The sequence below is a fragment of the Streptomyces sp. NPDC000983 genome, from assembly GCF_040299205.1.
Lineage (GTDB): Bacteria > Actinomycetota > Actinomycetes > Streptomycetales > Streptomycetaceae > Streptomyces.
The window spans coordinates 1-56551 of the sequence record NZ_JBEPBM010000013.1 but is presented as its reverse complement, the minus strand read 5'-3'; the positions used below and the strand labels follow the sequence as shown (position 1 = coordinate 56551).

The 56551-nt window shown below is 72.0% G+C and carries 51 protein-coding genes and 2 tRNA genes (1 of these 53 cut by a window edge); 25 read left to right on the top strand and 28 right to left on the bottom strand.

The annotated features are described in order from the left end of the window. The 5 genes from ABT296_RS17110 to ABT296_RS17090 form a co-directional block, all read left to right on the top strand. On the top strand, nt 1–618 hold the 3' portion of the coding sequence (locus ABT296_RS17110; protein WP_351927962.1) for an energy-coupling factor ABC transporter permease. 435 nt of this gene lie to the left of the window's left edge; 618 of the gene's 1053 nt are visible here — the last part of the coding sequence; its start codon lies off the left edge, out of view; the stop codon is at nt 616–618. 1 nt (nt 619) lies between these two features. Further along, on the top strand, nt 620–1381 hold the full coding sequence (gene cbiQ / locus ABT296_RS17105; protein WP_351927960.1) for a cobalt ECF transporter T component CbiQ: 762 nt from the start codon (nt 620–622) through the stop codon (nt 1379–1381). After that, nucleotides 1369–2136, top strand: a complete 768-nt coding sequence (locus tag ABT296_RS17100) for an energy-coupling factor ABC transporter ATP-binding protein (RefSeq protein ID WP_351927958.1) — start codon at nt 1369–1371, stop codon at nt 2134–2136. The genes cbiQ and ABT296_RS17100 overlap by 13 nt, the downstream gene beginning before the upstream one ends. A gap of 10 nt (nt 2137–2146) precedes the next feature. Continuing rightward, nucleotides 2147–2626 carry a MarR family winged helix-turn-helix transcriptional regulator gene (locus tag ABT296_RS17095; protein ID WP_351927956.1) on the top strand — a complete coding sequence of 160 codons (480 nt, stop codon included), beginning with the start codon at nt 2147–2149 and terminating at the stop codon, nt 2624–2626. A gap of 118 nt (nt 2627–2744) precedes the next feature. After that, a complete protein-coding gene (locus tag ABT296_RS17090) occupies nt 2745–3923 on the top strand; it encodes a serine hydrolase domain-containing protein (RefSeq protein ID WP_351927954.1) in 1179 nt (392 codons plus the stop codon). Between the two features lie 45 nt (nt 3924–3968). Here the strand turns inward: ABT296_RS17090 and ABT296_RS17085 are convergent, their stop codons facing one another. From ABT296_RS17085 to ABT296_RS17075, 3 genes are all read right to left on the bottom strand, one after another. Continuing rightward, on the bottom strand, nt 3969–4244 hold the full coding sequence (locus ABT296_RS17085; protein WP_351927952.1) for a DUF1876 domain-containing protein: 276 nt from the start codon (nt 4242–4244) through the stop codon (nt 3969–3971). Between the two features lie 90 nt (nt 4245–4334). Continuing rightward, complete coding sequence (locus ABT296_RS17080; protein ID WP_351927950.1) at nt 4335–5180, bottom strand: EamA family transporter; 846 nt, start codon at nt 5178–5180, stop codon at nt 4335–4337. Next, nucleotides 5177–5674, bottom strand: coding sequence for a YbaK/EbsC family protein (locus ABT296_RS17075; RefSeq protein ID WP_351927948.1), 498 nt, complete (start codon nt 5672–5674; stop codon nt 5177–5179). Before ABT296_RS17075 ends, ABT296_RS17080 begins: the two co-directional genes overlap by 4 nt. A gap of 97 nt (nt 5675–5771) precedes the next feature. On the opposite strand from ABT296_RS17075, the gene ABT296_RS17070 reads away from it, so the two are divergent. Next, nucleotides 5772–6293 (top strand): hypothetical protein, encoded by a 522-nt coding sequence (locus tag ABT296_RS17070; RefSeq protein WP_351927946.1) that lies wholly within the window; start codon nt 5772–5774, stop codon nt 6291–6293. 90 nt (nt 6294–6383) lie between these two features. Here ABT296_RS17070 and ABT296_RS17065 read toward each other — a convergent pair whose 3' ends face one another. Together ABT296_RS17065 and ABT296_RS17060 are read right to left on the bottom strand one after the other, a co-directional pair. Beyond that, nucleotides 6384–8612: an MMPL family transporter gene (locus ABT296_RS17065; protein WP_351927944.1), complete on the bottom strand. Its 2229-nt coding sequence runs from the start codon at nt 8610–8612 to the stop codon at nt 6384–6386. A gap of 157 nt (nt 8613–8769) precedes the next feature. Beyond that, nucleotides 8770–9372, bottom strand: coding sequence for a TetR/AcrR family transcriptional regulator (locus ABT296_RS17060; RefSeq protein ID WP_351927942.1), 603 nt, complete (start codon nt 9370–9372; stop codon nt 8770–8772). Between the two features lie 167 nt (nt 9373–9539). On the opposite strand from ABT296_RS17060, the gene ABT296_RS17055 reads away from it, so the two are divergent. After that, the gene (locus tag ABT296_RS17055) at nt 9540–12791 is read left to right on the top strand and encodes a S41 family peptidase (protein ID WP_351927940.1); all 3252 of its coding nucleotides are present in this window, start codon (nt 9540–9542) and stop codon (nt 12789–12791) included. Nucleotides 12792–13151: 360 nt separating this feature from the next. Here the strand turns inward: ABT296_RS17055 and ABT296_RS17050 are convergent, their stop codons facing one another. The 4 genes from ABT296_RS17050 to ABT296_RS17035 all read right to left on the bottom strand — a co-directional run bounded on the left by ABT296_RS17050 (nt 13152) and on the right by ABT296_RS17035 (nt 16790). Beyond that, on the bottom strand, nt 13152–13376 hold the full coding sequence (locus ABT296_RS17050; protein ID WP_502977267.1) for a hypothetical protein: 225 nt from the start codon (nt 13374–13376) through the stop codon (nt 13152–13154). An 83-nt stretch (nt 13377–13459) separates the two neighbouring features. Further along, the gene (locus ABT296_RS17045) at nt 13460–14350 is read right to left on the bottom strand and encodes an SDR family oxidoreductase (protein WP_351927936.1); all 891 of its coding nucleotides are present in this window, start codon (nt 14348–14350) and stop codon (nt 13460–13462) included. Beyond that, nucleotides 14347–15264 (bottom strand): alpha/beta fold hydrolase, encoded by a 918-nt coding sequence (locus tag ABT296_RS17040; RefSeq protein ID WP_351927934.1) that lies wholly within the window; start codon nt 15262–15264, stop codon nt 14347–14349. The genes ABT296_RS17045 and ABT296_RS17040 overlap by 4 nt, the downstream gene beginning before the upstream one ends. Further along, nucleotides 15261–16790 (bottom strand): flavin-containing monooxygenase, encoded by a 1530-nt coding sequence (locus tag ABT296_RS17035; RefSeq protein ID WP_351927932.1) that lies wholly within the window; start codon nt 16788–16790, stop codon nt 15261–15263. Before ABT296_RS17035 ends, ABT296_RS17040 begins: the two co-directional genes overlap by 4 nt. A 175-nt stretch (nt 16791–16965) precedes the next feature. Between ABT296_RS17035 and ABT296_RS17030 the strand changes: the two genes are divergently transcribed. Then, nucleotides 16966–17583 (top strand): MerR family transcriptional regulator, encoded by a 618-nt coding sequence (locus tag ABT296_RS17030; protein ID WP_351928217.1) that lies wholly within the window; start codon nt 16966–16968, stop codon nt 17581–17583. A gap of 12 nt (nt 17584–17595) precedes the next feature. Here ABT296_RS17030 and ABT296_RS17025 read toward each other — a convergent pair whose 3' ends face one another. Beyond that, entirely contained in the window at nt 17596–18396 is an 801-nt protein-coding gene (locus ABT296_RS17025) for an exodeoxyribonuclease III (protein WP_351927930.1), read from the bottom strand. Nucleotides 18397–18464: 68 nt separating this feature from the next. Here ABT296_RS17025 and ABT296_RS17020 point away from each other — a divergent pair, with 68 nt between their 5' ends. Beyond that, nucleotides 18465–18947 carry a GNAT family N-acetyltransferase gene (locus tag ABT296_RS17020; protein ID WP_351927928.1) on the top strand — a complete coding sequence of 161 codons (483 nt, stop codon included), beginning with the start codon at nt 18465–18467 and terminating at the stop codon, nt 18945–18947. A 160-nt stretch (nt 18948–19107) separates the two neighbouring features. On the opposite strand, the gene ABT296_RS17015 is transcribed toward ABT296_RS17020, so the two are convergent. The 7 genes from ABT296_RS17015 to galU all read right to left on the bottom strand — a co-directional run bounded on the left by ABT296_RS17015 (nt 19108) and on the right by galU (nt 24724). After that, nucleotides 19108–19181, bottom strand: a tRNA-Ala gene (locus ABT296_RS17015). A 114-nt stretch (nt 19182–19295) separates the two neighbouring features. Next, complete coding sequence (gene sepX / locus ABT296_RS17010) at nt 19296–20519, bottom strand: divisome protein SepX/GlpR (protein ID WP_351927926.1); 1224 nt, start codon at nt 20517–20519, stop codon at nt 19296–19298. Nucleotides 20520–20706: 187 nt separating this feature from the next. Beyond that, nucleotides 20707–21375 (bottom strand): GNAT family N-acetyltransferase, encoded by a 669-nt coding sequence (locus tag ABT296_RS17005; RefSeq protein WP_351928215.1) that lies wholly within the window; start codon nt 21373–21375, stop codon nt 20707–20709. After that, entirely contained in the window at nt 21372–21887 is a 516-nt protein-coding gene (locus ABT296_RS17000; RefSeq protein ID WP_351927924.1) for a MogA/MoaB family molybdenum cofactor biosynthesis protein, read from the bottom strand. The genes ABT296_RS17005 and ABT296_RS17000 overlap by 4 nt, the downstream gene beginning before the upstream one ends. Continuing rightward, complete coding sequence (gene moaC / locus ABT296_RS16995; RefSeq protein ID WP_351927922.1) at nt 21884–22363, bottom strand: cyclic pyranopterin monophosphate synthase MoaC; 480 nt, start codon at nt 22361–22363, stop codon at nt 21884–21886. The genes ABT296_RS17000 and moaC overlap by 4 nt, the downstream gene beginning before the upstream one ends. A gap of 130 nt (nt 22364–22493) precedes the next feature. Further along, nucleotides 22494–23816, bottom strand: coding sequence for a molybdotransferase-like divisome protein Glp (glp, locus tag ABT296_RS16990; RefSeq protein ID WP_351927920.1), 1323 nt, complete (start codon nt 23814–23816; stop codon nt 22494–22496). Nucleotides 23817–23821: 5 nt separating this feature from the next. Next, nucleotides 23822–24724, bottom strand: coding sequence for a UTP--glucose-1-phosphate uridylyltransferase GalU (galU, locus tag ABT296_RS16985; protein WP_351927918.1), 903 nt, complete (start codon nt 24722–24724; stop codon nt 23822–23824). A 93-nt stretch (nt 24725–24817) separates the two neighbouring features. On the opposite strand from galU, the gene ABT296_RS16980 reads away from it, so the two are divergent. Beyond that, nucleotides 24818–25435 (top strand): 5-formyltetrahydrofolate cyclo-ligase, encoded by a 618-nt coding sequence (locus ABT296_RS16980; protein WP_351927916.1) that lies wholly within the window; start codon nt 24818–24820, stop codon nt 25433–25435. A gap of 68 nt (nt 25436–25503) precedes the next feature. Here ABT296_RS16980 and ABT296_RS16975 read toward each other — a convergent pair whose 3' ends face one another. Next, on the bottom strand, nt 25504–28293 hold the full coding sequence (locus ABT296_RS16975) for a penicillin acylase family protein (protein WP_351927914.1): 2790 nt from the start codon (nt 28291–28293) through the stop codon (nt 25504–25506). A gap of 239 nt (nt 28294–28532) precedes the next feature. Here ABT296_RS16975 and ABT296_RS16970 point away from each other — a divergent pair, with 239 nt between their 5' ends. The 6 genes from ABT296_RS16970 to mscL all read left to right on the top strand — a co-directional run bounded on the left by ABT296_RS16970 (nt 28533) and on the right by mscL (nt 34598). Next, complete coding sequence (locus tag ABT296_RS16970; RefSeq protein WP_351927912.1) at nt 28533–30143, top strand: potassium/proton antiporter; 1611 nt, start codon at nt 28533–28535, stop codon at nt 30141–30143. 412 nt (nt 30144–30555) lie between these two features. After that, nucleotides 30556–31848 (top strand): MFS transporter, encoded by a 1293-nt coding sequence (locus tag ABT296_RS16965; RefSeq protein ID WP_351927910.1) that lies wholly within the window; start codon nt 30556–30558, stop codon nt 31846–31848. Between the two features lie 67 nt (nt 31849–31915). Further along, a complete protein-coding gene (locus ABT296_RS16960; RefSeq protein WP_351927908.1) occupies nt 31916–32254 on the top strand; it encodes an FmdB family zinc ribbon protein in 339 nt (112 codons plus the stop codon). Nucleotides 32255–32404: 150 nt separating this feature from the next. Further along, nucleotides 32405–33238: an S-methyl-5'-thioadenosine phosphorylase gene (locus ABT296_RS16955; RefSeq protein WP_351927906.1), complete on the top strand. Its 834-nt coding sequence runs from the start codon at nt 32405–32407 to the stop codon at nt 33236–33238. A 154-nt stretch (nt 33239–33392) separates the two neighbouring features. Continuing rightward, nucleotides 33393–33980, top strand: coding sequence for a hypothetical protein (locus ABT296_RS16950; protein WP_351927904.1), 588 nt, complete (start codon nt 33393–33395; stop codon nt 33978–33980). A gap of 138 nt (nt 33981–34118) precedes the next feature. After that, a complete protein-coding gene (mscL, locus tag ABT296_RS16945; RefSeq protein ID WP_351927902.1) occupies nt 34119–34598 on the top strand; it encodes a large conductance mechanosensitive channel protein MscL in 480 nt (159 codons plus the stop codon). Between the two features lie 4 nt (nt 34599–34602). On the opposite strand, the gene ABT296_RS16940 is transcribed toward mscL, so the two are convergent. Next, the gene (locus tag ABT296_RS16940; RefSeq protein ID WP_351927900.1) at nt 34603–34785 is read right to left on the bottom strand and encodes a hypothetical protein; all 183 of its coding nucleotides are present in this window, start codon (nt 34783–34785) and stop codon (nt 34603–34605) included. A 134-nt stretch (nt 34786–34919) separates the two neighbouring features. On the opposite strand from ABT296_RS16940, the gene ABT296_RS16935 reads away from it, so the two are divergent. The 3 genes from ABT296_RS16935 (at nt 34920) to ABT296_RS16925 (ending at nt 38268) form a co-directional block, all read left to right on the top strand. Then, a complete protein-coding gene (locus ABT296_RS16935) occupies nt 34920–35954 on the top strand; it encodes a P1 family peptidase (protein ID WP_351927898.1) in 1035 nt (344 codons plus the stop codon). Nucleotides 35955–36146: 192 nt separating this feature from the next. Continuing rightward, nucleotides 36147–37364 carry a L,D-transpeptidase gene (locus ABT296_RS16930; RefSeq protein WP_351927896.1) on the top strand — a complete coding sequence of 406 codons (1218 nt, stop codon included), beginning with the start codon at nt 36147–36149 and terminating at the stop codon, nt 37362–37364. Between the two features lie 157 nt (nt 37365–37521). Continuing rightward, on the top strand, nt 37522–38268 hold the full coding sequence (locus tag ABT296_RS16925) for a DUF6227 family protein (RefSeq protein ID WP_351927894.1): 747 nt from the start codon (nt 37522–37524) through the stop codon (nt 38266–38268). Nucleotides 38269–38375: 107 nt separating this feature from the next. Here ABT296_RS16925 and ABT296_RS16920 read toward each other — a convergent pair whose 3' ends face one another. Both ABT296_RS16920 and ABT296_RS16915 read right to left on the bottom strand, forming a co-directional pair. After that, nucleotides 38376–38630, bottom strand: coding sequence for a hypothetical protein (locus ABT296_RS16920; protein WP_351927892.1), 255 nt, complete (start codon nt 38628–38630; stop codon nt 38376–38378). 181 nt (nt 38631–38811) lie between these two features. Next, nucleotides 38812–40407, bottom strand: a complete 1596-nt coding sequence (locus ABT296_RS16915; RefSeq protein ID WP_351927890.1) for an MFS transporter — start codon at nt 40405–40407, stop codon at nt 38812–38814. 62 nt (nt 40408–40469) lie between these two features. Between ABT296_RS16915 and ABT296_RS16910 the strand changes: the two genes are divergently transcribed. Continuing rightward, on the top strand, nt 40470–41441 hold the full coding sequence (locus ABT296_RS16910) for a helix-turn-helix transcriptional regulator (protein WP_351927888.1): 972 nt from the start codon (nt 40470–40472) through the stop codon (nt 41439–41441). Nucleotides 41442–41471: 30 nt separating this feature from the next. Here ABT296_RS16910 and ABT296_RS16905 read toward each other — a convergent pair whose 3' ends face one another. The 3 genes from ABT296_RS16905 to ABT296_RS16895 form a co-directional block, all read right to left on the bottom strand. Next, complete coding sequence (locus tag ABT296_RS16905) at nt 41472–42269, bottom strand: TetR/AcrR family transcriptional regulator (protein WP_502977266.1); 798 nt, start codon at nt 42267–42269, stop codon at nt 41472–41474. A gap of 420 nt (nt 42270–42689) precedes the next feature. After that, nucleotides 42690–43688, bottom strand: a complete 999-nt coding sequence (locus tag ABT296_RS16900; RefSeq protein WP_351927886.1) for a sigma-70 family RNA polymerase sigma factor — start codon at nt 43686–43688, stop codon at nt 42690–42692. 412 nt (nt 43689–44100) lie between these two features. Continuing rightward, nucleotides 44101–44886 carry a dioxygenase family protein gene (locus tag ABT296_RS16895; protein WP_351927884.1) on the bottom strand — a complete coding sequence of 262 codons (786 nt, stop codon included), beginning with the start codon at nt 44884–44886 and terminating at the stop codon, nt 44101–44103. 100 nt (nt 44887–44986) lie between these two features. Between ABT296_RS16895 and ABT296_RS16890 the strand changes: the two genes are divergently transcribed. Further along, nucleotides 44987–45550, top strand: coding sequence for a MarR family winged helix-turn-helix transcriptional regulator (locus ABT296_RS16890; protein WP_351927882.1), 564 nt, complete (start codon nt 44987–44989; stop codon nt 45548–45550). Between the two features lie 109 nt (nt 45551–45659). Here the strand turns inward: ABT296_RS16890 and ABT296_RS16885 are convergent, their stop codons facing one another. Continuing rightward, the gene (locus ABT296_RS16885) at nt 45660–47186 is read right to left on the bottom strand and encodes an MFS transporter (protein WP_351927880.1); all 1527 of its coding nucleotides are present in this window, start codon (nt 47184–47186) and stop codon (nt 45660–45662) included. A 218-nt stretch (nt 47187–47404) separates the two neighbouring features. Then, on the bottom strand, nt 47405–48049 hold the full coding sequence (locus tag ABT296_RS16880; protein WP_351927878.1) for a TetR/AcrR family transcriptional regulator: 645 nt from the start codon (nt 48047–48049) through the stop codon (nt 47405–47407). A gap of 293 nt (nt 48050–48342) precedes the next feature. Here ABT296_RS16880 and ABT296_RS16875 point away from each other — a divergent pair, with 293 nt between their 5' ends. The 3 genes from ABT296_RS16875 (at nt 48343) to ABT296_RS16865 (ending at nt 51438) form a co-directional block, all read left to right on the top strand. Then, a complete protein-coding gene (locus ABT296_RS16875) occupies nt 48343–49620 on the top strand; it encodes a M6 family metalloprotease domain-containing protein (RefSeq protein ID WP_351927876.1) in 1278 nt (425 codons plus the stop codon). Nucleotides 49621–49737: 117 nt separating this feature from the next. Continuing rightward, nucleotides 49738–51309 carry an IclR family transcriptional regulator domain-containing protein gene (locus tag ABT296_RS16870; RefSeq protein ID WP_351927874.1) on the top strand — a complete coding sequence of 524 codons (1572 nt, stop codon included), beginning with the start codon at nt 49738–49740 and terminating at the stop codon, nt 51307–51309. A 56-nt stretch (nt 51310–51365) separates the two neighbouring features. After that, nucleotides 51366–51438: transfer RNA gene (locus tag ABT296_RS16865), tRNA-Arg, on the top strand. A 758-nt stretch (nt 51439–52196) separates the two neighbouring features. On the opposite strand, the gene ABT296_RS16860 is transcribed toward ABT296_RS16865, so the two are convergent. Continuing rightward, a complete protein-coding gene (locus tag ABT296_RS16860; protein ID WP_351927872.1) occupies nt 52197–53438 on the bottom strand; it encodes a hypothetical protein in 1242 nt (413 codons plus the stop codon). An 811-nt stretch (nt 53439–54249) separates the two neighbouring features. Between ABT296_RS16860 and ABT296_RS16855 the strand changes: the two genes are divergently transcribed. Continuing rightward, complete coding sequence (locus ABT296_RS16855) at nt 54250–55113, top strand: carbon-nitrogen hydrolase family protein (RefSeq protein ID WP_351927870.1); 864 nt, start codon at nt 54250–54252, stop codon at nt 55111–55113. 258 nt (nt 55114–55371) lie between these two features. Here ABT296_RS16855 and ABT296_RS16850 read toward each other — a convergent pair whose 3' ends face one another. Next, the gene (locus tag ABT296_RS16850; protein WP_351927869.1) at nt 55372–56421 is read right to left on the bottom strand and encodes an AraC-like ligand-binding domain-containing protein; all 1050 of its coding nucleotides are present in this window, start codon (nt 56419–56421) and stop codon (nt 55372–55374) included. Nucleotides 56422–56551: the final 130 nt, after the last annotated feature.

The following is a 56551-nucleotide window of genomic DNA, read 5'->3' as shown; positions in this document are numbered from 1 at the left end:
GCCGCCCTGCTCTCGGTGCCGTCGGCGGCACTGGCCTTCACCCTCATGTACGCGATCGGCGGCACCGCCGACGTCTCCATCGGCAAGGTCGCCGGCGCGATGGTCGGCGTGCACATCCTCATCGGCATCGGCGAGGCGGCGATCACCGCGCTGACCGTGGGCGCCGTGATCGCGGTGCGCCCGGACCTCGTCCACGGCGCCCGTGACCTGGGGCAGCGCCTCCAACTGCGGGTCAACGGCGAACTCGTCGACGCGGCCGAGCCGGTGGGCCCCGAGCCCGTCGCGGCCCGCACCTCCCGGCGCGGGCTGTGGATCGGCGGACTGCTCACCTCGCTCGTCCTCGCCGGCTTCGTCAGCTTCTACGCCTCGGCCGACCCCGACGGCCTGGAGAAGGTCGCCACCGACCACGGCATCGACGAGAAGGCCGAGGACCACGCCTACGCCGACTCCCCGCTGGCGGACTACGGCGTCAAGGACGTGGACGACGCCCGGCTGTCCGGCGGTCTCGCCGGAGTGATCGGCGTCGGGCTCACGGTCGTGGCGGGCACCGCGGTCTTCTGGTCCGTGCGCAGGCGCCGTACCGGGGCGGACACCTCCCCGGCGGGCACGAGCGTCTGAGATGGGGGCCGGGCACGCGCACAGGCTCTACCGGCACGGGCACTCGCCCGTGCACGGTCTGCCGCCGCACACCAAGCTCGCCGCGACGTTCGCGTTCGTGGTGGTCGTGGTGTCGACCCCGCGCGAGGCGATGTGGGCGTTCGGCCTGTACGCCGTCCTGCTCGCCGGTGTGGCGTGCCTGGCGCGGGTACCGGCCGCCTTCCTGCTCAAGCGGCTGCTGATCGAGGTGCCGTTCGTCGCGTTCGCGGTGCTGATGCCGTTCGTGGCGGAGGGCGAACGGGTCGAGGTGCTCGGGCTCTCGCTGAGCGTCAGCGGCCTGTGGGGCGCCTGGAACGTGCTGGCCAAGGGCACCCTGGGCGTCGCCGCCTCGGTGCTCCTGGCGTCCACCACCGAACTGCGGGAACTGCTGCTGGGCCTGCAACGCCTGAAGCTCCCGCCGCTCCTGGTCCAGATCGCCTCCTTCATGATCCGCTACGGCGATGTGATCACCGACGAGATGCGGCGCATGCGGATCGCACGCGAGTCGCGCGGGTTCCAGGCCCGCGGGGTGCGCGGCTGGGGCGTGCTCGCGAAGTCGGCGGGCGCCCTGTTCATCCGCTCCTACGAGCGCGGGGAGCGCGTGCACCTGGCGATGGTCAGCCGCGGGTACGCCGGCTCCATGCCGGTCATCGACGAGGTGACCGCGTCCCGGGCCCAGTGGACCTACGCCCTCGCCCTCCCCTTCGCCGCCCTCGTCGTATGTCTGCTGGGATGGACGCTGTGACAGCTTCTCTGGAGGTCTCCGGCCTCGCCTTCGCCTACCCCGACGGCCATCAGGCCCTGTTCGGCGTCGACTTCTCCGTCGGACGCGGCGAGCGGGTCGCGCTGCTCGGCCCGAACGGCGCCGGCAAGACCACGCTCGTGCTGCACCTCAACGGCATCCTCACCGGCGGCGCCGGCACCGTACGGGTCGCGGGGCTGCCGGTCGGGCGGGAGCACATGGCGGAGATCCGGCGCAAGGTCGGCATCGTCTTCCAGGACCCCGACGACCAGCTCTTCATGCCGACGGTCCGCGAGGACGTGGCCTTCGGACCGGCGGCGGCCGGGCTGCGGGGCGCCGAGCTGGAGCGGCGGGTGGACCGGGCGCTCGCGCAGGTCGGCATGGCGGAGTACCGGGAACGTCCGCCGCACCACCTCTCCTTCGGGCAGCGCCGCCGGGTGGCGGTGGCGACGGTGCTCGCCATGGAGCCGGAGATCCTCGTCCTGGACGAGCCGTCCTCCAACCTCGACCCCGCCTCCCGCCGCGAACTGGCGGACATCCTGCGCTCATTGGACGTGACCGTGCTGATGGTCACCCACGACCTGCCCTACGCCCTCGAACTGTGCCCGCGCGCGCTGGTCCTCAGCGAGGGCGTGATCGCCGCGGACGGCGCGACGGGCGAGCTGCTCTCGGACGAGGACCTGATGCGCGCGCACCGGCTGGAGCTCCCCTTCGGCTTCGATCCGCGTTCCGTGCCGGCGCCCGGGGCCCGTCCCTGACAATGGGCGGGTGACGAGCCACGAGGACGGCGCCGCCGGGTCCCTGCTGCTGGACGAACAGCTCTGCTTCGCGCTGTACGCCGCCCAGCGCGCGGTGACGGCCGCCTACCGGCCGCTCCTGGAGGAGCTGGGGCTCACCTACCCGCAGTACCTGGTCCTGCTGGTGCTGTGGGAGCGGGGCGAGACCTCCGTGAAGGAGCTGGCGGGGGCGCTGCGCCTGGACTACGGCACGGTGTCACCGCTGCTGAAGCGGCTGCAGAGCGCGGGGCTCGTACGCCGGGAGCGGGCGGCCGAGGACGAGCGTTCGGTGCGGGTGGCGTGCACCGGGCGCGGCGAGGAGCTGAGGGAGCGCGCGGCGCGGGTGCCGGGCGCGCTGCTGGCGTCGACGGAGCTGGACGGCGCGGAGGCCTCCCGGCTGCGCGAGGAGCTGCGGCGGCTGACGCTCAAGGCCCGCGCCGCCGCCGACCGCGCGCCCCTGGGGCCCTTCTGAAGCGTCTCCGACGCGGCGCACGGGGTCCGCTGCTGCTCCGACCCGACCCGCGGGAACATCGACGTGACGATCCTGCTTGGGTGAAGCAGAGGGATCGGCACCGACAGGGAGTACGGACGTGGACGTGAACGGCACAGTGGCCGAGGGCTTCGAGCCGGTCGGGGAGGCGTTCGCGCGGAACTTCGAGCGCCTCGGGGAGCGGGGCGCCGCGGTCGCCGTCTACCGGGACGGGCACAGGGTCGTCGACCTGTGGGCCGGCTCCCGGGACGTCGACGGCACCGAGCCCTGGCGGCACGGCACCGCCCAGATCGTGCGCTCGGCGACCAAGGGCGTCGCCGCCGTCGTACCCCTTCTCCTGCACCGGCGGGGGCTGCTGGACCTGGACGCCCCGGTGGGCGCGTACTGGCCGGAGTTCAAGGCGCGGGGCAAGGAGCGGGTGCTGGTCCGGCATGTGCTCGGGCACCGGGCCGGGCTGCCGGTGCTCGACCGGCCGCTCACCCCCGAGGAGGCGCTCGACCCGTCCCGCGGGCCCGCTGCGGTCGCCGCCCAGGCGCCCGCCTGGGAACCGGGGGCGGACCACGGCTATCACGCGCTGACCTACGGCTGGATGCTCGACGAGCTGGTGCGCAGGGTGACCGGCAGGGGCGCCGGGGAGTGGATCGCGGCGGAGATCGCCCATCCGCTGGGCGCCGGGTTCTGGCTCGGGCTGCCCGCCGAGGAGGAGGCCGCGGGCCGGGCGGGCCGGGTCGGCCGGATCGAGGGCCCCGAAGCCGCCCCCGGAGCGGTCCTGCGGGCCCGCCCCAAGCGCTCGGTCACCGACGCCTACGCCGACCCCGGCTCCCTCACCCGCCGGGCCTTCGCGGCGATCACCCCGTTCCCGGACCAGAACGACCCGGCGTACCGGGCGGCGGCCCTGCCCGCCACCAACGGCACCGCCACCGCCGACGGACTGGCCCGGGTCTACGCGTCACTCATCGGCGAGGTCGACGGCGTACGGCTGTTCGACGAGGCGACGGCGCGGCTCGCGCGTGCCGAGGAGTCGGCCGGACCGGACCGGGTGCTGGTCGTGAACACCCGCTTCGGCCTCGGATTCATGCTGCACGGCAGCGCGTCGCCGCTGCTCTCCCCCGACTCCTTCGGCCACCCCGGCCGCGGCGGCTCCCTCGGCTTCGCCGACCCCGCCTCGGGCATCGCCTTCGGCTATGTCACCAACGGCTTCCGCAAGACCGTGACGGCCGACCCGCGCGCCCAGGCGCTGGTCCGCGCGGTGCGCGAGTCGCTCGCCAGGGGCGCGTGACACGCGCGGTGGCGCGCGGTACCGGTCGCGCGCCACCGCGCGGGCTCATACGTGGATCGGGTGCGAGGTCCGCCCCGACACCTCGTCGATCTCGCCGTGCGCCTTCGTCAGCAACTGCATGGCGAGTTCGTTGAGCGCCCGTGCCGCCGCGATCTCCTCGCCGACCCGTGGCTGGTTGGAGTCGGTGTGGTGACGGCTGGCCGCGCCCTGGGCCCGTACCTCGGTGCCGTCGGGCAGACGTACCATCGCCGCCGCGCGGGTGTGCTGGTCGTCCTCGCGGAACTCCATGTCGACGTGCCATCCCACTGTGGTGTGCATCATCACGATCACCTCCGGAACACCTGCTTCCAGAGTGCGCCCCCAGCCGCCCTCCACACCACCGCAGCCACCGCGGCCACCGCGAATCCGGCTCTATCCGGCCCGCAGCATCAGGCCGACCCCGGCCACGACCAGCACCGCCGCCACGATCCGCGGCGCCCCGAACCGCTCCTTGAAGAACACCGCGCCGATCACCGAGCCCACCACGATCGACGACTCCCGCAGGGCCGCGACCGGCGCCAGCGCCGCCCGCGTCTGCGCCCACAGGACCAGGGCGTACGCGGCGACCGACAGGGCCGCGCCGAACAGCCCCACCGCCGCGTGGGGCCGCAGCATGGCCGCCGTCCGCCCCCGCCACCGCAGGAACGCGAACGCCGGGACGGCCGCCCCCTGCACCGCCATCAGCCAGGCGATGTACCCGAGCGACGAGCCGGAGGCGCGCACCCCCAGCCCGTCGACGACCGTGTACGCGGCTATGGTCACGCCGGTCGCCAGGGCCGCCCCGATCGCCGGCCAGTTCGGCCGCCGCCCGCGCAGCCCCCACAGGGCGACGCCGCTCAGCCCGGCGCAGGAGACGGCGATGCCCGCCGCGGCCCAGCCGTCGGGCACCTCGTGGGCGACGACGGCGGCCACGACCGTGACGACCAGCGGAGCGGTGCCCCGGGCGATGGGGTACGCCTGCCCGAAGTCGCCGAGCCGGAAGGACCGCATCAGCAGGGCGTAGTAGGCGACGTGGATCACCGCCGAGGCGATCAGGTACGGCCAGGCGCCGGCCGCCGGGAACGCCGTGAACGGCACCGCGGCGAGCCCGATCGCCATCCCGCCGCCGGAGATCAGGGCGAAGCCGACGAGCTTGTCGGGGATGCGGTGGGCGAGGGCGTTCCAGCTCGCGTGGGTGACCGCGGCCAGCAGGACGGCCGTGGCGACCAGCGGTGTCACGCGGTGCGCTCGCGCACGTCCACCAGAGTGCCGCCGGCGTGGGCGACGAGCGTCTCGGGCGCCATGGGGAAGACGGTGTACGGGGTGCCGGCCGCGGCCCAGACCACGTCGTGGTCGAGCAGCGAGCGGTCGGCGAGCACCCGGGTCCTGGTCCGGTGCCCGAAGGGCGGGACACCGCCGATGGCGTACCCGGTGGTCTCCCTGACCACGTCCGCTCTCGGCCGGGTGACCTTCTCGGCGCCGAGTTCGCGGCGCACCTTCTCCATGTCCACCCGGGACGCCCCGTCCATCAGGACCAGCACCGGCTCGCCGTCCACGGCGAAGACCAGGGACTTGCAGATCTGGCTCAGTTCGCAGCCGACGGCGGCGGCCGCCTCGGCGGCGGTGCGGGTGGCGTCGGGGAAGCGGCGGATCCGGGCGGTCAGCTCGTCGAGGCCCAACTCGGCGAGGGCGGCGGCGAAGCGGGGGTGGGCTGCGGACTCGGAGGAGGTCATGAACCGCACGCTAACGGTGTGTGCACACCACATGCGACCGGCTTTAACGAGGCTTCGTCATCTTCCGTTCGATTCAAGGGTGTTGGAAGATCGGCCCATGACACAGCAGAGACCGGACACCGACCCGCAGGCCGATGCCGTCGCCTACCTGGAGGCCCTGCACGGCCGGCTGGCCGCCGACGGGACGTCGGTGACCTTCGAGGTCTGGGGCGGCCTGCCGGTCCTCATCGGCAGCCGCGCCGACCGCAGGATCAGCTGGTTCGGCACCAGGACCAAGCTGTTCGTGTACGCCGCCGCGGTCCCCTCGGTGGACGGCACCCTGCTCGCCGAGTTCACCGGCGCGGCCCTGACCCACGCCAAGGGCCTGCGCGGCGGAATCCCCGGCGCCCGCAACGTGGTGACGGCGCTGCCCGCCCTGGTCAGCACCGACGTCGACCCGTCCGCGGTGCAGTTCGCCGCGCGGGACGCGCAGATGCTCGACACCTCGGTGGTCGGACGGCCCGTCGTCGTCCAGGTCGGCCCCGGCGTCCGGCGGACCACGCTGTACCGGGGCCAGGTGCCCTGGGGCGGGCTGTTCACCCGGCACGTACTGCGCAAGGCGGCGCTGTACTTCCCGTGAGCACCGGCCCGGCGCGCCCACGAGGAAGCCGGTGAGGGCGCCACCGTCCCCACGACGGCCCTCACCGGCTGGTCACTCGGGTGCGGCGCGTCAGACGCGCACCAGCTCCTTGTCGTCCTCCTCGTCGGCCCGCGCCCGGGACAGGGTCCGCAGGCCCTCGCCCTCGACGTCGACGTTGGGCAGGGCGCGGTCCAGCCACTTCGGCAGCCACCAGGCGCGCCTGCCGAGCAGGGCCAGCACCGCGGGCACGATCGCCATCCGGACCACGAAGGCGTCGAAGAAGACGGCGATGGCGAGACCGAAGCCGATCATCTTGACCATCGACTCGGACGAGCCGATGAAGCCCGCGAAGACCGCGATCATGATCACCGCGGCGGCCGTGACCACCCGGGCGCCGTGCTTGAAGCCGGTCACCACGGCCTGGCCGGGCGTCTCGCCGTGGACGTACGCCTCACGCATCCGGGTCACGAGGAACACCTCGTAGTCCATCGCGAGGCCGAAGACCACGCCGACCATGAAGATCGGCATCATCGACATGATCGGGCCGGTCTCCTCCACGCCCATGAGGCCGGACAGCCAGCCCCACTGGAAGACCGCGACGACGGCGCCCAGCGCGGCGAGCACGCTCAGCAGGAAGCCGAGCGCCGCCTTCAGCGGGACCAGGATGGAGCGGAACACGGCGATCAGCAGGAGGAAGGCGAGTCCCACCACGAGCGCGAGGTAGGGGACCAGCGCGTCGTTCATCTTCTGCGAGAAGTCGATGTTCATCGCCGTGCTGCCGCTGACCAGCACCTCGGCGCCGGTGCCGGCCTTCAGGCCGGCGCCGGTGCCGCGGATCGAGTGGACCAGGTCCTCGGTCTGGACCGAGGAGGGCTTGGAGTCGGGGATCACGGTGATGGTGAAGGTGTCCCCGGCCTTGTTGAAGGTCGCCGGCATGACCGACACCACGCCGTCCAGGCCCTTGATCTCGTCGGTCACCTCGGTCGCGGCGGCCTCGGGGTCGTCGCTGCCCTCGGCGTCGCCGACGACCAGCAGGGGTCCGTTGAAGCCGGGGCCGAAGCCGTCGGAGAGCAGGTCGTAGGCGCGGCGCTGGGTGGTGGAGGTCGGCTGGGAGCCGTCGTCGGGCAGGCCCAGCTCCAGGGAGGCGACCGGTACCGCGGCGACGCCGAGGCCGATCACCCCGAAGAGGAGCACGGCGACGGGGCGGCGGACCACGAAACTGGCCCAGCGGGTGCCCATGTTGGGCCTGGCGGGCCTCTCGGAGGCGTCCGAGACCTTCCTGCCCCGGCCGAACAGCTTGCTCTTGGCGCCCGCCGGCTGGACCTTGCGGCCCGCGTACCCGAGCAGCGCCGGGATCATCGTGAGCGCGATCAGGACCGCGATCACGACCGTGCCGGCCGCGGCGACGCCCATCTTGGTGAGCATCGGGATGTTGACGACGGAGAGTCCCACCAGCGCGATGACGACGGTCAGGCCGGCGAAGACCACCGCCGAGCCCGCGGTGCCGACGGCGCGGCCGACGGCCTCCTCGCGCTCCCGGCCCTCGGCCAGTTCGGCGCGGTAGCGGGAGACGATGAACAGCGCGTAGTCGATGCCGACGGCGAGGCCGATCATCATGGCCAGCGTGGAGGTGGTGGAGCCCAGGTCCAGCGCGTCGGCCAGCGCGGTGATGGTGGAGACGCCGATGCCCACGCCGATCAGGGCGGTCAGCAGCGGCAGTCCGGCCGCGACCAGCGAACCGAGGGTGATGACCAGGACGACGGCGGCGACCGCGATGCCGATGATCTCGGTGGAGCCGGTCTCGGGCGTGGCCTGGAGCGCGTCACCGCCGATCTCGACGGTCAGTCCGGCCTCCCGCGCCTGGTCGGCGGCGTGTTCCAGGGCCTCCTTGGAGGCGTCCTGGAGTTCCATGCCGGAGACCTCGTAGCTGACCTGGGCGTAGCCGACGCCGCCGTCCTCCGAGACCGACCCGGTCTTGAAGGGGTCGGTCACGGAGACGACCTCGGAGCCGGTACCCAGCTCCTTCACGGCGCTCCGGACGGCCGCCTTGTTGTCGGCGTCCGCCAGTTTCTGGCCGTCCGGGGCCTCGAAGACGACCCGGGCGGTCGCTCCGTCGGCGCTCGAACCGGGGAATCGTTCTTCGAGCAGGTCGAAGGCGCGCTGCGCCTCGGTGCCGGGGATGGAGAAGGAGGCGCTGCCCGCGGTGGGCGCCGAGGCGGCGCCGACGCCGGCGAGCGTCAGCAGCGCCACCCAGATCAGGGCGACGAAATGGCGTCGCCTGAAGGCGAGCCGTCCGAGTCGGTACAGGAACGTGGCCACGGAGGGGTACTCCCGGTCAGGTCGTGGGATGTTCAGGGCATGGGTGATCAACCCGTGGGGGCAGGGATGACCGGCCCGACGACGTGAGCGGTCGCGTCAGGTACTGCGGGTGGTGCGTCGCGTCAGGTGAGGCGACGGGTCATGAGGGGACCGGTGCTCAGGAGACGGGCGCGCCGAGGGCGGGGAGGACCACGGCGTCAATGTACGACCGGAGGAAGGCGCGCGTCGGCGGCTGGTTCTCGATCAGCCCCCGGGTCACGAACGCCCCGATCATCATGTGCACCACGTAGTCGATGGCGGGGCAGTCCTCGCGGATCTCACCCCGGTCGATCGCACGCTGGAGCACCCGGCGGAACTCCGCCATCTCCGGTTCGACCAGTTGTTCCCGGAACTCCCGCAGGAGGTCGGGGTTGGTGTGGACCGCCATGGCCAGACCCCGCATCAGCGCGGCGTTCTGTTCCATCTGGCAGTCGTCGGTGTGCTCCGTGTGGGCGTGCAGATCGCCCCGGAGCGTTCCGGTGTCGGCGTCGTCGAAGGGGCCGCCGGGCTTGGTGGACCGGATCGCCTTGACGACGAGTTGCGGCTTGCCGCCCCACTGGCGGTAGAGCGTGGCCTTGCTGGACTTGGTGCGCGCGGCGACCGCGTCCATGGTCAGGGCGTCGTAGCCGACCTCGCGGAGCAGATCGAGCACGGCCTCGTACAGCTCGGCCTCGCGCTCGGGCGTGATCCGGCTGCGGCGCGCCGTAGCGACCTCGGCCATGACGCACTCCCCTCGCTCCGCGCCGCCCTCTGCGAACGACACTGTTTCGTACAGGACGAATGTAGCGCACCCTTCATCGAAACGAAACGGTTTCGTACGTGTCCTGAGTCACCCCGCCCGCTTTCTCACGAGTTGCCCGGGCCCTTTCACGGGAAAAGCATGGGGAGGTGAGCTATCTGCGCCTTCCCCATCTCAACGGTGACCGCCTCTGCTTCGTGGCCGAGGACGACCTCTGGCTGGCCTCCCTGGACGGCCCCGGCCGCGCCTGGCGGCTCACCGTGGACCGCACCAAGGCCGGCCATCCCCGCTTCTCGCCGGACGGCGGGCACATCGCGTACACGAGCTGGCGCAGTCTCGTCCCCGAGATCCACCTGGTGCCGACCGACGGCGGACCGGGCCGCCGGCTCAGCTACTGGGGCACCGCGGACACCCAGGTCACCGGCTGGACCCCGGACGGCGACATCCTCGCCGTCGCCTCCCACGGCGAGCCCTTCTCCTACTACACCTGGGCCTACAAGGTCTCCCCCGACGGCTCCCCCGGCCGCAAGCTCCCCTGGGGCCCGGTCAGCGACATCCAGTGCGCCGACCTCGACGGCGAGCGCCGCACCCTGCTGCTCACCGGCACCCCGCCGCACGAGCCGGCCTCCTGGAAGCGCTACCGCGGCGGCGCCACGGGCCGCCTGTGGTTCCACGGCGAACGGCTCCTCGCCGACCTCGACGGCCACCTCGCCAGCCCCATGCTGGTCGGCGGCCGGGTCGCCTTCCTCTCCGACCACGAGGGCGTCGGCAACCTCTACTCCTGCACCCACCACGGCACCGACCTGCGCCGGCACACCGACCACGACGCCTTCTACGCCCGGCACGCCTCCAGCGACGGCACGCGGGTGGTCTACCAGTGCGCGGGCGAGCTGTGGATCGTCGACGGCCTCGACAGCGAGCCGCGGAGACTCGACGTCCGGCTGGGCGGCCCCCGCGCGGGCCGGCGCCGCTACCAGGTGCCCGCCGCCCAGCACGTCGACGGCGTCTCGGTCGACGAGACGGGCCGGGCCGGCGCCGTCGTCGTACGCGGCAGCCTGTACTGGCTGACCCACCGGGACGGCCCGGCCCGGACCATCACCGACACCCCGGGCGTACGGGTCCGGCTCCCCGAGATGCTCGGCCCGGCCGGGCAGGTCGCCTACGTCACCGACGCCGAGGGCGAGGACGCGGTCGAGATCGCCTACCTGCCCCGGGCCACCGGCGACCGCGAGCCCCGCCGGCTGGCCTCGGGCGAGCTGGGCCGGGTGCTGGAGATGGTCTCCGACCCCCAGGGCGAACGGCTGGCGATCGCCTCGCACGACGGACGGCTGCTGCTCCTGGACGCCACCGAGGACTCCAACGGGGAGGTGAGCGAGCTGATCCGCTCGATCAACGGCCCCGTCCGCGACCTCGCCTTCTCGCCCGACGGCTCCTGGCTGACCTGGTCGCACCCCGGCATCGGCCGCTCCCTGCGTCAGATCAAGATGGCCCGGATCTCCGGCACCCCGGCCGCCGGGCAGCCGGGGCGGCTGGTCGTCGACGTCACCAACGGCCGCTTCGAGGACGAGAACCCGGTCTTCACCAGCGACGGCCGCTACCTCGCCTTCCTCTCCTGGCGCGGCTTCGACCCGGTGTACGACGTCCACACCGGCGACCTGTCCTTCCCGCTCGGCTGCCGCCCCTACCTGGTGCCGCTGTCGTCCGCCACGCCGAGCCCGTTCGCGCTGACCCCGGAGGGGCGCCCCGCGGCCGGGGGCATGGACCCCGCGGAGGACGAGGGCGGCGAGGGCGGCGCGGTGACCGTCGAGGTCGAGGGGCTGGAGAGCCGGGTGACGCCGTTCCCGGTCACCGCCTCCAAGTACTCGGCGCTGTACCCGGTCGCGGGCGGCGGCCTGGTCTGGCTGCGCTGGCCGATCTCGGGGGCGCTCGGCGAGACGTTCGCCAACCCCGACGACACCAGCGGCCGGCCGACCCTGGAGCACTTCAGCATCAGCAAGGCCAAGAAGTCCGAACTGGTCGAGCACCTCGACTGGTTCGCGGTCAGCGGCGACGGCAGCCGGCTGGTCGTCGTCGACGAGGGCGAGCTGCGCGCCGTACCCGCCACCGAGCCCGGCGACAGCGACTCCACGGTGTGGATCGACACCCGCCGCATCCTGCACGAGGTCGACCCGCCCGCCGAGTGGCGCCAGTCCTACGCGGAGGCGGGCCGGCTGATCCGCGACTACTTCTGGGACCCCGGCATGTGCGGCATCGACTGGGACGGGGTGCTGGACCAGTACCGCCCGCTCGTCGAACAGGTCGACACCCCGGACGACTTCGCCGATCTGCTCCGCGAGGTCCTCGGCGAGCTCGGCACCTCCCACGCCTACGTCTCCGCGGCCCGCCGCAACGAGGGCCCGCCCCACTACCAGCGCCGCCAGGGGCTGCTCGGCGCCAACTTCGTCCGCCGCGAGGCGGGTTGGACGGTACGGCGGATCCTGCCCGGCGACTCCTCCGACTCCAAGGCCCGCTCACCGCTGGCGGGCACCGGCATCCGCGAGGGCGCGGTGCTCACCCACGTCGACGGCCGCGAGGTGGACCCGGTCGCGGGCCCGTTCCCGCTGCTCGCCGGGGCGGGCGGCACGACGGTGGAGCTGACGTTCACCCCGGCCGAGGGCGAGGGCCGCGCACGCCGGGTCGCGGTGGTCCCGCTGATCGACGAACGCCCCCTGCGCTACCAGGACTGGGTCGCCAAACGCCGGGCGGTCGTAAGGGAGTTGAGCGGCGGGCGGTGCGGCTATCTGCACATCCCCGACATGGGCGGCTCGGGCTGGGCCCAGTTCAACCGCGACCTGCGCATGGAGGTGTCCCGGCCCGCGCTCATCGTCGACGTGCGCGGCAACGCCGGTGGCCACATCAGCGAACTGGTCGTGGAGAAGCTCACCCGCACCATCCTCGGCTGGGACCTCACCAGGAACGCCCAGCCGGTGTCGTACGCCTCCAACGCCCCGCGCGGACCGGTGGTCGCCCTCGCCGACGAGGCCACCTCCTCCGACGGCGACATGATCACGGCCGCCTTCAAACTCCTGGAGCTGGGCCCGGTGGTGGGCCAGCGCACCTGGGGCGGAGTGGTCGGCATGACCGGCCGCCACCAGCTCGGCGACGGCTCGGTGATCACGGTCCCGATGAACGCGGCCTGGTTCGACGCGTACGGCTGGACGATCGAGAACCACGGCGTCATCCCCGACCTGGAAATCCTCCGCACCCCCCTGGACTGGGCAGAAGGCCGCCACGCCCAACTGGACGACGCGGTACGCCTGGCCCTGTCCCTCCTGGACACCAACCCCCCGGCAACCCCCCCGGACCACTCCCAAACCCCCAACCGAACCCGCCCCGAACTCCCCCCAAGACCCACCCCCTAACCCGAGCACAACCGCACACCCCCAGAGCCGCAAGGAACTACACGACAAGCCCCCACCGCCTTCAGGAGCGCGAAGAACTGCGCGACAAGCCCCCACCGCCTTTAGGGGCGCGGGGAACTACGCGACAAGCCCCCACCGCCCCGCACCCAAAACACAACCGGCCCTTCCAGGGGCGCGAGGAACCGCGCATCCTCCAGGAGCGCGGGGAACTACGCGTCTTTCAAAGGGACGCGGGGAACTGCGCGACCAACCCCCACCGAACCCGCACCCGCCAACACAACGAGACGTGGGGCACCCCACACCAGGGGGCACCCCACGTCTCACGTCACTTCACGTCACGGCACAAGCCGCCCACGACACCTACATGTCGTGATCGAACCGCTCAGACTCCTCGGCCCGCATCCGCTCGTCCCGCTCGCGCCCGTGCTCCGGCCCACGCTCACGCCGCTCCGGCTGCGGGCCCCGCTCACGCTGCGGCTCCCGCGAAGGCTCGCGAGACGGCTCACGTGACTCACGCGCCTGCTGCATCTTGTCCTTGGCCTGACGCTGCCACTGCTCGGACTTCTCCTGGAACTGGTCCTTCATGCCCATGAGTTTTCACTCCCGTGATGGGTGAGGGGATCGGGGCTCGACCAGATTCACACGCCCCGTCACCCACCGCATGTCGATCAGTCACGATGAGTGACAGCACCCCTCTCCTGCTCATCGGCGACGCCCCCCGCCCCGACCAGCCCGATCCGCATCCCGTCGAGCCGGTCGGCGAACCTGCGCATCTCGCGCTGCCCCACGGTCCCGATGAGCGCCGGGAGATACCCCCGCACGCCCTGCATCCCGCGCAGCCACCACTGCCCGTACACATGGCTGGAGCGCCGCTCGATCCCGGCGACGATCCGGTCGACGGCCGGCCCGAGCGGATACGTCTTGTTCGACGGCCACGGCAGCCGCTGCCTCAACTCCCGCATGACGTCGTCCTGATCGGCCCCGCGCACCATGTCGGTGTCGGTCCAGGACAGGTACCCCACGCCCACCCGGACACCCTTGTACCCGACCTCGGCGCGCAGACTGTGCGCGTACGCCTCGACGCCCGACTTGGACGCGCAGTACGCGGTCATCATCGGCGCCGGCGTGATCGCGGCGAGGGAGGCGATCTGGAGCAGATAGCCGCGGCTCTCCATCAACACCGGCAGGAACGCCCGCGCGGTCACCGCCGAGCCGATGAGGTTGACCTCGATGACCCGCCGCCAGGCCACCGGGTCGGAGTCGACGAACGGCCCCCCGGACGCGACCCCGGCGTTCGCGACGACGATGTCGACCTTCCCGAACCGTTCCTTGACCTCCCGCGCCACGCGGGCCATGGCCTCGTGGTCGGTGACGTCCGCGTGCCAGTGGTGGCTCTCGCTGTGCAGCCGCTCGGAGACCTGCTTGAGCTCGTCCGGTTCGAGACCGACCAGCGCCACCTTCGCCCCGCGCGCGGAGAGCTTGCGGGCGAGCAGTTCGCCCACACCCCGCGCCGCTCCGGTGACGACGGCGACCTGTCCTTCGAGGCTCACCCTGCTCATGCGCCCTCCTTGATCTGTACGTAGGTGACGACGAGTTCACGAATCCTGGCGCTCACCAGCTCCGGCGCCTCCACCGGCGTCATGTGCCCGAGGCCGGGCAGCTCGGTGAGCCCGACGCAGGTCGGCAGCGCGGCGGCCAGCGAGCGGGCGTGCACCGGCGGGGTGAGCCGGTCGGCGGTGCCTACGACGACCGCGGCCGGCACCGTCAGCTCCGCCACACCGTGGTCGAGGTCGAGCCGGTCAAGCACCCGCGACCAGGCGTGCCGCACCCGTCGGGGGCAGGCGTGCACGATCCGCGCGCACGCCTCGACCATGTGCGGCGCCGAACCCGGCCCCATGGTGGCGTACTTGAGGATCCGCCGGGCGGCCGGAGTGACCGGCCCGAGCGGCGCCCGCGACCCGAGCACCTGCCCGGTCAGCCAGGTCCGCACCCGCCCCGGCCGCATCGGCACCACCGTGGACTCGGCGACCAGCCGCGAGGCACCGGTGCTGCACAGCAGTACGGCGGCCGCGTGCTCCCGGAACGCCGGCCGGCCCGCGGCGGCCATCACCGTCATGCCGCCCATCGAGTGCCCGGCGACGACCGCCTTCTCGCCGGGCGCGAGCGTCGCCCCCAGCACGGCCTCCAGGTCGTCGGCGAGCTGCTCGATGCCGCAGACCTCGCTGGCCGGGCTGCGCCCGTGGCCGCGCTGGTCGTAGGCGATGACCCGGTGGTCGGTGGCCAGTTCGCGTATCTGCGCCGCCCAGAAGGCGGTCGAGCAGGTCCAGCCGTGCGCGAGGACGACGGGGGGCGCGTCGTCGGGTCCGTGCACCTCGACGTGCAGGCGGGCGCCGTCCGCGGAGGTCACGGCGAGTTCCCGCGCGGGGGCGGGCGGGGCGTAGGGCCCGTCGGTCACATGCGTCGGCCGGCTCACGCGTCCACCTCCGGACGGACGTCGGCGGCGTCGGCGAGGTCGCCGTTCTCCGCACCCTCGGCGCGCACCACGGAGTACTCCGAGAGATCCACCCGCCGGGTAGCGCGCCGGAACTCGGACGTCGTCCCCGGCCAGACGGTGGTGTTGCGGCCGCTCGCGTCGAGGTACCAGCTGGTGCAGCCGCCGGTGTTCCACACGGTGCGCTTCATACGCTCCTGCACCCGCCGGTTCCAGGCGCCCACGGCGCTCGGCCGGGCGTCCAGGGCGACCCGTCCGCCGAGGGTGTCGAGCTGGCGCATGAAGTCGGCGAGGTAGTTGAGCTGGCTCTCGATCATGAGGATCATCGAGGAGTTGCCGAGCCCGGTGTTGGGCCCGATGACCGTCATCCAGTTCGGGAACCCGGCGGCGGAAGCGCCCCGCAGCCCTTCCATCCCGCCCTTCCACGCCTCGGCCAGGGTCCGCCCGTCGGCGCCGACGACCCGCTCGGCGATGGGCATGTCGGTGACGTGGAAGCCGGTGCCGAAGATGATCGCGTCGACCTCGGCCTCGGTGCCGTCGGCGGCCACGACGGTCGAGCCCCGGACCTCGGCGAGCCCGCTGGCGACGACGTCGACGTTGGGGCGGGCGACGGCCGGGTAGTACGTGCTGGACAGCAGGATCCGCTTGCAGCCGATCCGGTAGTCGGGGGTGAGCTTGGCGCGCAGGGCCGGGTCCTTGATGGCCTTGGCCATGTTGTGCTTGGCGAGCCGCTCCACCAGACCCAGTTCGTTCGGGTGCTTGGTGAACGCCTGGACCTGCAGTTCCCGGATGCCCCAGAGCAGGCCGCGGCGGGCCTGGGTGGTGAAGGGCAGCAGCCGGTGCAGCCGGCGCTCCGCCCCGCTGATCGCGCGGTCCATGCGCGGCATCACCCACGGCGGGGTCCGCTGGAAAAGGGTGAGCCGGGAGACGTCCGGCTGGATGGCGGGCACGATCTGGATGGCGGAGGCGCCGGTGCCGACCATGGCGACGCGCTTGCCGCGCAGGTCGTAGTCGTGGTCCCAGCGCGCGGAGTGGAAGACCTTGCCGGTGAAGGAGTCCAGGCCCGGGACGTCCGGGACCTTGGGGTCGGACAGCGGCCCGGTGGCCGAGACGACGACGTCGGCGGAGAGGTTCCCGGCGGTGGTCTCGATGTCCCAGCACAGCCGCTCGGCGTTCCAGGCCATCCGCTTGACCTCGGAGTCGAAGCGGATGTGCGGGCGCAGCCCGAAGACGTCCGTGACGTGCTCCAGGTAGGCGCGGATGTGCTCCTGGCCGGAGAAGGTGCGCGGCCAGTCGGGGTTGGGCGCGAAGGAGAAGGAGTACAGGTGCGAGGGGACGTCGCAGGCACACCCGGGATAGCTGTTGTCGCGCCAGGTGCCGCCCACACTCGACGCCCGCTCCAGGACGACGAAGTCGGTGATGCCCTCCCGCCGCAGCCGCACCGCGGCCCCGAGCCCTCCGAACCCGGATCCGACCACCGCCACCCGTACATGCTCGTGTCCGGTCATCCCGAAGCCCTCCACAGCCGTGCGACTCTGCCAGTGAACACTGGCGCAATGGGAGGGTAGAGCAGCTCCGTACTCATGGGTAGGGGTTGGACCGAGGAAAGTTACCGGCGGTACACCATAGGCTTCCGGCGTGGCAGAAGACGCTGGACGAACCGAGGGCCCACGCGAGTACCGCATGGAGGAGCTGGCCGAGCTGGCCGGCATCACCGTGCGCACCCTGCGTTTCTACCGTGAGCGGGGGCTCATCCACCCGCCCCGCCGCGAGGGCCGTATCGCCTGGTACGACGACCGCCACCTGGCCCGGCTGCGCACCGTCTCGACGCTGCTGGAGCGCGGCCACACCCTCAGCGGCATCGCCGAACTCGCCGAGGCCCTCGACCACGGCCGGGACGTCGCCGACCTGCTCGGCGTCACCCCCACCGAGGAGGAACCGGTCCGCCTCACCCCCGAGGAACTCGCCGCCCGCTTCGAGGGCCAGGTCACCCCGGAGAACCTCGCCGCCGCCCTGGACCTCGGCTATCTGGCCACCGACGGCGGGGAGATCGTCCACATCAGCCGCCGTCTGCTGGACGTCTCCGCGGCCCTGGTCCGCGAGGGCATCCCGCTCGCCGAGGTGCTGGCCGCCGGCAAGGAGCTGCGCGCCCACGCCGACGTCCTCGCCGACCTCTTCGCCGACCTGATCCTGCGCCACGCCACCGAGGAGGACCTCCCCCGGCTGCGCCCGCTGGCCAGGAGCGTGGTGGAGGCGGAGATGTCCCTCGCCCTGGACCGCCGCCTCCGCAAGACCAACTAGCCCTGGGCGGGCCTACTCGTAGACGACCGTCACCGGCGCATGGTCCGACCACCGCTCGCCATGACTCGCGGCCCGCTCCACCAGCCCCTTGACCGCCCGGCCCGCGAGCCCCGGCGTGGCGATCTGGTAGTCGATGCGCCAACCCGAGTCATTGTCAAAGGCCCGCCCCCGGTACGACCACCAGCTGTAGGGGCCCTCGACGTCGGGGTGCAGGGCGCGCACCACGTCGACGTAGCCGCCGTCGGCGGGGTCGAGGACCTGGCCGAGCCAGGCGCGCTCCTCGGGCAGGAAGCCGGAGTTCTTGGCGTTGGCGCGCCAGTTCTTCAGGTCGGCGTTGCGGTGCGCGATGTTCCAGTCGCCGCAGACCACGACCTCGCGGCCGTCGGCGGCGGCGCGCTCGCGCAGCTCCTTGAGGTAGGAGAGGAACTCGCCCATGAAGCGGACCTTCTCGTCCTGGCGCTCGGTGCCGACCTCCCCGGAGGGCAGGTACAGCGAGGCGACCGTCACACCCGGCAGATCGGCCTCGACGTACCGGCCGCTCGTGTCGAACTCGGCCGACCCGAACCCGACCCGCACCCGGTCGGGCTCGCGACGGGTGTAGAGGGAGACGCCCGCCCGCCCCTTCGCGGCGGCGGGGGCGTGCACGACGTGCCAGCCCTCGGGCGCGCGCACGGTCTCGGGCAGCTGTCCGGGCTCGGCGCGCACCTCCTGGAGGCACAGCACATCGGCGGAGGTCCCGGCCAGCCACTCCACGAAGCCCTTCTTCGCGGCGGCACGCAGCCCGTTCACATTCACGGAGGTCACAGTGAGCACCCCGGCACGATACCGGCACACTGGACGTAGTCCAGATTCCGACCACTTACGAATGTACGGTTTGCCGCATGAACATACGTCGCGTCTCCTTCGACCACCCCGACGCCGTCAAGCTCAACGACGCGGTCCAGGCCGAGTACGGCGTCCGCTACGGCGACGGCGGCGACGCCACCCACATGGACCCGGCCCACTTCGAACCGCCGAACGGCGTCTACCTGATCGTCTACGACGAGGACGGCACACCGGTCGCCTCGGGCGGCTGGCGCGCGCAGGACGTGAACGACGAGGGCAACCTCGACGGGGACGCGGAGCTGAAGCGGATGTACGTGATCGACGACATGCGCGGCCGCGGTCTCGCCCGGCGCGTGCTCGCCGCCCTGGAGGAGGACGCCCGCGCGGCGGGCCGGGTGCGCATGGTGCTGGAGACGGGCGCCAAGCAGCCGGAGGCGGTCGCCCTGTACGAGTCCAGCGGCTACGAGCCGTGCGCGAAGTTCGGCTACTACCGCTTCCACGAACTGAGCCTGTGTTACGCCAAGCCGCTCAACCCCTGAGCGGGCCCACGCCCCCGGCCGGCCGTCACGGGGTCAGCCGCCGGTCGGGGCGGGGGTGCTGAGTGGTCGACAGCACATCCGCACACCATGGGCGGCACATCCGCGGCATACAAAAAAGAGATCCCGTCCGATCTGACGATCGGACGGGATCTCGCTGCGGTGGACCTGTGGGGATTTGAACCCCAGACCCCCTCGATGCGAACGAGGTGCGCTACCAGACTGCGCCACAGGCCCTTGCAACGAGTGAAACTCTAGCATCCCGATCCGCCCGCTTGGAAATCCGTTCCGGGAACGCGCCCGGTCCGGCGCAGGTGGGACGCCCGGGCCCGCGGATCACGCGGGCCCCGCCTACTCGTTGGCGGCCCGCGGCCGCCCGCCGTCCTCGTACTGGTCGAAGAGCGGGGTGCGCCCGCGTTCGCGGGCCCGGCGGGCGGAGGCGGCCCGGCGGGCGTCGCTGCGCCCGCCGCCGTCGGCCTTCTCCTCGCCCTCGGCGGGCTCCGGGTGTTCGGCCGGGGCCGCCGGGGGCTCGGCCGTCTCCTGCTCCGGCGTCACCGTGCTGGACCGCGCCGAACTCCACGCGTCCGGGGCGCCGAGGTCCACGTCGGCGGTGGCCCTGGGGGCGACCGGCGCGGTCACGTACGTCGGCAGCGGGACCGGCACCGGGTCCCAGCTCTCGCCCTGGCCGGGCCGCCGCTGGCGCTCACGCTGCTGGTCGACCCACTCGGCGTGGTCGGTCTGTTCGACGAGCGCCCGCCGGTCGGCGGCGAGCGCGAGGAGTCCGGGGTCGGTCTGTGGTCCGGATCCTTCGTCGGGCTCCTCGGCGTCCGCGCCGGAGTCGGCGGGCACGCGTCGGCGCGGCTGGCGGGTCTGTTCCCTCAGCCGCTGCGCGGCGGCCTCGGCCTGGCGGCGGTCCATCTGGTACGCGAACCGGCGGCGCTCCTGGGTGCGCAGGTAGGCGATGTACGCGCTGAGCAGCACGGCGGGCACGCCGGGCGCCCACAGGAAGGTGAGCCCTCCGACGGCGGCGACGACGGCGCCGGAGGTGAACGCGAGGAACAGCATCACCGTGGTGCGCCGACGGCGCGCGAGCACCTTCGTGCGCCGGGCGCGCGCGGCGGCGGCTTCCGAGGCGGGGGTGGGCCGTGCGCGCCGTGCGGAGGGCACGGGCTTCTGCGCCGGCTGCGCCTTCGGCTGCTTCTGTGCGCGGGCCGGTTCGGGCCGTTCGGGTTCGGGCCGGGCTCCTTCCGGCTCCGGTTCCTCCGCCCGGGCCGGCACCGCCGCCTGCGCCTGCGGGCGGGTCGGGGGCATGGCGAAGGCCCGGACGTCCACCGATGCGGTGACGTCGTCCGGGTCGACGGCGCTGGGCTCCTCCTCGTCGGCGGAGCGCGCCCGCAGGTCCTTGGCGTACCGGCGCTCCATGCCCGCCCGTCCGGACAGCAACCGGATGGCTGTGCTGAAGCGTTCCGTCGGACGGGCCTCGTTCAGCTCGTCCTGCCTACGGAGCCACATCGGCACCAAGTAGGCGGCCCAGGCCCCGACAATGACTGCGTAGATGAGGCCGCTGCTGCTCACGCCTCACACGGTAGAGGGGTTTGTGTGAGGCCATCTGCCAATTGAGCCGGTGTGTCGCACGATCTGGCTGATATTTCGAAATTTTTTTGTGATCGATCCGATCAGCCGACCGCAGCGGACGGGAAATTCAGGCCCCCGAGACGATCGCTGCTCGATCAATTTCGAACATTTATTCAATTACCGTGGGCTATCCGGGATTCCCCTGCGTGTTCTGCGGGTTCCTCGGTCCGTCGGGCGAGGAGCCGTGCGCGCGGGCCCGGTGCCAGCGGCCGAGCAGTCCGTCGGGGACCTCTTCCGCGGTGAGCGCGAACACCAGATGGTCGCGCCAGGCGCCGTCGATGTGGAGATAACGGGGCCGCAGCCCCTCCTCGCGGAATCCGAGTTTCTCCACCACGCGGCGGCTGGGCCCGTTCTCCGGGCGAATGCAGACCTCGATGCGGTGCAGTCCGACCCGCCGGAAGCAGTGGTCCACGGCCATCGCCACGGCCGTGGGCATCACCCCGCGGCCGGCCACCGACTGGTCCACCCAGTAGCCGACGTGCCCCGAGCACATCGAACCCCAGGTGATCCCGGCGACCGTCAACTGGCCGACCAGCCGCCCCTGGTACTCGATGACGAAGGGCAGCATGCGGCCCGCGTTGGCCTCGGCCCGCAGGTGCCGCACCATCTGACGGTAGGTCGGCCGGTGCGTGATGGGACCGCTGGGCGTGGGCGGCGGGATGGTGGCCTCCCAGGGGCGCAGCCAGTCCCGGTTGCGCCGGTTGACCTCGCGCCAGGCCCGTTGGTCGCGCAGCCTTATCGGACGCAGGACGACGTCTCCGTCCGCGAGGACGACCGGCCAGGACGGGCTGTTCAGCTCGCACCCCCGGTGCCCGCTCCGGGTCTGGGGTGGTCCCCGCCACGGATCTGGTCGACGGCGTGCGCCAGCAGGGGCCCGAGGACGGCGAGCCCGTCCTTCACCCCGCCCGTGGAGCCCGGCAGGTTGACGATCAGGGTGGCTCCGGCCACCCCGGCCAGGCCCCGCGAGAGGGCGGCGGTCGGCACCTTCTCGCGTCCGAAGGCCCGGATGGCCTCCGCGATGCCCGGCACCTCGTGGTCGATCACCGCGCGGGTCGCCTCGGGGGTGCGGTCGGTGGGAGAGACGCCCGTGCCGCCGGTGGTGACGACCACGTCGTACCCGGCGTCGACGGCGGCGCGCAGCGCGGCCTCGACGGGGTCGCCGTCGGGCACGACCCGCGGTCCCTCGACCGTGAAGCCGAGACCGGTCAGCCCCGCGGCGACCAGCGGTCCGCCCTTGTCCTCGTAGACCCCGGCGGCGGCGCGGTTGGAGGCGGTCACGACGAGCGCGCGGCGGGTCCCGGCGCTCATGCCCGGCTCCAGTCGCCGGACTTGCCGCCGGTCTTCTCCTCCACGCGTACGTCCGTGATGACCGCTCCCTTGTCGACCGCCTTGACCATGTCGATCACGGTGAGCGCGGCGACGGAGACCGCGGTGAGGGCCTCCATCTCGACGCCCGTGCGGTCCGTTGTCCTCACCGTGGCGAGGATCTCCACGGCGTCGTCCGCGACCGACAGGTCCAGTTTCACCCCGGAGACCGCCAGGGGGTGGCACAGCGGGATCAGGTCCGGGGTGCGCTTGGCGCCCATGATGCCCGCGATCCGCGCGGTGGCCAGGGCGTCGCCCTTGGGGACGCCCTCGCCGCGCAGCAGCTCGACCACCCGGGGCGAGACCAGGACGCGCCCGCTCGCGCGTGCGGTGCGCGCGGTGATGTCCTTGCCGGATACGTCGACCATGCGGGCGGCGCCCGCCTCGTCGATGTGCGTCAGTCGGTCCTGCGTACTCATGCTGTGCGGCGCTCCCGGTCCGGGCCCTCGGCGGTGCGGCGCCAGGGCCTGTCTGTGCGCGACACGGTACCGCCAAGTCGGGGCGCGCACCGGCTCGGGACGGGCCCGCCGCCGGCCGCCGTGCGGGCGCTCAGCCGAGCAGGACGACCTCGACCTCGGCGCCGGGCTCCACGGACTCGGTGTCCTCGGGGACGACGATCAGCGCGTCGGCGTGCGCGAGGGCGGCGACCAGGTGCGATCCGGCTCCGCCGACCGGCCTCACCGTGCCGTCGGCGTGGGAGGCGCGCAGGAACTGGCGGCGGCCCTTGGGCGAGGTCAGCGCCTTGTCGGCGGTGAGGCGCGCGGTGGTGCGCGGCCGGTGGACGTCCTTGAGGCCCATGAGGGTGCGGATCGCGGGCCGCACGAACAGTTCGAAGGAGACGTACGACGACACCGGGTTGCCGGGCAGGGCCAGCAGCGGGGTGTGGTCGGGGCCGATGGAGCCGAAGCCCTGGGGCTTGCCGGGCTGCATGGCGAGCTTGCGGAAGTCGATGCCGCTGCCCGCCTCGTCCTCGTCCGCGACGGACTCCAGGGCCTCCTTGACCACGTCGTACGCGCCGACGCTGACCCCGCCGGTGGTGACCATGAGGTCGGCGCGCACCAGTTGGTCGTCGATGGTGGAGCGGAGGATCTCGGCGTCGTCGGCGACGGCGCCCACGCGGTAGGCGATGGCGCCGGCGTCCCGGGCGGCCGCGGTGAGGGCGAAGCTGTTGGAGTCGTAGATCTGGCCGTCGCGCAACTGTTCGTCGGGCTGGACGAGTTCGCTGCCGGTGGACATCACGACCACGCGCGGGCGCGGGCGTACGCGTACGGTGCCGCGGCCGATCGCGGCGAGCAGGGCGATCTGCGGCGGGCCGAGCACGGTGCCGGCCTCCAGGGCCCGGTCACCCGCCCGTACGTCGCTGCCCTTGGCGCGTACGTGCGCGCGGGCCTCGGCGGGCCGGTACACATGGACGTGCCCGGAGGCCGACTCGGGGGCGAGGCTGCGAGCCCGCATCCCGGTCACCGGGCCCTCGCCGAGCCCGCCGTCGGTCCACTCCACCGGGACGACCGTCTCGGCGCCGGGCGGCAGCGGCGCGCCCGTCATGATGCGGGCGGCCTGCCCGGGCCCCACCTGGAGCAGCTGCGCCTGGCCCGCCGCGACGTCCCCGACGACCTCCAGGACCGCCGGGTACTCCTCGCTCGCGCCCGCGACGTCGGCGACCCGTACCGCGTACCCGTCCATGGAGCTGTTGTCGAACGGCGGCAGGGAGAGGGGCACCGTGATGTCGTCGACGAGGACACAGCCCTGGGCGTCGAGCAGTTGGAGCTCGATGGGTTCCAGGGGGCGGACGGTCGCGAGGATGTCCTCCAGGTGCTCGTCCACCGACCAGAGGTGGTCCTGGCCGGCGGTGCGGGGCGCGGCGCTGCTCAAAGTGGCTACATCTCCTCGGCTACGTAACTGCGAAGCCAGGTCCGGAAGTCCGGGCCCAGGTCCTCACGTTCGCATGCGAGTCGGACAATGGCACGCAGGTAGTCGCCGCGGTCGCCGGTGTCATAGCGGCGCCCCTTGAAGACGACGCCGTGCACGGGGCCGCCGACCTTCTCGTCGGCCGCGAGCTGCTGGAGGGCGTCGGTGAGCTGGATCTCGCCGCCGCGGCCGGGCTCGGTCTGGCGCAGTATGTCGAAGATGTGCGGGTCGAGGACGTAGCGGCCGATGACGGCGTAGTGGGACGGGGCGTCCACCGCGTCGGGCTTCTCGACCAGGCCGGTCACCTTGACGACGTCGCCGTCGTCGGTGGGCTCCACGGCCGCGCAGCCGTAGAGGTGGATCTGCTCGGGGGCGACCTCCATGAGCGCGATGACGCTGCCGCCGTGCTGCTCCTGGATCTCCACCATCCGCTTGAGCAGCGGGTCGCGGGGGTCGATGAGGTCGTCGCCGAGGAGCACGGCGAAGGGCTCCTGGCCGACGTGCGGGGCGGCGCAGAGCACCGCGTGGCCGAGTCCCTTGGGGTCGCCCTGGCGCACGTAGTGCATGGTGGCGAGGTCGCTGGACTCCTGGACCTTGGCGAGCCGTGCGGCGTCGCCCTTCTTCTGCAGCGCGGACTCGAGTTCGTAGTTGCGGTCGAAATGGTCCTCAAGAGGGCGCTTGTTGCGGCCCGTGATCATGAGGACGTCGTCGAGGCCCGCGGAGACGGCCTCCTCGACCACGTACTGGATCGCCGGCTTGTCGACGACCGGCAGCATCTCCTTGGGAGTGGCCTTGGTGGCGGGAAGGAACCGGGTGCCGAGGCCTGCTGCGGGGATGACAGCCTTGCTGATCCGAGGGTGCGACTGAGTCATGCCCGCAACCTTATCCGGTGCCTTTGTAGGGAATCTGTGGCTCCGGTTAATTGGCTCTCATATGAGCGTATTGAAAGGGTACGGGTACGACCATTGAGTCAGATCGGACGTCCGGCAGAGCCTGACAAGCGAACGTTGCGGCGGGACTTCCTCGCGGTGAGAAACAGGTTGACCGCCGATGACGTGCACGGATCCGCCGTCCGACTGGCGGAGCACGCGCTGGGGCTGCCGGAGCTGACCGACGCGCGCACGGTGGCAGCCTACGTTGCCGTCGGGAGTGAACCGGGCACCCTCGCGCTGCTGGACGCGCTGCGCGCGCGGGGCGTGCGGGTCCTGCTGCCGGTGCTCCTGCCCGACAACGACCTCGACTGGGGCGCGTACTCGGGCGAGCGCTCCCTCGTCCCGGTCCGGCACGGCGGACGGATGGAACTCCTCGAACCCGCCGGGGAACGCCTCGGCCCGGACGCCGTCACGACCGCGGACGCCGTGCTGCTGCCCGGACTGGCGGTCGACCACCGCGGGATGCGCCTGGGGCGCGGCGGCGGCTCCTACGACCGCGTGCTCGCCCGTCTGGAACGCGCGGACGCGCACCCCGCGCTGGTGGTGCTGCTCTACGACGGGGAGGTCGTCGCGCGCGTCCCGGCCGAGGCCCACGACCGGCCGGTGCGGGCCGTGGTGACCCCCTCGGGCGTGCGCCGCTTCCCGGCCTGAGCGCGAAGGGGCCCTCCACGCGCGCGCGTGGAGGGCCCCTTCGGCCGGGTGCCGCCGTGGTCAGCGGTTCACGGCTCCAGCACCAGGGTGTCGCTCGTGCTCTTGTCGACGGCGTCCTTCGAGAAGGACCAGTCGAGCAGTTCGCCGTCGGCCCACGCGTCGGTCTGGTCGGTGTAGTGGGCGTTGTAGGCGTGCCCGGAGGCGCCGGTGAGGTTGATCCACTTCGACTTGTCGAGGTCGCCGAGGTTGACCACCATCCGCATCGACGGCACCCAGATGACGCCGTAGCCGCCCGCCGCGTTCCAGCCCGTGGCGTTCACGGTGGCCTCGCCGCCGCTGAGCTTCCAGGGGCCGCGGTTGAGGACGTACTGGAGGAATCCGGGGCCCTCGGTGCCGAGGGTCTGGTTCTTCAGGAACAGGCGGTGCAGCCGGCCCCAGCTCCAGGTGTCGATGTCCTTGCCGAGCTTGGCGGTCAGCTCCCAGCGGGCGTCGATCAGGGCGCGCTCGAACAGCTGGTCGCGGTTGTCGGCCTTGGGCCGGGTGCCGGACGACGGGGTCTGCCACCAGTCGCTGTCCTCGTCGGCCATCAGGTTGCGCACCACCTCGAACCAGCGGTCGCCGCCGTCCGGCTGCGCCTGGTCGGCGTCGCGCCGGCCGCACTCGCGGACCTTCTCCGCCTCGTCGGCCGGGCCGGTGGTGCTGACCGGGTCCACCCACAGGCACTGGCCCTTGACCCGCAGCTCCTTGGGCAGCTTGTTGCCGAAGGCCAGCTTCAGGATGTTGCGCCAGACCGAGTTGAAGTAGGCGGCGGCCGCCGAGTCGGCGTCCTGGGTGTAGTCCCAGCCCTCCAGGAGCTTCTGGGCCTCACGGACGTCGGGGTCGTCGATGTCGATCTTCAGCAGCTTGGGCACCAGCAGCTTGGCGATCTCGCTGCTGTTGTCGAGCTGCATCTGGCGCATGTCGTCGGTGGAGACCTTGCCGCCGTCGTCGATCTTCGACTTGATCAGGTCGGTGATGCGCTGGCTGCGGGTGCCGTAACCCCAGTCCGTGGTGAGCGTGTAGGGGTACTTGTCCTTGTCGATCACGGCCTGGTTGGCGGTGACGATGTACCCGCGCGCGGGGTCGTACTCGTAGGGCAGTTCGTCCTGCGGGATGTAGCCGGTCCAGCGGTACTCGGAGTTCCAGCCGGGCTGCGGGATGGAGCCGTCCACGCCCTGCGCGCGCGTGGGGATCTTGCCCGGGAGGGTGTAGCCGATGTGGTCCTGGGTGTCGGCGTAGACCAGGTTCTGCGAGGGCACCTCGAACAGGGCGGCGGCGGCCCGGAAGTCGGTCCAGTTCTCGGCCTTGTCCATGGCGAACACGGCGTCCATGGAGGTGCCCGGGTCCAGCGCGGTCCAGCGCAGCGAGATGCCGTAGCCGTCGCCGCGGTCGGGCGCCGCGGTGTCGACGGACGCCTTCCTGCCGACCTTGACCAGTTCGTCGCTGCGGTCGGAGAGCAGGGGGCCGTTGACGGTCTCGCGGACCACGATCGTCTTGGCCTCACCCCCTGCGACCTTGATCGTCTCCTCGCGGGTGGTGAACGGCTTGACCTTGCCGTCGTACTGGTAGCCGTCGCCGGTGAGCTTCTCCAGGTAGAGGTCGGTGACGTCGACGCCGGAGTTGGTCATGCCCCAGGAGATGTCCTGGTTGTGGCCGATGATCACACCGGGCAGACCGGCGAAGGTGTAGCCGGAGACGTCGAACTGGCACTTGGCGGACCGGCTCGTGCAGTGCAGGCCCATCTGGTACCAGACGGACGGCAACGACGCCGACAGGTGCGGGTCGTTGGCCAGCAGCGGCTTGCCGGTGATGGTGTGCTCGCCCGAGACGACCCAGGAGTTGGAGCCGATGCCGTTGCCGTTCACGCCGACGGCGGTCGGGAGGTCCTCGAGGACGTCGTAGAGGCCGGAGAGCTGGCTCTCCAGACCGGTGGCCCCGCTCGCGCCCGCGGTGCCGGTGCCCGAGCCGTCGCCCGCCGCGCCCGTGCCCGTGCCGGTCCCGGTGCCCGTGCCGTCGCCCGAGGAGGCGCCCTCCTGCGCGAACGCCCCGGTCAGCTCGTCGAACTGGCCCTCCTGGACGATCGCCTTGTTCCGGCCGTACGGGTAGCGCGGGTAGAGGTCCTGGATCTGCTTCGGGCCCAGCCGGCTGGTCGCCAGGGCCCGGTCGATCTCGTCCTCCATGTTGCCGCGCAGGTCCCAGGCCATCGCCTTCAGCCACGCCACCGAGTCGACCGGGGTCCACGCCTCGGGCTCGTAGTCGTTGACGAAGCCGAGGGCCGCGTACTCCAGCGACAGTTCCTCGCCGCTCCTGCCCTCCAGATAGGCGTTGACGCCCTTGGCGTACGCCTGGAGGTACTTCTTGGTGGAGGCGGACAGCTTGCTGTCGTACTCCTCCTTCGCGACCCGGTGCCAGCCCAGGGTGCGCAGGAACTCGTCGTTGTCGACCTGCCCCTCGCCGAACATCTCCGACAGCCGGCCGGAGGTCATGTGGCGGCGGACGTCCATCTCGTAGAACCGGTCCTGCGCCTGGACGTAGCCCTGCGCCATGAACAGGTCCTCGTCGGTCGAGGCGTAGATCTGCGGGATGCCGTAGCCGTCGCGCTTCACCTCGACGGGACCCGACAGACCTTCGAGGGTTATCGAACCCGTGGTCTGCGGGAAGGAGGCCCGCACCGTACTGATGGACCAGTACGCCCCGTACGCCACGCCTCCGATGATGGCCAGCACGAGGACGATGACGACAAGGCGGGCTTTGCGCCCCTTCTTCCTGCCGGACTTGCCGGGCTGCTGACCCGTGGAGGCGGTGGTGTTGGGGGGCATCGCTGTCCTTGCTGTCCTAACGCGAGCGGCAGGGCGGGCTGTCCTTTTGAATGAGCGCTGGAGCAACCATAGGCGCAGGGCCCGGCGGCACTTGACGCGGATCGGGGAACCCGCGCGCACGGACGTTCGATCATGCCCGGCGGAGTGTCAAGAAATCGTCAAGAGTTAGGTAAGGTAACGAAGTAGTTGGGTACGGAGTGCTGCCACTTCGTGTCCTATGTACGGAAGCCCGCGCGCGTGTGCGCGTGAGCCAGGGAAGGGAACGGCCGCTGACTGTCCACGACCTCAACCAGCTTCTGCTCGTCTGCTCGCTCGTCCTGCTCGTCGCGGTCGCCGCGGTCCGGATCTCCTCGCGCAGCGGGCTCCCCAGCCTGCTCGTGTACCTGGGCATCGGCATCGCCATGGGCCAGGACGGCGTCGGCGACATCAAGTTCGACAACGCCGAGCTGACGCAGGTCATCGGGTACGCGGCCCTGGTCGTGATCCTGGCCGAGGGTGGTCTGGGCACCAAGTGGAAAGAGATCAAGCCGGCCCTGCCCGCGGCCACCGCGCTGGCCCTCTTCGGTGTCGCGGTGAGCGTGGGCGTGACGGCGACGGCCGCGCACTATCTGATCGGCCTCGACTGGCGCCAGGCGCTCATCATCGGCGCCGTGGTGTCCTCCACGGACGCCGCCGCGGTCTTCTCCGTGCTGCGCAGGATCCCCCTCCCGTCACGCGTGACGGGCACCCTGGAGGCGGAGTCCGGCTTCAACGACGCCCCCGTGGTCATCCTGGTCGTGGCCTTCTCGCACTCCGGGCCCATCGAGCACTGGTACGTGCTGGTCGCCGAGATCCTGCTGGAGCTGGCCATCGGTGCCGCGATCGGCCTCGCGGTGGGCTGGCTGGGCTCGTGGGGGCTGCGGCATGTGGCGCTGCCCGCCTCCGGCCTCTACCCGATCGCCGTCATGGCCATCGCCGTCGTGGCGTACGCGGCGGGCGCCCTCGCCCACGGCAGCGGCTTCCTCGCGGTCTACCTCGCCTCGATGGTGATGGGCAACGCCCGGCTGCCGCACTGGCCGGCCACCCGCGGGTTCGCCGACGGGCTCGGCTGGCTGGCCCAGATCGGCATGTTCGTCCTGCTCGGCCTGCTGGTCACACCGCATGAGCTCGGCGACGACATCCTGCCCGCCCTCGTCATCGGCCTGGTGCTGACGATGATCGCCCGCCCGCTGAGCGTGGTGCTCTGCCTGACGCCGTTCCGGGTGCCGTGGACGGAGCAGACGCTGATGTCCTGGGCGGGGCTGCGCGGCGCCGTCCCCATCATCCTGGCGACCATCCCGATGGTCGGCGGGGTCGAGGACAGCCGCCGGATCTTCAACATCGTCTTCGTCCTGGTCGTCGTCTACACCCTGGTCCAGGGGCCGACCCTGCCCTGGCTCGCCCGCAAGCTGCGGCTCGGCGAGGACGCGGAGGCCGCGGCCGACCTCGGGATCGAGTCGGCGCCGCTGGAGCGACTGCGGGGACATCTGCTGTCGGTGGCGATCCCCCGGGGCTCGCGGATGCACGGCGTCGAGGTCAACGAGCTGCGACTGCCCGCCGGCGCCGCCGTCACCCTGGTCGTGCGCGAGGGCACGTCGTTCGTGCCGCTGCCGTCGACGGTGCTGCGGCGCGGGGACGAACTGCTCGTGGTCGCCACCGATCCGGTGCGGGACGCGGCGGAGCGGAGGCTGCGGGCCGTGGGCCGCGGCGGCAAGCTGGCCGGCTGGCTCGGCACGGACACGGCGGAGGAGGGCGTACCCCGGGGCACGCACGGCCGGCACGGGCCGGGGCGGCATGGGCATGGGCCGGGGCGTGCGGGGGGCGGTCGCTAACAGGGGGATCGGGGCGGACGCGCTGTGGGCGGGCCGCTCCGTGGGGCGGCCTCTCTGTGGGACGGCCTCTCTGTGGGACGGCCTCTCTGTGGGACGGCCTCTCTGTGGGGCGGCCTCTCTGTGGGGCGGTCGTTAAGGGGATGTTTCGTGCGGTTCACACCCCATTCATTCACAGGCACCCCGTGCCACGGTGCTCGTTTTCACAGGCAGGCAGGTTCGTGATCCCTGTACGCTGAAGGCGCACCCTGATCGAACCAACTCTGCCTGACGCAGAGCTGGCGCGACCGTATGGCGGCCGGGACGTCCTTCCCAGTAGGCACCGGTATCTACCGCAGTTCCGCGCAAGAGGACAGCTCTCGGCGCCGCCCCCTGTGCCGGGGCCGCGCTACCAGGCGGCAGAAAGGCACGGGCCGTGGAATCCACGGTCACCACCGAGCCGTCGACGACCTCGCCGGCCTCCTCCCGCCCCGGATACGGACAGCTGCTGCGCACCCGCGGCGCCTGGACGTTCCTGCTCCCCGGCTTCGCGGCGCGCCAGCCGTTCGCGATGCTCACCATCTCCATCGTGCTGCTCGTGCAGCACACCACCGGCTCCTACGGCGCCGCCGGCGCGGCCGCCGCCGTCACCGGCGTCTCCATGGCCCTGTTCGCCCCCTACAGCGGGCGCCTCGCCGACCGGTACGGGCAGCGCGCGGTCCTGATCCCCGGCGTGCTGGTGCACACGCTGGCGGGCCTGACCCTGACGGCGCTCGCCCTGGCCGACGCCCCGCTGTGGGCGCTGTTCGTGGCGGCCGTGCCGACCGGCGCCTCGGTGCCGCAGGTCGGTCCGATGGTGCGGGCCCGCTGGGGCGTGAAGCTCCAGGGCTCGCCCCTGATGCCGACCGCCGCCGCCTTCGAGTCCGTCACCGACGAGCTGACCTTCGTCCTCGGCCCGCTGCTCGCCACCGCGCTGTGCACCACCGTCGACCCGGCCGCCGGCCTGGTCACGGAGGCCGCGCTGACCCTGGTGGGCGGTCTGCTGTTCGCCGCGCAGCGCTCCACGCAGCCCTCGGTCACCGCCGACGGCCACGCGCGCGTGAAGCACGACTCCGCGCTGCGCGTCCCCGGGGTGCGCGTACTGATCGTGACCTTCCTCGGCATCGGCGCCGTCTTCGGCGGCATGCAGGTGTCGCTGGCCGCGTTCACCGAGTCGATCGGCGAACCCGGCATGAACGGCGTCCTGTACGGCGTCTTCGCCGCCGGGAACATGCTGTCCGGCATCGTGTGCGGCGCCATCGCCTGGAAGGCCGCCCCGCAGCGGCGCCTCCTGCTCGGCTACGCCGCCCTCGCGCTCGCCGCGTCCGGGCTGTGGGCCGCGCACTCGGTGCCGGTCCTGGCCGGCCTCGGCCTCCTCGTCGGCATGTGCATCGCGCCCGCCCTGATCACCGGCTACACGCTGGTGGACGGTCTGGTGCCGGCCGGCGCCCGCACCGAGGCCTTCACCTGGCTGACCGGCGCGGTGGCCCTCGGCCAGGCGGCCGCCGTGACGGTGGCCGGACAGCTGGAGGACCGCTTCTGGCAGGGCGCGGGATTCCTGGTGCCGATGGGCGGCACTCTGCTCGCCCTGGCCACCCTGGTGGCCCTGCGTTCCAGGCTCTCGGCACGCCCCCGGAGCCGTACCGTCGCGCGTGGCGTCGGTCACCGCGTGCCGGTGACGGTGGACTGAATCCCCGGAATACGTCACTATGGATCGTCGTTAGCACTCATCGAGTGAGAGTGCCAGGAGGAAGACAGTGCCGACGTACCAGTACCAGTGCACCGAGTGCGGCGAGGGCCTCGAAGCGGTGCAGAAGTTCACCGACGACGCCCTGACCGTGTGCCCCAACTGCGACGGGCGCCTCAAGAAGGTGTTCTCCGCCGTCGGCATCGTCTTCAAGGGCTCCGGCTTCTACCGCAACGACAGCCGCGGCTCCTCGTCGAGCAGCTCGCCGGCGTCCGCGTCGAAGTCGTCGGCCTCGTCCGACTCGTCGTCGTCCTCCTCGTCGGGGTCCTCGTCGACCGCTTCGTCGTCCTCCTCGGACTCGAAGCCGTCGAGCAAGGGCACCTCGACCAGCAGCACCTCGGCCGCCTGACATCCGGCTCCAGGGGACCCCGCCGTCGTACGACGGCGGGGTCCCCTGCGTTCGCCCCCGGCGGGGGCCGGACGGGGGCGGAGCCGGGGCCCGGCCAGAGGCGGAGCCGGGGCCCGGCCGGGGCTGACGGGCGCCCGCTACTGTGGCGGCATGGCGAACGCAGAGATCGGCGTAATCGGCGGCTCGGGCTTCTACTCGTTCCTCCAGGACGTGACCGAGGTCCAGGTGGACACCCCCTACGGGCCGCCCAGCGACTCCCTCTTCCTCGGTGAGATCGCCGGCCGCCGGGTCGCCTTCCTGCCCCGGCACGGGCGCGGCCACCACCTCCCGCCGCACCGGATCAACTACCGGGCCAACCTGTGGGCGCTGCGGTCGGTGGGGGTGCGCCAGGTGCTCGGGCCGTGTGCGGTGGGCGGGCTGCGCCCCGAGTACGGGCCGGGCACGCTGCTCGTCCCGGACCAGCTGGTCGACCGTACGAAGTCCCGGGCGGCGTCGTACTTCGACGGGCTGCCGCTGCCCGACGGCACCGTGCCGAACGTGGTCCACGTGTCCCTGGCCGACCCCTACTGCCCCGCCGGACGGGCCGCTGCGCTGAAGGCGGCGCGCGGACGGGACTGGGAGCCGGTGGACGGCGGCACGCTGGTCGTGATCGAGGGGCCGCGCTTCTCCACCCGTGCCGAATCGTTGTGGCACCAGGCGCAGGGCTGGTCGGTGGTGGGCATGACCGGTCATCCCGAAGCGGCGCTCGCCCGTGAGCTGGAGCTCTGCTACACGTCGATGACGCTGGTCACCGACCTCGACGCGGGCGCGGAGACCGGCGAGGGCGTCTCGCACGACGAGGTGCTGCGGGTGTTCGCGGCGAACGTGGACCGGCTGCGGGGCGTGCTGTTCGACGCGGTCGCCGCACTGCCGGCCGACGGGGAGCGGGACTGCCTGTGCACGTCCGCGCTGGGCGGGATGGACCCCGGGTTCGCGCTGCCGTAGGGCGGGCCCTTGGGGGAACCACTGGAGGGAACCTCCCCTTCGGGTGACGGAGTTGTCCACAACCCCTCGGTCGTGCACCGGGCCCGGCGGGCGGCGGCGCGAGGCCCCATCGTGGGTCTCGCAAGCCGATCCCTCGTGGCAGGTGGTGGTTCCCATGTCCTACGGTCCGACTCCTTCTCCCCTCTCATCCGTCTCGTCCTTCTCGTCACTCTCCTCCCAGGCCGCTTCCCCTCGTTCTCCCCGACCTCCGGGCACGGACGCTCCCCCGACCTGCGAGGTGCCGCATTTCGCGCCGGTGCGGGTGCGCGGCGGACGGTTCGCCCTGCACCGGCTCGTGCGGCACCGGCGGCGGGCCGTGGCCGCGGGCCTCGCCGTCACCGCCGCCGCGCTGGTGGCGGCGGGCCCCCGGGACACCGAGCGGGCACGCGGGCATCCGGCGGCGGAGGCCGGCCGTGAGCGGCGGGCCGTCGAGCTGGTGACCGCGCCGGTGCGGATCGCCGACGCGGCGACGGTCCGGTTGCTGCGGCCCGGCGACCGGGTGGACGTCATCGCGGCCGAGGACCGGGCGACGGGTGGTGACGCGCGGGTGGTCGCGCGCGGAGTGCGGGTGTCGAAGGTGCCGGAGGCCCGTGACGAGAGCGTCGACAGCGGCGCGCTCGTCGTGCTGACGGTGCCGCGTTCCCTCGCGGCACGGCTCGTGGGTGCGAGCACCACGGCGAGGCTGGCGGTGGCCCTGTGCTGAGCCGGCTGCTCCGCCTGATGCTTGACTGCGTGTCAAGTCGCCTTTTGGAGCGATGGAATTGGACAGGACGGCCCAGCCGTGACGTAGGTTGCGGAGCGGCCTGTTCCACAACTTGCGCGTGCGAGGAGAGTCCCCGAGGTGAGCGAGAAGAAGGAACCCAGCATCCTGGACGGCTTCAAGGCCTTCCTGATGCGAGGGAACGTCGTCGATCTGGCAGTAGCGGTGGTCATCGGCGCCGCCTTCACCAACATCGTCAACTCGGTGGTGAGGGGTGTCATCAACCCGCTCGTCGGAGCGATCGGGACGAAGAATCTCGACAGTTACAGCTCGTGCCTGAAGGGCCCCTGCGAGAAGGCCGCGGACGGCACGGTCACCAGTGGCGTGATGATCCTGTGGGGCTCGGTCCTCGGGGCGGCGCTCAGCTTCGTGATCACCGCGGCGGTGGTCTACTTCCTGATGGTCCTGCCGATGTCGAAGTACCTGGCCCGCCAGGAGGCCCGCCGCAAGGCGAAGGAAGGCACCCACGAGCTGATCGAGGTCACCGAGCTGGAGGTGCTCAAGGAGATCCGCGACGCGCTGGTCGCGCAGCGCGGCGGCTCAGAGCCCGGTCGGCCCTAGCTCATCAGAGGTGGTGCGGCGGCTTCTCGTCGAGGAAGCGCTTCAGGTCGGCGGCGCCGTCCCCGGTGCCGCCCGGCCGCTCGCCCCACCCGCGGTCGGTGTCGTCCGAGGACTGCTGGTCCAGCGGGTCGTCAAAGACGAGCGCGGCCTTGGGCTCGCGGGGCTCGGGGGCGGGGGCGGTGTCCATACCCCCAGGGTACGGCCCGGGGGTGGGGGCGCGGTCGGCGCTCGGAGCGCGGCTCAGCCGGCGGGCTCGGCCCGTATGCCGGGCGCGGCCCTGGCTTCGGGACACCGGACCGCCGGCGCTTGGACACTGACCCCATGACTCTTGACGCTTTGACCGACGTCGCCGGCCTGCGGGTCGGACACGCCACTCGCACCGGGGGCGGCCTGCTCACTGGCACCACGGCCGTCCTCGCCCCGGAGGGCGGTGCCGTCGCCGCGGTGGACGTGCGGGGCGGCGGCCCGGGCACCAAGGAGACCGACGCCCTCGACCCGCGCAACCTCGTGCAGAAGGTCGAGGCGATCGTCCTCACCGGGGGCAGCGCGTACGGGCTCGACGCGGCCTCCGGGGTGATGGCCTGGCTGGAGGAGCGGGGGCGCGGGGTGCGGGTCGGGCCGGATCCGGCCCATGTGGTGCCGGTGGTGCCCGCGGCGTGCGTCTTCGACCTGGGGCGGGGCGGGGACTTCGGGGCCCGGCCGGACGCGGCCACGGGACGGGCGGCGGTCGAGGCGGCCGCGGCGGGCGAACCCGGGGCTGGGGTGGCGCAGGGCTGCGTCGGCGCCGGGACGGGTGCGGTGGTCGGGGCACTGAAGGGCGGGGTCGGCACGGCGAGCGTGGTGCTCGACTCGGGGATCACCGTGGGCGCCCTGGTGGTGGCGAACGCGGCCGGCGACGTACTGGACCCGGAAACCGGCGTGCTCTACGGCGAGTTGTTCCAGGGGCGGGTGGAGTACCCCGCGGCGGAGCGGCACGAGGCGGCGCGCCGGTACCTCGCGCGGGCCGCCGAGCGGAACGCCCCTCCCCCGCTGAACACCACGCTCGCCGTGGTCGCCACGGACGCGGATCTCACCAAGGCCCAGGCCCAGAAGCTGGCCGGCACGGCACACGACGGCATCGCGCGCGCCGTACGGCCGGTGCATCTGCTCAACGACGGCGACACGGTGTTCGCGCTGGCCACCGGGGAGCGCGCGCTCGACGCGGCGAGCCCGCTCGCGCTCAACGAGATCCTCGCCGCGGGCGCGGACACGGTGACGCGGGCCATCGTGCGGGCGGTGCGCGCGGCGGAGTCCGTGGACGGTCCGGGCGGACTGTGGCCGTCGTACGGGGAGCTGTACGGGGGCGGACCGGCCTGAGCGGAGGCCGTCCCGGAAAGGTGGGGTGCGGCGGCCGTTCCGTCACATCCGTCCCGGCCGTACCGTCGATTGTCCCGGTTCTGTCACGTCCCGGCGTTCACCGCGAACGCCGGGAACCCGACCCCGCGCCGATCCCCTCTCTCTGCACGCATCGGATCGGACCACGCACATCATGCGAACGGGGAGCAGACAGTGACTACGCCGGACAAAGCAGCGCGGCGCGTGCTGGGAACCTGTGCCGCCCTGGTGGTCGGCGCCCTCACCCTCACCGCCTGCGGGGGCAGCGCCACCGCCAAGGACGACGGCAAGGGCGGCGACGGCTCGGGCCGGACGTCGGGCGCGAAGATCGTGATCTCGGCGGAGGACGGCTCGTCGGGCGCGTCGATCAACTCGACCGGGGTGAAGGTCAGCGGTGGCGAACTCACCGAAGTGACGATGACGGTGGCCGATTCGGGGCAGGCCGTGCCGGGCGCGATAGCGGCGAACGGCGCCAGCTGGAAGCCGAAGGAGCAGCTGGAGCGCGGCACGAAGTACGAGATAGCGGCGAAGGCCAAGGGGTCGGACGGGAAGACCGCGTCCGCGGACTCCACCTTCACCACGGTCAGCACCGAGAACAGCTTCATCGGCACGTACACGCCGGACGGCGGCACGACGGTGGGCGTCGGGATGCCGGTGTCGTTCACCTTCGACAAGGCGATCAGCGACAAGAAGGCCGTCCAGTCGGGCATCAAGATCACCTCCAGCAGCGGGCAGGAGGTGGCGGGCCACTGGTTCGGGGAGCAGCGGCTCGACTTCCGGCCGGAGGAGTACTGGAAGGCCGGCTCCAAGGTCACGCTGAAGATCGACCTGGACGGCGTCGAGGGTGCCAACGGTGTCTTCGGGGTGCAGCGCAAGACGGTGACCTTCACGATCGGGCGCTCGCAGGTCTCCACCGTGGACGTCAACACCCAGACCATGACGGTCGTGCGGGACGGCAAGACGCTGAAGTCGGTGCCGATCTCTGCGGGCAGCGCGGAGTTCCCGACGTACAACGGGCAGATGGTGATCTCCGAGAAGCTCAAGGAGACCCGGATGAACAGCCAGACGGTGGACCTGGCCGACGCCTACGACATCCCGGACGTGCCGCACGCGATGCGGCTGACCACCTCGGGGACCTTCCTGCACGGCAACTACTGGTACAACAAGGGCAACCCGCCGTTCGGACAGCAGGGCACCAGTCACGGCTGCGTGGGGCTCCAGGACGTGCAGGGCGCGCAGGGCGACACCACGGCGAAGTGGTTCTTCGACAATTCGCTGGTCGGAGACGTCGTGATCGTCAAGAATTCCCCCGACAAGTCGGTGGCGCCGGACAACGGGCTCAACGGCTGGAACCTGCCGTGGAGCGAGTGGACCGCTGGAAGTAGCGCCTGATCAGGGCTTTCTGACGGTTCGTCGGGCCGCGCGGGAACCAGCCGCGCGGCCGCGGCGTTTTAGGTACGTACGTTTTCTCGGTTCCCGGACACGATGTCCGACCGAGGGGCTACGGTATGCACCCACAAGGTGACATGCAGCAACGCCGGGAGAAACCTTGAGCGTTCCGTACGAGACGGCAGCGTACGAATCCCACGAGTCGCCGGAGTCTCCGGAGGAGCACCTCGCGCGACTGCTCGGCCGTGCGCTGAACTCCTTCGAGCTGCCCGACGAGGTCATATGGCGGCTCGACTGCGCGCTGGCGCACGACAGTTCGCTCCACTCCGCGCACCACAGCGCGGGACGCCACCGTGAGACGTACCGGCACACCTGGCTGCTCGCCGACGGCTCGGCGCTCACCCTGTGGGAGCTCGCGCACAACACCGCGCCGGACAGCGCGCCGCAGCACGAGGTGTACGTCGACGAGGAGGAGCTGCGGGCCGCGACCGCGCGGCTCCCCTTACCTCCGGACGCCCCCGACTTCGAGCTGCCGGTGACGGTGCAGCTCTCCCCGGTGACCGCGCCGCGCCACACCTATGTGCCGGACGACTCCGCCGACCACGCGCGCCGGCTGCTGCGCCGCGCGGAGAACGGCGACCGGCCGGGCCCGGCCACCGCGACGCTGCTGACCACGGCGTTCGCGCACCAGATCACACAGGCCTTCGGGCGCCCCTGCCGCGCGGGGCGCGCCGGGCTGGGCTTCTCGCTCTACGAGCACGCCTTCCTGCTGCGCGACGGCAGGGAGATCTCCCTGTGGGAGGTCGAACACACGGCGACGCCGGACGGACGGCACATGTGCGAGGTGTACGTCAGTGAGGACGACGCCCGGGAGGCCATGGAGCGGCGGGCGGCACGGACGCCGTAGCCTCGCCCGGCCCTAGGTGCCCGGTCCGCGGCCGCACAGCCCTCGGTGCCCGGTCCGCTGTCGCCCGGCCTTCGGTGTCCGATCCGCGGGCGCCCGGCCGCGCAGGGTCAGCGGCCGTCGCTGAGCCGTCGTACCAGGCCCGCGAACGCGTCCTGTTCGGCCGGGGTGAGCTGCACCGACTCCAGGTGCGGGACCGCCTGCCGTTGCTGCGGCAGGGCGGACAGCGCGGGGTCGGCGGGCCAACGGGCGGCGTCGGGGCGGCTGGCGCGCAGAACGCGGACCAGGCCGATCACCCAGGCAACGGTCAGCAGGGCGAGCAGGCCCACGCCCACCAGCTGGAAGATCGAGACGTCCTCAGGCATGCGGCCCAGTACACACCACACTCCGGGACTTTGACCCCGGACCGTGATGTATCTCGCAGGTGCCGTGAACCACTCACAGCTCCCCAATAGGGCTGCTTACGGGCACGGGAAGGGCCCCGCGCCTTCCGGCTCGGGGCCCTCGCTCCAGCTGTCGCGGACGCTTCGACGCGTCCGGTGCCGCTCAGCCGACCGTGGCCGGCTCCCGGGTCTCTTCCGGCCGTCCGTCCGGCTCGGGCTCCCCGGCGCCCTCCACATGCTGTGCGGGCTTGCGCGGCAGGGCGAACATCAGCAGGAAGATGACGCCCATCACCGCCGCCACCCAGCCCAGCGCGTTCTGGAAGGCGTCCGCGAAGGCGGAACCGACAACGGCCTCGGCACCGGGCCCGGCCTCGGCGCCCGCACCGGCGGAGAGTCCGCCGAGCCGGTCGTCGAGGACCCCGAAGAACACCACCGACACCAGGCCGAGCCCGAGCGCGTTCCCCATCTGCTGCACGGTGTTGATCAGCCCGGACGCCGAACCGGCGTGCTCCCGGGGCACCTCGGAGAGGACCGCGTCGGTCAGCGGGGCGACGATCAGACCCATGCCGACACCCATCACGACCAGCGGCAGCGCCATCTGCCAGGGCTCGATGCCGAGGCCGTAGTGCTCCGACTCCCAGAGGTAGAGCAGGACGCCGACCCCCATCACCAGGGCGCCCGCCTGAAGCACCTTGCGTCCGAAGCGCGGGACCAGCTTCTGCACCGACAGCCCCGCCGCCACCGAGACCGCGATCGAGAACGGCACCCCGGTGAGCCCCGCCTTCAGCGGGCTCCAGCCCAGACCCAGCTGCATGTAGAGCGTCCACACCAGGAAGAAGATCCCGAGCGAGACACCGAACACGGTCTGCACGGCGATACCGGCGGCGAAGCTCTTGACCCGGAACAGGGACAGCTCGATGAGCGGGGACCCGTCCCGCAGGCTCTTGCGCCGCTCGTACGCCACCAGGACCGCAAGCACGACCAGCGAGCCGGCCATGGACAGGTACCCCCACAGCGGCCAGCCCAGCTCACGGCCGCGGGTCAGCGGGTAGAGCAGCATCAGCAGTCCGAGCGTGACCAGGGCGACGCCCACCAGGTCCAGCCTGGGGGCACGGGAGGCCCTGGACTCGGTGATGAAGCGGCTGCCGAGGATCAGGCCCGCGATGCCGACGGGCAGGTTGATCAGGAAGATCGGGCGCCATTCCAGGCCGAAGAGGTTCCACTCGGTGAGCAGCGCGCCGAGCAGCGGGCCGCTGACCGCGCCGAGCCCCACGATCGCGCCGAACAGGCCGAACACCTTGCCCCGTTCATGGGCGGGGAAGGTGGCGTGCACGATCGACAGGACCTGCGGCACCATCAGGGCGGCCATCGCGCCCTGGAGGATGCGGGAGGCGACCAGCATCTCCGGGTTGGCGGCGAGGCCGCACAGCGCGGAGGCGACGGTGAAGCCGCCGATGCCGACGAGGAACACCTTCTTGCGGCCGTGGATGTCACCGAGCCGGCCGCCGGTGATCAGGCCCGCGGCGAAGGCGAGCGCGTAACCGGCCGTTATCCACTGGATCTGGCTCTCGGTGGCGCCCGCGGTCTGCTGGATCGACGGAATGGCGATGTTGACGATCGTGACGTCGACGAGGTCCATAAAGGCCGCGGTCATCACGATCGCCAGGGCGAACCACCGGCGCTTGTCCGCGGCGGAGGACGCCGGGACCGGCGCGGAGGCCCGGTCGGAGGTTTCGCGTTGAGGCTCGCTGGAGGTCATGGGAAGAACCTATGACCCCACTAGGTCAGATCGTGTCCTAGTGGTGCGGCATCCTCGGATCCATGACGACCGACACTCCGGCTCGACTGCTTCAGCTCCTCTCCCTCCTCCAGACGCCCCGCGAATGGCCCGGCGGCGAGCTCGCCGACCGGCTCGGGGTGTCCCGGCGCACCGTCCGGCGGGACATCGACCGGCTGCGGGAACTCGGCTATCCGGTGCAGGCGACCATGGGTTCCGACGGCGGCTACCGGCTCGTCGCGGGCAAGGCGATGCCACCGCTCGTCCTCGACGACGAGGAGGCCGTCGCCATCGCGGTCGGGCTGCGGGCCGGCGCCGGGCACGCCGTGGCGGGCGTGGACGAGGCCTCGGTGCGCGCCCTCGCCAAGCTGGAGCAGGTGCTGCCCGGCCGGCTCCGCCGTCGCGTCGCCACCCTCCAGGCCGCGACCACCCCGCTGACCAGCGGCGACGGAGCGAGTATCGCGCCGGAGACGCTGACCGTGATGGCCTCCACGGTGGCCGGCCGCGAACGGCTGCGGTTCGCCTACCGGGCCAAGGACGGCGTCGAGTCCCGCCGGATCACCGAGCCCTACCGGCTCGTCTCCACCGGCCGCCGCTGGTACCTCGTCGCCTACGACCTCGACCGCGAGGACTGGCGGACGTTCCGCGTGGACCGGGTGAGCGAACCCTTCGCCACGGGCGCCCGGTTCGCCCCGCGCGAGCTGCCCACGGGCAGCGCGGCCGAGTATCTGCGGCAGTCGATGTACCGGCAGCAGGAGACGTACGAGTTCGCCGTCACCTTCGCCGCACCGGCGGACACCGTCGCGGCCCGCGTGCCCCAGTGGCTCGGGACGCCCGAGCCGATCGACGCCGGCTCCTGCCGGCTGCGCGCCACGACCGGGGACGCCGTGGAGTGGATGGCGGTACGGCTGGCGATGGTCGGCCACGACTTCACGGTCCACGAACCGGAGGAACTGGTGCGGTGCGTACGGGACTTGGGCGCGAGGCTGAGCAGGGCGGCGGCGGGGGCCGGCTGACCGCGAACGGGGGCGGCGGGCGATGGAGGGTCAGCCGCTCCCCGCCAACTCCCCCCAGGCGATCCCCCGCAGCACCGCGAGGTTCCGCAACGCCAGTGCGGCGGGCCCCTGTCCGCCCTCCGGCCGGGCTTCCCCCTCCGCCCAGGACTCCACCGCCACCCGCACGGCGGCGCCGGCCACGGCGGCCGCGAACCGCAGCTCGGGCGCGACGGCAACGTTGTCGCCCTCCGCGCCCCCGGCGGAGGACCCCGGCGCGCCCTGCGTACCCAGCGGCTCCGGCGCGCCCTCCGTACCCAGCCTCTCCGCAGCCCCCTCCGCCCCCAGCCGCCCCGCCAGCACATCCGCCAGCGTCCGCTCGGAGTCGTGGCAGACCTCCGCCCACACCTTGCCCAGGGCCGGGCTGGACCCGGCGAGCCGGATCAGGGTGCGCACCCACTCCCAGGAGGACGCCGAGACGCCGACGCCCGGCGTCAGGGTGTGCCGTACGGCGTGTTCCAAGGCCTCGGGAAGGGACAGTTCCGCGGGGGCCAGGCGCACCGCGTGGGCCCAGCGCTCGGCGCCCGCCGCGTAGAGGGGCGCTACGGACTCCTCCTTGGTCGCGAAGTACCGGTAGAACGTGCGCGGGGCGATCCCGGCGGCCTGGGCGATGTCCTCGGCGCGGGTGGCGCGCAGGCCCTGCCGTACGAAGAGGGCGGCGGCGGCGCGGGCGATCTGTATGCGGGTCTCCGCCTTGCGCCGCTCGGTCAGGGACAGCGGGGCGGCGGCTTGCGGTGCGGGGTTGGGGCCGGGGGTGGAACCGGGGGTGGGGCGCGGGGTGGGGCTGCTCACGTTCGGCAGGCTATGCCCATGTGACACAATCTGCCATTCGCGGGCCACCCCGGGGTTCAGGTACGGGGTGGCCCGCACTCCAGCATGCCCGGGCACGCCGTGGGCGGATTTCCGACCGCCCCCACCCCCGCCCGCAAGCCCCTTACAGAAGGAGCCGGACCCCGGCGCCCAGGGGGGGAGGGCACCGAAGTCCGGCTCTCGGAGGGTCCCGGCGCCGGGGGGGACCGCGACGGGACGTGGTTCAGGAGGGTCCGCGAGGGGGGATCGCCGACCGAACTCCTGGACCCTGAAAGGTTGTTCCCAGGGTCCAGGGGCTTGAAGCGGCGTTAGACCGCCATACTTTGCGCGGTGTTGAGCCACCCGGCGTGCGCGGCCCGCGCCCCGCACGCCCCGTGGTCACCGCCCGCGCACACCGCGCCGTCAGGCCGCCGCGTCGAAGCCGGTCTGGTGGGCCAGCTTCTTCAGCTCCAGCAGCGCGTGCTTCTCGATCTGCCGGATGCGCTCACGGGTCAGCCCGTGCTCCTTGCCGACCTCGGTGAGCGTGCGCTCACGGCCGTCCTCGATGCCGTACCGCATCTTGATGATCGAGGCGGTGCGCTGGTCGAGGCGGCCGATCAGGTCGTCCAGTTCCTCGCTGCGCAGGAGGGTCAGCACGGACTGCTCCGGCGAGATCGCCGAGGTGTCCTCCAGCAGGTCCCCGAACTGGGTGTCGCCGTCGTCGTCCACCGGCATGTTCAGCGAGACCGGGTCACGGGCCCAGTCGAGGACGTCGGCGACGCGCTCCGGCGTGGAGCCGAGCTCGGCGGCGATCTCCGTGTGCTCCGGCTCGCGGCCGTGCTCACGGTTGAACTCGCGCTGCACGCGCCGGATCCGGCCGAGCTCCTCCACCAGGTGGACGGGGAGCCGGATGGTCCGGGACTGGTCCGCTATCGAGCGGGTGATCGCCTGGCGGATCCACCAGGTGGCGTACGTGGAGAACTTGAAGCCCTTGCGGTAGTCGAACTTCTCGACCGCGCGCACCAGGCCGGCGTTGCCCTCCTGGACGAGGTCCAGCAGGGGCAGTCCGCTGCGCGGGTAGCGGCGGGCGACGGCGACGACGAGACGGAGGTTGGAGCGGATGAAGACGTCCTTGGCGCGCTCCCCGTCGGCGATCAGCGCCTCGAGTTCCTCGCGGGAGGCGTCCGCCTTGGACTCCTCGAATCCGTCGAGAACCTGCCGCGCGAACACACCCGCCTCGATGACCTGGGACAACTCGACTTCCTTGGCGGCGTCGAGCAGCGGCGTGCGCGCGATCTCGTCGAGGTACATGCCGACCAGGTCGCGATCGGCGATCTCGCCGCCATGGGCGCGAACACTGTGTGCCGCGTCGGACGTCCCGCCGGTGGCGGACTTACGACGGGCGACGGCACGGGTTGCCATGCGTGCTCCCTTGCGATGGTGGGCTGGCGGGTGGTCTTGGTTGCCCGGCACTCTGCTCGGGTGCCCTGCATCCGATGGAAACAACGACTGGAATCAGGACAGAATTCCCAACCCGTGCCCCTATTTTTCTGATCATGCAGTACCCTGTGCCGCCTCACAGGTGGGGCGGCACCGGTGGCATCCACGGAGGCGCAGGTCAGACCCTGGATCGCGGTCGGCTCCGGACCACTCGCATACCCGCGCGCTCCCCGCGCATGCGAGACGCCGGTCACGCGGGCGGACACCCTTCACGCCGGAAGCGCGACATCGTCGGCGCCCTTCCATCCGGGTAGACGGGCCACGCCGCGCGAAGGTTGCCGGACACAGCGGTCCCAGAACCGATTCACAACCGATTCCAAGGAATCAGCGACTCTCAGCCGAACTGCACCGACCTCTTCGCCAGCCCCATCCAGAAGCCGTCGATCACCGACTTCTGCGCGTCCAGCTCGCCGCCCGCCTCGGCGGCGCCCATGGTGACGAAGAGCGGGGCGAAGTGCTCGGTGCGCGGGTGGGCGTAGCGGCCGGCCGGGGACTTGTGCAGGAAGTCCAGCAGGCCGTCCCAGTCGTGGTTCTCCAGCGCCCGCCGGCCCCAGTCGTCGAACTCCGCCGACCAGGCGGGGATGCCGCCCTGGCGCAGGGCGGCCAGGTTGTGGGTGAAGAAGCCGGAGCCGACGATCAGCACCCCCTCGTCGCGCAGCGGCGCCAGCCTGCGGCCGATCTCCATCAGCCGGACCGGGTCCAGGGTCGGCATGGAGATCTGCAGGACGGGGATGTCGGCGGCCGGGAACATCTCCACCAGCGGGACGTACGCGCCGTGGTCGAGCCCCCGGTCGGGGATGTCCTGCACGGGCATGCCCGGGGCGCGCAGCAGTTTGCGTACGGACTCGGCGAGCGCGGGGGCGCCGGGGGCCCCGTAGGTCACCTGGTAGTAGTGCTCCGGGAAGCCCCAGAAGTCGTAGACGAGCGGGACGGTCTCGACCGCGCCGAGGGCGAGGGGGGCCTCCTCCCAGTGCGCGGAGACCATCAGGATCGCCTTCGGGCGGGGCAGGTCGGCGGACCAGGCGGCGAGCTCGCCGGGCCAGACCGGGTCGTCGGCGAGGGGCGGGGCGCCGTGGCTGAGGTAGAGGGCGGGCATGCGCTCCGGGGCGGTGGCGGTCATGACGGCGGCTCCTCCGACGTATTACTTGAAGTCTAAATCTCTACCTCAGAATAGGACCCATTGGTTTAACTTTCAAGGAGACCGCTCGTACAGTGGAGCCATGAACACGGCACCCGCACCCGACTCCACCGAGGTCTCCCCCTACGTATCCACCGAGGCCTCCCCGGAGGTCTCCCCCGAGGAGCCCCGCTGGCTCAGCGACGAGGAACAGCGCGTCTGGCGCACCTACCTCCAGGCCACGACCCTCCTGGAGGACCACCTGGACCGCCAGCTCCAGCGGGACGCGGGCATGCCGCACATCTACTACGGGCTGCTCGTCAAGCTCGCCGACTCGCCCCAGCGGCGGCTGCGGATGACCGAGCTGGCCATGTACGCCAAGATCACCCGCTCCCGGCTCTCGCACGCCGTCGCCCGGCTGGAGAAGAGCGGCTGGGTGCGCCGGGAGAACTGCCCCTCGGACAAGCGCGGCCAGTTCGCGGTGCTCACCGACGAGGGCCTGGCGGTCCTGGAACGGACCGCGCCGGGCCATGTCACCGCCGTGCGGGGCGCCCTCTTCGACCGGCTCACCCCGCAACAGCGAAAGTCCCTCGGCGAGATCATGCGGATCGTCGCCGAGGGACTCGAACCCGACGAAGCGGGTGCGGACCTGCCCTGGCTCCGCTGAGCCGCTCACTCAGCGGGGCCGGGGCAGGTCCCGGGGCGTACGTACGGGGGCGTCCCCATCCCCGTACGTACGGGTCCTGCGGTGGAGCCGAAGGGGTACGGGCCGTCCGTCAGTGGGCGACGACCGGAACCGGCAGCTCCTCCTCGGCGCCCTCGGACGAGGCGACCGGCGTGCTGCCCGGCTTGCCCGCGTTGACGAAGGTGAAGGCGATGACCGACGCGGCGACCAGGATGCCGACGGCGAACCAGATCGCGCTGGTGTAGCCCTCGACCATGCCCTCCAGCTGGACCAGCTGCTGCTGGGAGCGGGTGGCGGCGCCGCCGATGTGGTCGGCGACGTAGGACGTGGTGGCGGAGGCGGCGATCGTGTTCAGCAGCGCCGTACCGATCGCGCCGCCCACCTGCTGGGAGGTGTTGACCATCGCGGAGGCGACACCGGAGTCCTGCGGCTTGACGCCCATGGTGGCCAGGGACATGGCCGGCATGAACGCCGTACCCATGCCGAGGCCGAGCAGCAGCATCGCCGGGAGCAGCAGGGCCGCGTAGGAGGAGTCGACCTCCAGCTGGGTCAGCAGCAGCATGCCGACCGCGGCGAGCAGGAAGCCCGGGCCCATCAGCAGCCGGGGCGCGACCCGGGTCATCAGGCGGGTGCCGATCTGCGTGGACCCCGTGATCATGCCGACGATCATCGGCAGGAAGGCGAAGCCGGTCTTGACCGGCGAATAGCCCTGCACGATCTGGAGGTAGTAGGTCAGGAAGAGGAACAGGCCGAACATGCCGATGATGGCGAGGCCGAGCGAGAGGTAGATCCCGCCGCGGTTGCGGTCGGTGACCACGCGCAGCGGCAGCAGCGGCGCCTTGACCTTGGCCTCGACCGCGACGAAGGCGACGAGGAGCACGGCGGAGGCGACGAACATGCCGACCGTCAGGGAGTCGCTCCAGCCGTCGGACTCGGCGCGGGTGAAGCCGTAGACCAGCGCGACCAGACCGAGGGTGGAGAGGATCACGCCGGGGATGTCGAGCGACGAGCGGTTGCGGCCGCCCTCGGGCTCACGGATGACGTACCAGGCACCGGCCGCGGCGACCACGGCGAACGGGATGTTCACGAAGAACGTCCAGCGCCAGTCCAGGTACTCGGTGAGGAATCCGCCGAGGATCAGACCGACGGCACCGCCACCGCCGGCGATGGCGCCGTAGATGCCGAACGCCTTGGCACGCTCCTTGGCGTCCGTGAACATCACGGCGAGCAGGGAGAGCGCGGCGGGGGCGAGCAGGGCGCCGAAGACACCCTGGAGGGCGCGGGCGCCGAACATCATGGCCTCGTTGGTGGCGGCGCCGCCGAGTGCGGAGGCCGCGGCGAAGCCGGTCAGGCCGATGACGAAGGCGCGCTTGCGGCCCCACAGGTCGGCGATGCGGCCACCGAAGAGCAGCAGACCGCCGAAGGCGAGGGCGTAGGCCGTGACGACCCACTGCCGGTTGCCGTCGGAGATGCCGAGGTCCTGCTGGGCGGAGGGCAGCGCGATGTTCACGATGGTGGCGTCGAGCACGACCATCAGCTGGGCGAGCGCGATGAAGATCAGCGCCTTCCAGCGGTTGGAGTCGGGGACTCCGGGAGCCTTGACGGCTGTTTCAGACATGGGGGTACCCACTTCGGGACTTCGTGACGGAAAGACAAGGAAGGACGTACGACGGCGTACGAAGGCGCACGGCGGCGTACGACGGTGTAGAGGCCGCGTGACGGAGTAAGCGTCGTGTGACGTAGTAAGAGTCGTGTGACGGAGTAAGGGTCGTGTGGCTAAGTGGAGGTAAGTGAAAGGGCCGGAACCTGACGTCAGGTGTCAGGTACGAGGACGGCTCATGCCTCCCGCAGGTCCTCCAGGGTGACGGCCGTGCCCGGCAGTTCGGAGCGGGCCGGGGCCCGCAGTCCGTCCAGGAACAGCTGGAGATGACGGTGGACGAAGCGGTCGGCGCTGAGGCAGCCCGCGCCGGCCGGCGGCCTGCTGAGCTGGGCCACGGCGACCATCAGGTCACCGACGCCGACGTCCTCGCGGAGTTGCCCGGCCGCCCTGGCCCGCTCCATGACCATCTCGACCATCCGCTCGGCGCGTTCGCGCGCCGCCTCCAGGTCGGGGTGGTTCTGGTCGAAGGTGCTGGAGATCATCGGGCACAGCGCGCTGATCCGCTCGTCGGCGGCGCTGTGCACGAAGCGCTCCAGGGCCTCGAAGGCGTCGCCGTTCTCCGCGAGCGCGGTCTCGGCGGCGGCCACCGTGCGGTCCATGACGGAGCAGACGACCTCGCGCACGAGGGCGTCCCGGTCCGGGAAGTTGCGGTACACCGTGGCGTTGCCGACCCCGGCGCGGCGGGCGATGTCGTCGAGCGGGACGTCAGGGCCGCACTCGACGAACATCTCCCGGGCGGCGGTGACGATCCGCTCCCGGTTGCGCAGGGCGTCGGCGCGCGGCCGGGTCACCTTGCGCTGCACGGGAAGGGCGGTCTGCACGGCGTACTCCTTCGGTCTGTCTGTGGTCTCGCGGTACGTGGTCCCGGGCCGCCTCGCGGCCCTTGGTGCGGCGATCCGGGGAAGCTCTCCCCGTTTCGCGCGAACACTGGTCTAAACGGGGAGACGCTCCCCGGTTATTTCGGGTTGAGGGAGAGAATTCCTGTGACCTGAGTCACAGCCCTTTTCGGTGCCACGTTCGGGCTCTTCCAGCGCGCGCCCGCGCCCCCCTCGGCCGAGGGTGAGTCGCAAGGGTGCAGCCAAGCCGGCGGCTGCCGTGGACGAAGGGCCCGTGCATGCAGCCGTCCAGCCGTCGGATACGTCCCCGCCGTGTCGCCGCCCTCGCGTCCGTGACCGCGCTGACCTTCGCCGTCAGCTCCTCGGCCGGATCAGGGACCCTCTCGGCGGGCGGGACGACGGCGAAGGCGGGACCCATCTCCCTGTCCCGCAGCTCGGCACTGGGCCCCTGCATGATCACCGGCGGACCCCAGGTCCAGATGTCGGAGAGCATGCCCACCACCGGCGGCTACTCCCGCTCCACGGGCACCGTCCGGGCCCTGACCCTGATGATCGACTTCTCCGACGCCCGCGGCGCGGGCCGCGCCCGGGACCGCTTCGAGGAGTTCTTCCCGCAGACCCAGGACTGGTTCCGCACCAGCTCCTACGGCCGTCTCGACTACCGCACGGAGACCCCGATCCCCGACTGGCTGCGCATGCCGAAGCCGTTCGAGGAGTACGGCATAGAACGCGGCGCCCCCTTCGACCCCGGCTACCGGGACCTCGTCCAGGACATCGTGACCGCGGCCGACCCCGAGGTGGACTTCAAGCGCTACGACTTCCTCAACGTCCTGGTGACACCGAACGCCGGCCCGTCCGCCCTGGACACGGTCCTGTCCGTGACCTTCGCCGGCAACACCGAGGCCCCGACGGCGGACGGCGTCCCCGTCGCGAACGCCTCCTTCGTCTACTCCCGCCAGGACGACGGCTCCGGCACCTACGACCGCACCGGCTACCGCGTCCTGCCGCACGAGAACGGCCACGTCTTCGGCCTGCCCGACCTCTACACCCAGGAGGGCGGGGGCGCGGTGGGCCACTGGGACATCATGAGCGAGGACTGGGGCGCCAACAACGACGTCCTCGGCTGGCACAAGTGGAAACTCGGCTGGCTGGAGCCCTCCCAGGTGCGCTGCGCGACCGCCCCCGGCACGACCGAGTACACCCTCACCCCGCTGGCCCGCCGGGGCGGGCCGAAACTGGTCTTCGTCCCGCTGGACGCCCGCACCGGCTACGCCGTCGAGCTGCGCACCCGCGAGGGCAACGACGAGACGGTGTGCCGGCCGGGCGTCCTGATCTACAAGGTCGACGCGGACGTGGACACGGGCCAGGGCCCGGTGCGTGTCTTCGACAGCCGCGGCGACAGCGGCGGCTGCACCCGCAGCCCGAACGTCCACGCGGAACTCTCCGACGCGCCGTTCACCCCCGGCGAGTCCTTCAAGGACCCCGAGAACGGCATCCACATCGCGGTGGCGGCGGAACTGTCGGGGGACCATGTGGTGCGGGTCAGCCGGGGGTGAGGAGTGTCGCCGAGGACGGGTGCGGCCCGCCCCTCGTCGCCACCCTCGGACTACGGTGGGCGAACCGTCCGCACACCCCTCGCCCGCCCAGTCCGCCGCACCGGAGAGCCGATACCGATGCCCCCGCACCCCACCGCCGCGCCGCCGCCCGAGGCGGTCACCCCGCTGATCCGAGGGGTCGCCGTGCTGCGCGAACTGTCGGAGGCGGGCGGGGCGATGAGCCCGAGCGGACTGGAACGCGCCACGGGCCTGGCCCGCTCCACCGTCGACCGCATCACCTCCACCCTCGCCCGCATGGGATACGTCCGTCTCGACGGCCGCGACGCGGTCCTCACCCCCCGCCTGATGGAACTGGGCAACGCCTACCTGGCCGCCCTGCGCCTGCCGGACCTCCTCGCCGGGGAGGCCGACGCGCTCGCCGACGAACTGGACGAGTCGGTCTCGCTGGCGGTCTCCGACGGCGACGGCATCCGCTTCATCCACCAGGCGACGCGCCGCCGGGCGATGTCCCTGAGCTTCCGCATCGGCGACCTCCTCCCCGCCGAACGCACCGCCCCCGGCCCGCTGTTCGCCACGGAGTGGACGGACCGGGAGTGGAGTGCCTGGCGCGAACGCCGGGACCGCGACCCGGAGGACCGGGACTTCACGGCCGTACCTCCTCGGCAACTTTCCACTTCTCAGCAGGAGTTCGCCGAGCGGGTGACCCGGGCCGGGGAGGAGGGCTGGTCGCTGGACGACCAGTTGATCGAAGCGGGCCTGGTGGCCCTGTCGGTCCCGGTGCGGGATCCGGGGACGCTGCGGATCGCCTGCGTGGCGAGCGTGGTCAGCCACACCAGCCGGCACACGGCGGCGGACCTGCACGAGACGCTGCTCCCCCGCCTGCGGCGGGCGGTGACGACGATGGAACAGCGGCTGCGCACGGCGCCGCCCCCGCAGGCACCCCCGCGCCCGTCCGGGCTGGCGGCGTGGACGGGCGCGTCCAAGCAGGAACTGGGCCGCGACTTCGTGGAGTCCCTGGCCCGCGGCCTGACGGTACTGACGGCGTTCGGCGAGGGCAGGAACCGGCTGACCCTGACGGAGGTGGCCCAGGCGACGGGCCTCGCTCGGGCGACGGCCCGCCGATCCCTGATCACCTACGAGCACCTGGGCCTGATCACCCGCCCCGACGACCGTACGTACGCCCTGACCCCGAAGGTCCTCTCCCTCGGCTTCCCCCCGCTGTCCCGGACGACGCTCCCCCGTCTGGCCGCGCCGCACCTGACGGACCTGACCGCCAGGATCCAGGAGTCGACGTCCCTGGCGGTCCTGACCCCGGACGCGGAGGAGATCCAGTACACGGCCGGGGTGACGGCCCCCCGGGTCATGAGCGTGACCATCACCCCGGGCACGAGGGTCCCCGCCCGGGAAACGGCCCTGGGCGAACTCCTGCTCGCCGCCTCCGCCACCGACACCCCGGACCACGCCCTGCGCGACGAGGAGCGGGAGAAGGGCCTGCGCACCCTCGCGGTCCCGATCCGCGCCGACGCCTCCTCCCGCCCCCTGGCCGCGGCGGCGGTCTCGATGCACGCGGCACGGCACACCCCGCAGGACATCGAGGAGACCCTCCTCCCGTCCCTGCGCGCCACGGCCCGGGCCATCGAATCCGACCTCAGAGCCGCCTCCCGCTTCACCCACGTCCCCACGACCTGACCCCACCCCCGCGTGATCCGGTACCCTGACGCCTGTGACCCCGTGGGGTCACCTCCGCCTTCGTAGCTCAGGGGATAGAGCACCGCTCTCCTAAAGCGGGTGTCGCAGGTTCGAATCCTGCCGGGGGCACAACGCGTTGCCGCTCCGACCTGGGGTTTCTCTCCCGGGGAGGGGTTCTGCTCGGCCTCGGGCTTCTTGTCCGGGGCCGTTTGCGTGAGCGGATGGAGAGTTGATCTCCCGAGAATCTCCCAAAGGACAGCGTCCGACGCGGACTCCGGGTCGGACCTTTCCGTGCTGCGGGGTTCGACCTCCGATTCAGGGGTGCTGTCCTTGGAAGTGGCACCAGAGCGGCCCACCACGTGTAGCTGGTGGGCCGCTCTCGAACCCTCGGACAGGACCGGGATCGAAGATCTCGTGTCAACCCGCGCCAGACAGCGTGAGGCTCACCTGCGCGGAGTTCGTCTCCGTACTGCCAGGTGGCTCGTCCGCCAGGTGCCCAAGTCATTTCCATGACGGGACGCTCGCCGTCAGGGAGCCTGACTCCCTGGACCGGCTTGACCCGCAGGCCGGGCCGAAACTGCCCAGTCGCAACATCCGGTCCGAATTCATCGGGTCGCTGCGGATTCCGCTGCTGGACCTTGCCGAGCGGCAGGAGATCGTGGCCTCGCTGAACGGCCTTGAGGACGAGGTCCGCGGGGGGCACGACGGGAGTGCGGCATGGTCGCGGTGCCGCACGGAGCCGTCATCCGCTTCGTGTCCGTCCCTCGTCGGCGCACCGATCCGGCTCATGACGGCCGTGACGGCCGTGACGGCCGTGACGGGAACGGAGGCCTCGGTTCTGGCCGTGGCCGGTCGCGATGGGGAGTTCGCGTCCGGCCGTCCGTGGGTCAGGAGCGCTCGCGGGCGGCTTGGGGGTTCAGGCAGAGCACGATGTTCCGGACCGCGGCGGTGAGTTCCTCGATCACCCGGGCCGCCTGCTCCGCGTTGTGGAAACTCGTGTGTCCGGCCGGAGGCAGGAGGCCCAGTTCCTCCGCCTTCTGCAGGGCCGGCCCGGAGCCCTCGGCGGCGGGGGCGCCGACGTGCGCGGACGCCTCGGCGACGGGAGGGAACACGGGCACGGCGGACCGGACCGGCATGGCAGGGTCCGCCGTGGGTGCGCCGGAAGCCGAGGGTGTCATCTGGCGCGCCGGCTCGGAGAGGACCGGCGCCGGGGGGCCGACCGGTGCCTTGCCGGTCTCGGGTTGCCGGCGGTACTCGTTGAACGGAGGGCGGAAGGCGCCGGAGTCGTCGGCCGAGCGGGCGCGCTCCTCCTCGGCCGGTCGCATCGGCGCGAGCTGAGAGTCGTGCGAGGCCAGGTCCGGCGCGTGACGCGTCCGGGGCACCAAGTGCTCGAAGTCCGGGAAGGCCAGGGGCGTGAAGTCCGTGGAGTGCGTGGAGGAGCGCGGGTTGTACTCGGTCTGCCACTGCATGCGGTAGCAGTCGACCTGGTCGGCGCAGGCGGTGCGGGCGTGGAAGACCGCGGTGTCCTCCTCCAGGTCCGGGTACCAGAGGTTCGGGCCCGGGAAGCGCACGGTCCGCATCCGGGGCCTGATCGGCTCCGCGCAGCCCATGCAGCAGTCCTCCGGCACGATGAGCGGGATGCCGCCGCTCTGCTCGGGCCAGCGGGGACCGCCCTCCCAGCGGTACTTCCCGTGGTGGCAGGGCGGCAGTTCGCCGCAGGCGCGGCAGACGGCGTAGTGCTCCGGGAGGATCTGCCAGTCGTGGCTGGCGGGGGCGCACCAGTGCTTGGGCGTGGAGCGGGGCAGGTTCTCGTTGCGCAGTACCAGGATCACCGGGCGCTTGTAGAACTCGGAGCGCTCCGGTGCCGGCTTGGCCAACTGGTTGTTGGCTCGCCGTAGTTCGTTGGCGTGCCACCACAACTCCACGTGGTCGCGCCAGGCCTTCTCGTATGACTTCGGCCACCGGTCGCCCGTATAGCCGTTGATCTCCAGGATCCGCCAGGCCTGCCGGTCGAGTACCACGATGGAGTCGGTCCGCAGTCGCAGATGCGTTCCGTTGTCACCCTCGTCCGGCCAGTCGTGTCGGCCGATACGGGTGGGCTGGTCTGGGAGCCATCTGCGAACCTGCATGTCACGCTCCTCGACAACGAAACTTCATAGTTTCAACTGGGGCAGTGGGCAACATTCTGGACATCCAGTCGTTCGCTTCGGTGCAGACACGCTCACGCTGTTGACCGATGACGACCGGAACGCTTTTCGTGCTTCCCTCCGGAAACGCCGTTGGCACCGGGCATTTCCGCCACCCTGGCCGTCACCGGATTCCGCCCTTCGGCGGACCTCGGTGCAGCGGACCCATACCCGAGCGTCCGATCGCGAAGCTCACCCGAACGTGTGACGGCACTTCGGTCGCCGTCATTTGTACGTGTGCATTGCCCACCCACGCCCGTCACCAACCGCTGTACACCCGCGCGTCCGGCCCGGTGACCTGTACCCGCTCCGCCCCTGGCGGTGGGGGACGACAAGGGCCTTGACGCCCTCTGCCCGCACGCCTCCGCCGGCCGTCTCACCCCGCTGCCGGGCAGCGGAAATACGGCGGTACGGGCAGGCCCCGGACTGTTCACCTTCGTTTCCGTGAAGTGCGGAACAGAGGGCGCGGACAGCGGATGCGGGATGGGCCGAAGGGTTGCGGTGGTACAGCAGTCGTACAACAGCGAAGTACCGCAACCGCAGCAACCGGCCCCCGTTCGACAGGGCCTCGCAGGGGCGCGAAGCAGCCGGTACGGACGTTACGAAACGATTCACGGAGAGCTACGGATCAGAGGGCGTGCCCTGCCGGGTAGTGAGGTCGTCCGGGTCCGTCATGTCGGCCACGGGGAGCATCCCGCACTTTTCCTGGTCCAGGCGGTGGAGGCGTTCAGGTGGGCGGGTAACGTGCGGGGACGTGACAGAACACGCAGTTCAGGGCTTTGTTCATCCGCTTCCCTCACGTTCGATCCGGGTCGCTGCCGCGCAGGCCCAGGCCGTGGCCGGGGACGTCGGGGCCAATGTGGCGACCGTGGCGGGCATGGTCCGGGATGCCGGGCGGGCCGGGGTGCGGGTCGTGGTGTTTCCGGAGAAGTTCCTCAGCGGGTACGAGCCCGAACTCATTCGGGCCGACCCGGAGCGGTGTGCCGTGCAGCCCGGTGACGGGCGGCTGGGGCCGATCTCGGATGCCTGCCGGGAGACCGGGACGGTCGCCGTCGTCGGTGCCGCGTTCCATGACCGCGGGGAGTTGTACGTCTCGGCGCTGGTCGTCGGCGCGGACGGCGAGGTCGTCGCCCGTTACGACAAGCAGCACCTGTTCAAGTCGGAGCGCGAGATCTATCGGGGCGGTGCCGCCGGGTGCACGCTCGAGGTCGACGGATGGCGGCTGGGGCTGGGGATCTGTTACGACTCCGGGTTTCCCGAGCACGCGCGGGCGGCGGCGCTGGACGGCTGCCACGCCTATGTCGTCGGCGCCCTGTTCAGCGTCGGCAACGGCTACCACGAGTCACGGACCTGGTTCCCGGCCCGCGCTCTCGACAACACCTGTTACGCCGTACTCGCCAATCACATCGGGACCACGGGAGGCTGGGACGCCTGTGGGTCCAGTGCCGTCTGGGGTCCGGACGGGCGTCCGCTCGCCGAGGCCGGCGCCGACCGGCCCGAGCTGATCGTCGCCGATCTCGATCCCCGGGCCCTGCTCGCCGTCCGTGAATCCGAGCCCATGCTCCGCGACTTGGGCAACGCTCCCGGCGGGGCGCGGGTGCTGCACCGGGTCGGCTGACTGTGGGGTGGTGGTGACTCGCGGCGCCGGTCCGAGGTGGTGCTGAGCACTCTCGCGGTCCGGCAGCGCCCCCGTCCTGTGGGTTCGGCGACGCCCCGGTGCTGCGGTCATGCCCGATGGCGCCCGGTGCTGCGGCCACGCCCGGTGGCGCCCCGGCGGCTTCGGACCTCCCCCACAGGTGGTGCCGTCGCAGGCCCTGTCTCCGAAGGCGCCGGGGTGCCGTGGGACTACTGTCGCCCGCCCGGAGGGCCGACGGCTTTAGCGGGGCGCGCAGGGTTGCTGCGCACTGCGTGCGGCGGCCGCTGCCGCGCGGGTCTCGGAGGGCGTCGTGCCGTACGCGTTGCGGTACGCGCGGCTGAAGTCCGCCGGGTGGCGGAAACCCCAGCGGGCGGCGATCTGCCCGATGGGCAGGTGGTCGAGGGCGGGGTCGGTGAGGTCGGCCCGGCTGCGGTGCAGGCGGCGGCCGCGGATCGTGGCCGTGACCGGCTCCGGCTCGGTGCGGAAGAGCTGGTGCAGGGTGCGTACCGAGATGTGGTGGTGGGCCGCGATGGCCGCCGGGCGCAGTTCGGGGTCGGGCAGGTGGTGGTCGATGAAGGCGTTGACGTGTGCCAGCAGCGTCGCCCGGCGGGTCTCGGGCGGCAGGGCCGCCGTCTCGCCCAGGTGGGTGGCGAGCAGGGAGGCCGCCAGGTCCGCCGCCACCGCGCCGAGCCGGGACAGCTCCGCCGGGCCGCAGTCGCGTACCGCACGGGTCAGTCCGGCCAGGTAGGGGGCGAGCAGGGCGCCGGAGCCGGTACGGGTGGACAGCGGCTCGGCGAGCAGGCGGTCCGCCCTGCCTTCCGTCAACGGCAGTGCGGTGCGCGGCAGTTGCATCTGGGTGGTCCGGCAGGGGCCGCCGCGGTCCAGGAACTCGCAGGCCAGCGGGTGCGAGGTGGAGAACAGGGCCATGTCGCCGGCGTCCAGGCAGGTCAGGGTGCGGCCCTGGGCCAGCCGGATCGAGCTGCCCGCCCCGACCAGGACGAGGAAGTAGCGCTCGGGGTCCAGCCGGCGGATCTGCACGGGGGAACGCCAGGCCGTCATCGGGGAGTAGGTGAAGGTGCCCACCGCGCCCTGGGGCAGCCGTACGGACTCCACCCGGCCGCTGAACTCGGGGGCGTACGGGCTGCGGGTGGTCACCGGCATGACCTCTTGGCCCACCATGTCGTTCCACCAGCCGAACCGCTCCGCCGGCGGGACCGCCTCGGTGTCCACCATGACCACCGGGCCCGTCGCCGTCCCGGTCCGCTCCGCCGTCGCCTTGAGGATGGACATACAACGATGATGCAGGGCGCGGGATTTGGGCCGGAAGGCCGCCGCGGCGGGGAGTACGGGGTCGGGCCCGCGCGGGCCCGACCCCGTAACGCCGGGGGGAGGACGTCGTGCTGGGGCGGGCGGTGAGGGT

Excerpts from the sequence above, each read along its gene's own strand:
- cbiQ (WP_351927960.1), top strand. The coding sequence starts at position 620 with ATGGGGGCCGGGCACGCGCACAGGCTCTACCGGCACGGGCACTCGCCC.
- ABT296_RS17100 (WP_351927958.1), top strand. The coding sequence starts at position 1,369 with ATGGACGCTGTGACAGCTTCTCTGGAGGTCTCCGGCCTCGCCTTCGCC.
- ABT296_RS17085 (WP_351927952.1), bottom strand. The coding sequence starts at position 4,244 with ATGATGCACACCACAGTGGGATGGCACGTCGACATGGAGTTCCGCGAG.
- ABT296_RS17075 (WP_351927948.1), bottom strand. The coding sequence starts at position 5,674 with ATGACCTCCTCCGAGTCCGCAGCCCACCCCCGCTTCGCCGCCGCCCTC.
- ABT296_RS17070 (WP_351927946.1), top strand. The coding sequence starts at position 5,772 with ATGACACAGCAGAGACCGGACACCGACCCGCAGGCCGATGCCGTCGCC.
- ABT296_RS17060 (WP_351927942.1), bottom strand. The coding sequence starts at position 9,372 with ATGGCCGAGGTCGCTACGGCGCGCCGCAGCCGGATCACGCCCGAGCGC.
- ABT296_RS17050 (WP_502977267.1), bottom strand. The coding sequence starts at position 13,376 with ATGAAGGACCAGTTCCAGGAGAAGTCCGAGCAGTGGCAGCGTCAGGCC.
- ABT296_RS17045 (WP_351927936.1), bottom strand. The coding sequence starts at position 14,350 with ATGAGCAGGGTGAGCCTCGAAGGACAGGTCGCCGTCGTCACCGGAGCG.
- ABT296_RS17035 (WP_351927932.1), bottom strand. The coding sequence starts at position 16,790 with ATGACCGGACACGAGCATGTACGGGTGGCGGTGGTCGGATCCGGGTTC.
- ABT296_RS17030 (WP_351928217.1), top strand. The coding sequence starts at position 16,966 with ATGGAGGAGCTGGCCGAGCTGGCCGGCATCACCGTGCGCACCCTGCGT.
- ABT296_RS17020 (WP_351927928.1), top strand. The coding sequence starts at position 18,465 with ATGAACATACGTCGCGTCTCCTTCGACCACCCCGACGCCGTCAAGCTC.
- ABT296_RS17000 (WP_351927924.1), bottom strand. The coding sequence starts at position 21,887 with ATGAGCGCCGGGACCCGCCGCGCGCTCGTCGTGACCGCCTCCAACCGC.
- moaC (WP_351927922.1), bottom strand. The coding sequence starts at position 22,363 with ATGAGTACGCAGGACCGACTGACGCACATCGACGAGGCGGGCGCCGCC.
- galU (WP_351927918.1), bottom strand. The coding sequence starts at position 24,724 with ATGACTCAGTCGCACCCTCGGATCAGCAAGGCTGTCATCCCCGCAGCA.
- ABT296_RS16975 (WP_351927914.1), bottom strand. The coding sequence starts at position 28,293 with ATGCCCCCCAACACCACCGCCTCCACGGGTCAGCAGCCCGGCAAGTCC.
- ABT296_RS16955 (WP_351927906.1), top strand. The coding sequence starts at position 32,405 with ATGGCGAACGCAGAGATCGGCGTAATCGGCGGCTCGGGCTTCTACTCG.
- ABT296_RS16950 (WP_351927904.1), top strand. The coding sequence starts at position 33,393 with ATGTCCTACGGTCCGACTCCTTCTCCCCTCTCATCCGTCTCGTCCTTC.
- ABT296_RS16940 (WP_351927900.1), bottom strand. The coding sequence starts at position 34,785 with ATGGACACCGCCCCCGCCCCCGAGCCCCGCGAGCCCAAGGCCGCGCTC.
- ABT296_RS16935 (WP_351927898.1), top strand. The coding sequence starts at position 34,920 with ATGACTCTTGACGCTTTGACCGACGTCGCCGGCCTGCGGGTCGGACAC.
- ABT296_RS16920 (WP_351927892.1), bottom strand. The coding sequence starts at position 38,630 with ATGCCTGAGGACGTCTCGATCTTCCAGCTGGTGGGCGTGGGCCTGCTC.
- ABT296_RS16915 (WP_351927890.1), bottom strand. The coding sequence starts at position 40,407 with ATGACCTCCAGCGAGCCTCAACGCGAAACCTCCGACCGGGCCTCCGCG.
- ABT296_RS16910 (WP_351927888.1), top strand. The coding sequence starts at position 40,470 with ATGACGACCGACACTCCGGCTCGACTGCTTCAGCTCCTCTCCCTCCTC.
- ABT296_RS16900 (WP_351927886.1), bottom strand. The coding sequence starts at position 43,688 with ATGGCAACCCGTGCCGTCGCCCGTCGTAAGTCCGCCACCGGCGGGACG.
- ABT296_RS16895 (WP_351927884.1), bottom strand. The coding sequence starts at position 44,886 with ATGACCGCCACCGCCCCGGAGCGCATGCCCGCCCTCTACCTCAGCCAC.
- ABT296_RS16890 (WP_351927882.1), top strand. The coding sequence starts at position 44,987 with ATGAACACGGCACCCGCACCCGACTCCACCGAGGTCTCCCCCTACGTA.
- ABT296_RS16885 (WP_351927880.1), bottom strand. The coding sequence starts at position 47,186 with ATGTCTGAAACAGCCGTCAAGGCTCCCGGAGTCCCCGACTCCAACCGC.
- ABT296_RS16875 (WP_351927876.1), top strand. The coding sequence starts at position 48,343 with ATGCAGCCGTCCAGCCGTCGGATACGTCCCCGCCGTGTCGCCGCCCTC.
- ABT296_RS16870 (WP_351927874.1), top strand. The coding sequence starts at position 49,738 with ATGCCCCCGCACCCCACCGCCGCGCCGCCGCCCGAGGCGGTCACCCCG.
- ABT296_RS16860 (WP_351927872.1), bottom strand. The coding sequence starts at position 53,438 with ATGCAGGTTCGCAGATGGCTCCCAGACCAGCCCACCCGTATCGGCCGA.
- ABT296_RS16850 (WP_351927869.1), bottom strand. The coding sequence starts at position 56,421 with ATGTCCATCCTCAAGGCGACGGCGGAGCGGACCGGGACGGCGACGGGC.